The organism is Sedimenticola thiotaurini (genome assembly GCF_001007875.1).
Classification (GTDB): Bacteria; Pseudomonadota; Gammaproteobacteria; order Chromatiales; family Chromatiaceae; genus Sedimenticola; species Sedimenticola thiotaurini.
In genome coordinates this window covers 1612968-1670319 of the sequence record NZ_CP011412.1, presented here as the reverse complement: position 1 = coordinate 1670319, position 57352 = coordinate 1612968, and the positions used below count along the sequence as shown (strand labels likewise).

The 57352-nt window shown below is 56.0% G+C and carries 54 protein-coding genes and 2 tRNA genes (2 of these 56 only partly in view); 44 read left to right on the top strand and 12 right to left on the bottom strand.

What is annotated here, in order from left to right; genetic code table 11:
- From tig to AAY24_RS07555, 8 genes are all read left to right on the top strand, one after another.
- Positions 1-660, top strand: the end of a protein-coding gene (gene tig / locus AAY24_RS07590; protein ID WP_046859167.1) for a trigger factor. 666 nt of this gene lie to the left of the window's left edge; the window shows 660 of its 1326 coding nt (coding positions 667-1326); the start codon falls outside the window, past its left edge; the stop codon is at positions 658-660.
- A gap of 26 nt (positions 661-686) precedes the next feature.
- A complete protein-coding gene (gene clpP, locus AAY24_RS07585; RefSeq protein ID WP_046859166.1) occupies positions 687-1325 on the top strand; it encodes an ATP-dependent Clp endopeptidase proteolytic subunit ClpP in 639 nt (212 codons plus the stop codon).
- 173 nt (positions 1326-1498) lie between these two features.
- Positions 1499-2770 (top strand): ATP-dependent Clp protease ATP-binding subunit ClpX, encoded by a 1272-nt coding sequence (clpX, locus tag AAY24_RS07580; RefSeq protein ID WP_046859165.1) that lies wholly within the window; start codon positions 1499-1501, stop codon positions 2768-2770.
- Positions 2771-3101: 331 nt separating this feature from the next.
- Positions 3102-5552: an endopeptidase La gene (gene lon / locus AAY24_RS07575; protein WP_046859164.1), complete on the top strand. Its 2451-nt coding sequence runs from the start codon at positions 3102-3104 to the stop codon at positions 5550-5552.
- Between the two features lie 342 nt (positions 5553-5894).
- The gene (locus tag AAY24_RS07570; RefSeq protein WP_029135121.1) at positions 5895-6167 is read left to right on the top strand and encodes an HU family DNA-binding protein; all 273 of its coding nucleotides are present in this window, start codon (positions 5895-5897) and stop codon (positions 6165-6167) included.
- Between the two features lie 12 nt (positions 6168-6179).
- Positions 6180-6255, top strand: a tRNA-Val gene (locus AAY24_RS07565).
- Between the two features lie 5 nt (positions 6256-6260).
- Positions 6261-6337 (top strand) — tRNA-Asp (locus AAY24_RS07560).
- A 70-nt stretch (positions 6338-6407) separates the two neighbouring features.
- The gene (locus AAY24_RS07555) at positions 6408-8324 is read left to right on the top strand and encodes a SurA N-terminal domain-containing protein (protein ID WP_046859163.1); all 1917 of its coding nucleotides are present in this window, start codon (positions 6408-6410) and stop codon (positions 8322-8324) included.
- A 147-nt stretch (positions 8325-8471) separates the two neighbouring features.
- Here AAY24_RS07555 and AAY24_RS07550 read toward each other — a convergent pair whose 3' ends face one another.
- Positions 8472-9248: an enoyl-ACP reductase FabI gene (locus tag AAY24_RS07550; protein ID WP_046859162.1), complete on the bottom strand. Its 777-nt coding sequence runs from the start codon at positions 9246-9248 to the stop codon at positions 8472-8474.
- A 247-nt stretch (positions 9249-9495) separates the two neighbouring features.
- Here AAY24_RS07550 and AAY24_RS07545 point away from each other — a divergent pair, with 247 nt between their 5' ends.
- The 4 genes from AAY24_RS07545 to AAY24_RS19570 are packed head-to-tail and all read left to right on the top strand — an operon-like array spanning position 9496 to position 16090.
- Positions 9496-11673 (top strand): ABC transporter substrate-binding protein, encoded by a 2178-nt coding sequence (locus AAY24_RS07545; protein ID WP_335337224.1) that lies wholly within the window; start codon positions 9496-9498, stop codon positions 11671-11673.
- On the top strand, positions 11670-12647 hold the full coding sequence (locus tag AAY24_RS07540) for an ABC transporter permease (protein WP_046859161.1): 978 nt from the start codon (positions 11670-11672) through the stop codon (positions 12645-12647). Before AAY24_RS07545 ends, AAY24_RS07540 begins: the two co-directional genes overlap by 4 nt.
- The gene (locus tag AAY24_RS07535; RefSeq protein ID WP_046859160.1) at positions 12644-14059 is read left to right on the top strand and encodes an ABC transporter permease; all 1416 of its coding nucleotides are present in this window, start codon (positions 12644-12646) and stop codon (positions 14057-14059) included. Before AAY24_RS07540 ends, AAY24_RS07535 begins: the two co-directional genes overlap by 4 nt.
- A 24-nt stretch (positions 14060-14083) precedes the next feature.
- Positions 14084-16090: an ABC transporter ATP-binding protein gene (locus AAY24_RS19570; protein WP_046859159.1), complete on the top strand. Its 2007-nt coding sequence runs from the start codon at positions 14084-14086 to the stop codon at positions 16088-16090.
- An 11-nt stretch (positions 16091-16101) separates the two neighbouring features.
- Here the strand turns inward: AAY24_RS19570 and AAY24_RS07525 are convergent, their stop codons facing one another.
- On the bottom strand, positions 16102-17772 hold the full coding sequence (locus AAY24_RS07525; protein WP_046861116.1) for a lytic transglycosylase: 1671 nt from the start codon (positions 17770-17772) through the stop codon (positions 16102-16104).
- Between the two features lie 270 nt (positions 17773-18042).
- Here AAY24_RS07525 and AAY24_RS07520 point away from each other — a divergent pair, with 270 nt between their 5' ends.
- The 3 genes from AAY24_RS07520 to dnaQ are packed head-to-tail and all read left to right on the top strand — an operon-like array spanning position 18043 to position 20024.
- Entirely contained in the window at positions 18043-18831 is a 789-nt protein-coding gene (locus AAY24_RS07520; RefSeq protein ID WP_046859158.1) for a class I SAM-dependent methyltransferase, read from the top strand.
- Positions 18832-19272, top strand: a complete 441-nt coding sequence (gene rnhA / locus AAY24_RS07515) for a ribonuclease HI (protein WP_046859157.1) — start codon at positions 18832-18834, stop codon at positions 19270-19272. It begins immediately after the preceding gene.
- On the top strand, positions 19269-20024 hold the full coding sequence (gene dnaQ / locus AAY24_RS07510; RefSeq protein ID WP_046859156.1) for a DNA polymerase III subunit epsilon: 756 nt from the start codon (positions 19269-19271) through the stop codon (positions 20022-20024). The genes rnhA and dnaQ overlap by 4 nt, the downstream gene beginning before the upstream one ends.
- On the opposite strand, the gene fnr is transcribed toward dnaQ, so the two are convergent.
- A complete protein-coding gene (fnr, locus tag AAY24_RS07505; protein ID WP_046861115.1) occupies positions 20017-20775 on the bottom strand; it encodes a fumarate/nitrate reduction transcriptional regulator Fnr in 759 nt (252 codons plus the stop codon). The two genes, dnaQ and fnr, sit on opposite strands and share 8 nt — an antisense overlap.
- A gap of 269 nt (positions 20776-21044) precedes the next feature.
- Between fnr and AAY24_RS07500 the strand changes: the two genes are divergently transcribed.
- The 5 genes from AAY24_RS07500 (at position 21045) to ispD (ending at position 26205) form a co-directional block, all read left to right on the top strand.
- Entirely contained in the window at positions 21045-22694 is a 1650-nt protein-coding gene (locus AAY24_RS07500) for a CTP synthase (protein WP_046859155.1), read from the top strand.
- Positions 22691-23524 carry a 3-deoxy-8-phosphooctulonate synthase gene (gene kdsA, locus AAY24_RS07495; protein WP_046859154.1) on the top strand — a complete coding sequence of 278 codons (834 nt, stop codon included), beginning with the start codon at positions 22691-22693 and terminating at the stop codon, positions 23522-23524. The genes AAY24_RS07500 and kdsA overlap by 4 nt, the downstream gene beginning before the upstream one ends.
- Positions 23525-23784: 260 nt before the next feature.
- A complete protein-coding gene (gene eno, locus AAY24_RS07490; protein ID WP_046859153.1) occupies positions 23785-25062 on the top strand; it encodes a phosphopyruvate hydratase in 1278 nt (425 codons plus the stop codon).
- A gap of 139 nt (positions 25063-25201) precedes the next feature.
- Positions 25202-25495 carry a cell division protein FtsB gene (gene ftsB, locus AAY24_RS07485; protein WP_335337223.1) on the top strand — a complete coding sequence of 98 codons (294 nt, stop codon included), beginning with the start codon at positions 25202-25204 and terminating at the stop codon, positions 25493-25495.
- On the top strand, positions 25492-26205 hold the full coding sequence (ispD, locus tag AAY24_RS07480; protein WP_082117075.1) for a 2-C-methyl-D-erythritol 4-phosphate cytidylyltransferase: 714 nt from the start codon (positions 25492-25494) through the stop codon (positions 26203-26205). Before ftsB ends, ispD begins: the two co-directional genes overlap by 4 nt.
- 21 nt (positions 26206-26226) lie before the next feature.
- Here ispD and AAY24_RS07475 read toward each other — a convergent pair whose 3' ends face one another.
- Entirely contained in the window at positions 26227-26580 is a 354-nt protein-coding gene (locus AAY24_RS07475) for a TusE/DsrC/DsvC family sulfur relay protein (RefSeq protein WP_052761127.1), read from the bottom strand.
- 156 nt (positions 26581-26736) lie between these two features.
- Here AAY24_RS07475 and ispF point away from each other — a divergent pair, with 156 nt between their 5' ends.
- The 3 genes from ispF (at position 26737) to truD (ending at position 30311) form a co-directional block, all read left to right on the top strand.
- Positions 26737-27231: a 2-C-methyl-D-erythritol 2,4-cyclodiphosphate synthase gene (ispF, locus tag AAY24_RS07470; RefSeq protein ID WP_046859152.1), complete on the top strand. Its 495-nt coding sequence runs from the start codon at positions 26737-26739 to the stop codon at positions 27229-27231.
- Between the two features lie 37 nt (positions 27232-27268).
- On the top strand, positions 27269-29170 hold the full coding sequence (locus AAY24_RS18480; RefSeq protein ID WP_199930526.1) for a two-component system sensor histidine kinase NtrB: 1902 nt from the start codon (positions 27269-27271) through the stop codon (positions 29168-29170).
- Between the two features lie 73 nt (positions 29171-29243).
- Positions 29244-30311: a tRNA pseudouridine(13) synthase TruD gene (gene truD / locus AAY24_RS07460; protein ID WP_046859151.1), complete on the top strand. Its 1068-nt coding sequence runs from the start codon at positions 29244-29246 to the stop codon at positions 30309-30311.
- On the opposite strand, the gene AAY24_RS07455 is transcribed toward truD, so the two are convergent.
- Positions 30263-30823 carry a Smr/MutS family protein gene (locus AAY24_RS07455; protein WP_046859150.1) on the bottom strand — a complete coding sequence of 187 codons (561 nt, stop codon included), beginning with the start codon at positions 30821-30823 and terminating at the stop codon, positions 30263-30265. The two genes, truD and AAY24_RS07455, sit on opposite strands and share 49 nt — an antisense overlap.
- A 157-nt stretch (positions 30824-30980) precedes the next feature.
- On the opposite strand from AAY24_RS07455, the gene surE reads away from it, so the two are divergent.
- From surE to AAY24_RS07425, 6 genes are all read left to right on the top strand, one after another.
- Positions 30981-31733, top strand: a complete 753-nt coding sequence (gene surE / locus AAY24_RS07450) for a 5'/3'-nucleotidase SurE (protein ID WP_046859149.1) — start codon at positions 30981-30983, stop codon at positions 31731-31733.
- Positions 31730-32395, top strand: a complete 666-nt coding sequence (locus AAY24_RS07445) for a protein-L-isoaspartate(D-aspartate) O-methyltransferase (RefSeq protein ID WP_046859148.1) — start codon at positions 31730-31732, stop codon at positions 32393-32395. The genes surE and AAY24_RS07445 overlap by 4 nt, the downstream gene beginning before the upstream one ends.
- Entirely contained in the window at positions 32395-32979 is a 585-nt protein-coding gene (locus tag AAY24_RS07440; protein WP_046859147.1) for a YqaA family protein, read from the top strand. The genes AAY24_RS07445 and AAY24_RS07440 overlap by 1 nt, the downstream gene beginning before the upstream one ends.
- Positions 32980-33003: 24 nt before the next feature.
- Positions 33004-33906, top strand: coding sequence for a peptidoglycan DD-metalloendopeptidase family protein (locus AAY24_RS07435; RefSeq protein WP_199930525.1), 903 nt, complete (start codon positions 33004-33006; stop codon positions 33904-33906).
- 47 nt (positions 33907-33953) lie between these two features.
- On the top strand, positions 33954-34928 hold the full coding sequence (gene rpoS, locus AAY24_RS07430) for an RNA polymerase sigma factor RpoS (RefSeq protein ID WP_082117073.1): 975 nt from the start codon (positions 33954-33956) through the stop codon (positions 34926-34928).
- Between the two features lie 213 nt (positions 34929-35141).
- A complete protein-coding gene (locus AAY24_RS07425) occupies positions 35142-35900 on the top strand; it encodes a helix-turn-helix domain-containing protein (RefSeq protein ID WP_082117072.1) in 759 nt (252 codons plus the stop codon).
- Between the two features lie 15 nt (positions 35901-35915).
- Here AAY24_RS07425 and AAY24_RS07420 read toward each other — a convergent pair whose 3' ends face one another.
- Complete coding sequence (locus AAY24_RS07420) at positions 35916-36314, bottom strand: SirB2 family protein (protein ID WP_046859146.1); 399 nt, start codon at positions 36312-36314, stop codon at positions 35916-35918.
- A gap of 260 nt (positions 36315-36574) precedes the next feature.
- Here AAY24_RS07420 and ubiU point away from each other — a divergent pair, with 260 nt between their 5' ends.
- Both ubiU and ubiV read left to right on the top strand, forming a co-directional pair.
- Positions 36575-37570, top strand: coding sequence for a ubiquinone anaerobic biosynthesis protein UbiU (gene ubiU / locus AAY24_RS07415; RefSeq protein WP_046859145.1), 996 nt, complete (start codon positions 36575-36577; stop codon positions 37568-37570).
- A 15-nt stretch (positions 37571-37585) separates the two neighbouring features.
- Entirely contained in the window at positions 37586-38506 is a 921-nt protein-coding gene (gene ubiV, locus AAY24_RS07410; protein ID WP_046859144.1) for a ubiquinone anaerobic biosynthesis protein UbiV, read from the top strand.
- Positions 38507-38540: 34 nt separating this feature from the next.
- Here ubiV and ubiT read toward each other — a convergent pair whose 3' ends face one another.
- Both ubiT and cysG read right to left on the bottom strand, forming a co-directional pair.
- Complete coding sequence (gene ubiT / locus AAY24_RS07405) at positions 38541-39071, bottom strand: ubiquinone anaerobic biosynthesis accessory factor UbiT (RefSeq protein ID WP_046859143.1); 531 nt, start codon at positions 39069-39071, stop codon at positions 38541-38543.
- A 91-nt stretch (positions 39072-39162) separates the two neighbouring features.
- The gene (cysG, locus tag AAY24_RS07400) at positions 39163-40596 is read right to left on the bottom strand and encodes a siroheme synthase CysG (RefSeq protein ID WP_046859142.1); all 1434 of its coding nucleotides are present in this window, start codon (positions 40594-40596) and stop codon (positions 39163-39165) included.
- Positions 40597-40772: 176 nt separating this feature from the next.
- On the opposite strand from cysG, the gene AAY24_RS07395 reads away from it, so the two are divergent.
- The 3 genes from AAY24_RS07395 to dsrE2 all read left to right on the top strand — a co-directional run bounded on the left by AAY24_RS07395 (position 40773) and on the right by dsrE2 (position 41951).
- Positions 40773-41093: a rhodanese-like domain-containing protein gene (locus tag AAY24_RS07395; RefSeq protein ID WP_046859141.1), complete on the top strand. Its 321-nt coding sequence runs from the start codon at positions 40773-40775 to the stop codon at positions 41091-41093.
- 103 nt (positions 41094-41196) lie between these two features.
- Positions 41197-41427, top strand: a complete 231-nt coding sequence (locus tag AAY24_RS07390; protein WP_046859140.1) for a sulfurtransferase TusA family protein — start codon at positions 41197-41199, stop codon at positions 41425-41427.
- Positions 41428-41471: 44 nt separating this feature from the next.
- The gene (dsrE2, locus tag AAY24_RS07385; protein ID WP_046859139.1) at positions 41472-41951 is read left to right on the top strand and encodes a sulfur carrier protein DsrE2; all 480 of its coding nucleotides are present in this window, start codon (positions 41472-41474) and stop codon (positions 41949-41951) included.
- A 134-nt stretch (positions 41952-42085) separates the two neighbouring features.
- Here dsrE2 and AAY24_RS07380 read toward each other — a convergent pair whose 3' ends face one another.
- On the bottom strand, positions 42086-43312 hold the full coding sequence (locus tag AAY24_RS07380) for an OmpP1/FadL family transporter (RefSeq protein ID WP_046859138.1): 1227 nt from the start codon (positions 43310-43312) through the stop codon (positions 42086-42088).
- Positions 43313-43692: 380 nt separating this feature from the next.
- On the opposite strand from AAY24_RS07380, the gene AAY24_RS07375 reads away from it, so the two are divergent.
- The 4 genes from AAY24_RS07375 (at position 43693) to AAY24_RS07360 (ending at position 47054) form a co-directional block, all read left to right on the top strand.
- Positions 43693-44520 carry a hypothetical protein gene (locus AAY24_RS07375; RefSeq protein WP_199930524.1) on the top strand — a complete coding sequence of 276 codons (828 nt, stop codon included), beginning with the start codon at positions 43693-43695 and terminating at the stop codon, positions 44518-44520.
- A gap of 142 nt (positions 44521-44662) precedes the next feature.
- Positions 44663-45577 carry a selenium metabolism-associated LysR family transcriptional regulator gene (locus AAY24_RS07370; protein ID WP_046859137.1) on the top strand — a complete coding sequence of 305 codons (915 nt, stop codon included), beginning with the start codon at positions 44663-44665 and terminating at the stop codon, positions 45575-45577.
- A gap of 2 nt (positions 45578-45579) precedes the next feature.
- Positions 45580-45969 carry a hypothetical protein gene (locus AAY24_RS07365; RefSeq protein WP_046859136.1) on the top strand — a complete coding sequence of 130 codons (390 nt, stop codon included), beginning with the start codon at positions 45580-45582 and terminating at the stop codon, positions 45967-45969.
- A 26-nt stretch (positions 45970-45995) separates the two neighbouring features.
- Positions 45996-47054: an AI-2E family transporter gene (locus AAY24_RS07360; protein ID WP_046859135.1), complete on the top strand. Its 1059-nt coding sequence runs from the start codon at positions 45996-45998 to the stop codon at positions 47052-47054.
- 28 nt (positions 47055-47082) lie between these two features.
- On the opposite strand, the gene AAY24_RS07355 is transcribed toward AAY24_RS07360, so the two are convergent.
- The 3 genes from AAY24_RS07355 to AAY24_RS07345 form a co-directional block, all read right to left on the bottom strand.
- Positions 47083-47271, bottom strand: coding sequence for a YgaP family membrane protein (locus AAY24_RS07355; RefSeq protein WP_046859134.1), 189 nt, complete (start codon positions 47269-47271; stop codon positions 47083-47085).
- Between the two features lie 295 nt (positions 47272-47566).
- Positions 47567-48250 carry a Crp/Fnr family transcriptional regulator gene (locus tag AAY24_RS07350; RefSeq protein WP_052761123.1) on the bottom strand — a complete coding sequence of 228 codons (684 nt, stop codon included), beginning with the start codon at positions 48248-48250 and terminating at the stop codon, positions 47567-47569.
- Positions 48251-48265: 15 nt separating this feature from the next.
- Positions 48266-50584 (bottom strand): response regulator, encoded by a 2319-nt coding sequence (locus AAY24_RS07345; RefSeq protein ID WP_052761122.1) that lies wholly within the window; start codon positions 50582-50584, stop codon positions 48266-48268.
- 287 nt (positions 50585-50871) lie between these two features.
- Between AAY24_RS07345 and AAY24_RS07340 the strand changes: the two genes are divergently transcribed.
- From AAY24_RS07340 to fliO, 6 genes are all read left to right on the top strand, one after another.
- The gene (locus AAY24_RS07340) at positions 50872-53694 is read left to right on the top strand and encodes a response regulator (RefSeq protein ID WP_052761121.1); all 2823 of its coding nucleotides are present in this window, start codon (positions 50872-50874) and stop codon (positions 53692-53694) included.
- 16 nt (positions 53695-53710) lie between these two features.
- Positions 53711-54997, top strand: coding sequence for an MFS transporter (locus tag AAY24_RS07335; RefSeq protein WP_199930523.1), 1287 nt, complete (start codon positions 53711-53713; stop codon positions 54995-54997).
- A 290-nt stretch (positions 54998-55287) separates the two neighbouring features.
- Positions 55288-55797: a flagellar basal body-associated FliL family protein gene (locus AAY24_RS07330; RefSeq protein ID WP_046859132.1), complete on the top strand. Its 510-nt coding sequence runs from the start codon at positions 55288-55290 to the stop codon at positions 55795-55797.
- Positions 55798-55801: 4 nt separating this feature from the next.
- Positions 55802-56812 carry a flagellar motor switch protein FliM gene (gene fliM, locus AAY24_RS07325; RefSeq protein ID WP_046859131.1) on the top strand — a complete coding sequence of 337 codons (1011 nt, stop codon included), beginning with the start codon at positions 55802-55804 and terminating at the stop codon, positions 56810-56812.
- Between the two features lie 28 nt (positions 56813-56840).
- Complete coding sequence (gene fliN, locus AAY24_RS07320; RefSeq protein WP_046859130.1) at positions 56841-57263, top strand: flagellar motor switch protein FliN; 423 nt, start codon at positions 56841-56843, stop codon at positions 57261-57263.
- Positions 57260-57352: the start of a flagellar biosynthetic protein FliO gene (gene fliO / locus AAY24_RS07315; RefSeq protein WP_046859129.1), read on the top strand. The gene runs 333 nt beyond the window's last position; the window shows 93 of its 426 coding nt (coding positions 1-93); it begins with the start codon at positions 57260-57262; the stop codon falls past the right edge of the window. Before fliN ends, fliO begins: the two co-directional genes overlap by 4 nt.

The window sequence follows — 57352 nt, the reverse complement described above, 5'->3', positions numbered from 1 at the left end:
GCCGAGCATCTGGCTGGCAAACCCGCCAAGTTCGAGGTTGAGGTGACCAAGGTCTCCGAATCGGTATTACCCGAAGTTAATGAGGAGTTCATCAAGGCCTTCGGCATCAAGGAAGATGGTGTGGAGGGATTCTACAGAGAGATCCGGGCCAATATGACTCGTGAGCTTGAAGACAAGATCCGCAACCAGGTCAAGGAGCAGGCCATGGATGCGCTGCTGGAGGCGAATAAGCTGGATGTGCCGAAAGCATTGGTCAAGCGGGAAGCAGAGGTGTTGCTGCAGCAGACCAAGGCCAACCTGGCCCAGGGTGGCCAGGGAAACAACATTAATCTGCCGGTTGAGTTGTTTGAGGACCAGGCCAAGAAACGTGTTACTCTTGGGCTTATAATTGCCGAGGTGGTAAGCAGTAATAGTATCGAGGTTGATGAGGATCGGGTACGTCAGCGGATCGAAGAGTTTGCCCAGACTTACGAAGAGCCTCAGCAGGTTATCGATTACTACTATGGCAATAAGGAGCAGCTTTCGGGTATCCAGAATCTGGTTCTAGAGGACCAGGTGGTTGATTGGGTGCTGGATCAGGTCAAGGTTGAGGATGTCACCAAGACCTTTGATGAGGTGATGAATCCGGCAGCCCCTGATGCGGAAGCGGCAGACGAATAAAGGCAGGATATAAGGATCAATTCAGTATGACCGACTTACGAAAAACAGGCGGATTGGATGCAACAAATCTGGGATTGATTCCCATGGTGGTCGAGCAGACCTCCCGTGGAGAACGCTCCTACGATATCTACTCGCGGCTGCTCAAGGAGCGGGTGATTTTTCTGGTCGGTCAGGTGGAAGACAACATGGCCAACCTGATTGTGGCCCAGTTGCTTTTCCTGGAGTCTGAGAATCCGGATAAGGATATCCACATCTATATCAACTCTCCGGGTGGCTCCGTGAGTGCCGGTCTGGCAATCTATGACACCATGCAGTTTGTAAAGCCCCATGTCAGTACCATGTGTATCGGCCAGGCGGCCAGCATGGGGGCATTACTGCTGGCCGGGGGTGAGAAAGGCAAACGCTACTGCCTGCCCAACTCCCGGATGATGATCCACCAGCCCTTGGGCGGCTTCCAGGGTCAGGCAACGGATATCGAGATCCACGCCAAGGAGATCCTTCTGCTGCGTGATCGGCTGAATCAGATAATGGCGACCCACACCGGTCAGTCCCTTGAGACCATCAGTCAAGATACTGATCGGGACAACTTCATGAGTGGCGAGGATGCAGTCGCCTATGGACTGATTGATCAGGTACTGAGTCGTCGTCCCTCTGCCACTGAGTAAATAGCGCTATTAACCCGCTGTTTTATTTGATAAATTTAGATATATTCCAGCAACTCCCCAAGCTATTGAGCAAATGGGATTACCTGTTGAGGGGTTGTAATGAAGCTCGATCGGCTTTATACATTGATCTATGAGTAAGAGCGGATTGACCGAAATACCGAGAGGATGGGTTCATGGGTGATGACAAGACAAGAGGCGATGACGGCAAATTGCTTTATTGCTCTTTCTGCGGAAAGAGCCAGCATGAAGTTCGTAAGCTGATCGCCGGCCCATCAGTATTCATCTGTGATGAATGTGTTGAGTTATGTAACGATATTATTCGTGAGGAGATGCAGGAAGGCGGTGTGGAAACCGCTGGAAAACTGCCCAAGCCCCACGAACTGAGTGCCTTGCTGGATCAATACGTAATTGGTCAGGCCCGGGCAAAGAAAGTGCTGTCGGTTGCTGTGTATAACCACTATAAGCGGCTTGATACCAGCAGAAACAAGGATGAGGTGGAGATTGCCAAGAGCAATATTCTGCTGATAGGCCCGACCGGTTCCGGTAAGACCCTGCTGGCTGAAACTCTGGCGCGCATGCTCAATGTGCCTTTCACCATCGCGGATGCCACAACGCTCACCGAAGCGGGCTATGTGGGTGAGGACGTCGAAAATATCATTCAGAAGCTGTTGCAGAAGTGCGATTACGACGTCGAAAAGGCCCAGACCGGTATTGTCTACATCGATGAAATCGATAAGATTTCCCGTAAATCCGATAATCCTTCCATTACCCGTGATGTCTCGGGTGAGGGCGTACAGCAGGCGCTGCTGAAGCTGATCGAAGGCACGGTCGCCTCGGTCCCGCCCCAGGGTGGCCGCAAGCATCCCCAGCAGGAGTTTCTGCAGGTCGATACCTCCAATATCCTGTTCGTGGTTGGGGGCGCCTTCGCCGGTCTGGACAAGGTGATCCGCAACCGCTCCGAGAAGGGTGGGATTGGTTTCTCAGCCGAAGTACACAGCAAGGATGTATCCCGCAAGGTGGGCGAGATCCTGACCAATGTGGAACCGGAGGATCTGATCCAGTACGGCCTGATTCCAGAATTTGTCGGCCGGTTACCGGTCGTGGCTACGCTTGAGGAGCTGGACGAAGAGGCATTGGTACGGATTCTGACAGAACCCAAGAATGCATTGGTGAAACAGTATCATCGGCTGTTTGATATGGAAGACTGCGAGCTGGAGTTCCGGCCGGATGCCCTGTCTGCGATCGCACGCAAGGCGATGGAGCGGAAAACCGGTGCACGTGGTCTGCGAACCATTATGGAGCAGGTGCTGCTGGATACCATGTACGACCTGCCATCGCTGGAGAATGTCTCCAAGGTGGTGGTGGACGAGGCGGTCATCACCGGCGAATCGGATCCGTACATCATCTATGAAGGTGGTGAGCAAAAGATGGTTGCCGCTGACTGAACGGTGCAAACTGATGGCGGCGGGGTGCCGAGGCATCCTGTCCGCGGCATGGAAACCGCTGGTCGGCCTGGCTGCACAGCGGTTTTTTTCTGTCCAGGGTATGCCTGGGCTCTTGCTTGGGCAGTGCCGGGGGTCGGGTGCCGGTTATTACCCTACAAAGCGCACTGCCGAATAACTTGAAATATTTCGTTTAAGCCCCCACCATCCCATGAACGGCAGGATTTTCATTGCCGCCACCAATTCAGCACTATTGGGTAATTGGTCAGATTGACGGGCCACTGTCTTGCTGACTTGTATCAGCCAATAGGCCGCAACAGAAGGAGTACCCTGCATGGGTCAAGAAGAGCTAAACAATCCCCGTACCACTGGTTCCAGTGCCGTAATTCCTGTACTCCCGTTACGGGATGTAGTGGTCTATCCGCACATGGTCATTCCCCTCTTTGTGGGCCGTGAGAAGTCGATCAGGGCACTGGATGCCGCGATGCGGGAGGATAAGCAGATTATCCTGGTGGCACAAAAGAGTGCCGAGACGGATGAGCCTGCGGTTGCGGATATGCATCAGGTCGGTACGCTGGCGAATATTCTGCAACTCCTGAAACTGCCGGATGGCACGGTAAAGGTGTTGGTTGAGGGCGGTTCCCGCTCGAAACTTACCGAGATTTCTGAGACCGACGGCTATTTCTCCGCAGAGTTCTCCCCGATAGAGGATATCACCCCGGATGATGAACGGGAGCTTGAGGTGCTGATGCGTTCAGCAATTGCGCTGTTCGATCAGTACGTGAAGCTGAATAAAAAGATCCCCCCCGAGGTGCTCACCTCCCTCTCCAGTATCGAATCACCCAGCAGGCTGGCAGATACCATGGCTGCTCACATGTCACTGAAGCTGGATGAAAAGCAGAGTGTGCTGGAGATGGCCAATATCGGTGAAAGGCTTGAGCACCTGATGAGCCTGATGGAGGCTGAAAACGACCTGCTGCAGATGGAGAAGCGAATTCGTGGTCGGGTCAAGCGCCAGATGGAGAAGAACCAGCGTGAGTACTATCTGAATGAGCAGATGAAGGCCATTCAGAAAGAGTTGGGTGAAATGGACGAAGCACCCAACGAGATTGAGGATCTGGAGAATCGTATTGAGTCCGCTGGTATGCCGAAAGAAGCCAAGGCGAAGGCGGTGGCGGAATTGAATAAACTGAAGCTGATGTCGCCCATGTCCGCTGAGGCATCGGTGGTCAGAAACTACATCGACACCTTGGTCAATGTGCCGTGGAAGAAGCGAAGCAAGATTCGTAATGACCTGAAAGCAGCGGAAGATGTACTGGAAAAGGATCACTACGGCCTGGAGAAGGTTAAGGAGCGGATTATCGAGTACCTGGCGGTTCAGCAACGGGTACGGAAACTGAAAGGCCCCATTCTCTGCCTGGTGGGCCCTCCGGGCGTCGGTAAGACCTCGGTTGGACAATCCATTGCACGGGCCACTAACCGGAAATTCATCCGTATGGCCCTGGGTGGTGTGCGGGACGAGGCGGAGATCCGCGGCCATCGCCGCACCTATATCGGTGCACTGCCTGGCAAGATTATCCAGAACCTCTCCAAGATCGGCACCCGGAATCCACTCTTCCTGCTCGACGAGATCGACAAGATGGCCATGGACTTCCGTGGCGATCCGGCATCCGCGCTGCTTGAAGTGCTCGATCCGGAGCAGAATCACACCTTTGCCGATCACTATCTGGAAGTGGATTTCGATCTCTCCGAGGTGATGTTTGTCGCTACAGCCAACACGTTGAACGTGCCGGCGGCCCTGTTGGATCGTATGGAAGTGATACGTCTGTCCGGCTATACCGAGGACGAGAAAGTCAATATCGCCATGCGTTACCTGGTGCCCAAGCAGATAGAGAACAATGGCCTGAAGGCCACTGAAATCGTCTTCAGAGAGGCCTGTATCCGCGACATCATCCGCTACTACACCCGTGAAGCGGGGGTGCGTAACCTGGAGCGGGAGATATCCAAGATCTGCCGAAAGGTAGTCAAGGAGATTCTGCTGACCAAGTCAGAGAAGAAGATGACCATTACCCCTTCCAGCCTGGACAAATACCTGGGTGTGAAGCGTTTCCGTTACGGCGAGGTGGAAGATTACGATCAGGTTGGCCAGGTAACCGGTCTGGCATGGACTGAGGTGGGTGGTGAACTGCTGAAGATTGAGACGGCGCTGGTGCCGGGAAAGGGTCGACTGACCCATACCGGACAGTTGGGTGACGTTATGCAGGAGTCTATCCAGGCGGCCATGACCGTGGTCAGAAGTCGGGCTGCGGCACTGGGGATCGAGAACGATTTCTATCAGAAACTGGATGTACACGTCCACGTACCGGAAGGGGCTACGCCGAAGGATGGTCCCAGTGCCGGTATCGGCATGTGTACTTGCCTGGTTTCTGCCTTGACAGAGATCCCGGTCAGGGCGGATGTGGCGATGACCGGTGAAATTACCCTGAGGGGCGAAGTGCTGCCGATTGGTGGACTGAAAGAGAAGTTGCTGGCCGCGCACCGTGGCGGTATCAAGACGGTCATCATACCTGAAGAGAATGAGCGTGACCTGGTGGAAATCCCCAAGAATATCAAGCAGAACCTGGAGATTATCCCGGTTCGCTGGATTGAGCAGGCGTTGGAGATTGCCCTGACCCATATGCCGACGCCACTGCAGGAGTCGGGTGATCTGGCTGAGGTTCCTAAAAGTAAACCCCGTACCACCAAAAAGAGTGTGAAGAAGGGTGGCGGTCTGACGCGACACTGATTCATGGTAGTAACTTGTTGGTCCGTGCCATAATCGTTGTCAGGTACGATTTGGCGGGCCCGGGTGGTGGTTTTTCAACCTGCCGATCTGTGTGAACGGACGAGATAGGTGTCCGGTCGCGCAGGTCGGCTCTCTCATTACTGGCCATGCCAGAGGTGAATCGGGCGTCGATTCCTCTGGAAACCGCATTAAATTAGGCTTTTGGGATGAGTTAGCTTGACACTTCTTCGGGGCCACTGGTATAAATTGACCCCGTTTCGCGCACCTGTAACGGTAACCGATGAAAGTATTTACATGCGCTAATTACAGCGCCTTGATTATAGACCCTAGGGGAGACTATTAATGAACAAGACGGAACTGATCGACGCGATGGCAGATTCTGCAGACATATCGAAGGCAGCCGCCGGACGCGCACTGGATGGCATGATTGCAGCTATCACCGAAGCGCTGAAAAGCGGAGATCAAGTATCAGTCATCGGGTTCGGTTCTTTCTCTGTGCGTGAGCGGGCAGCGCGCACTGGTCGGAACCCGCAGACCGGCGCTACCATCGAGATCAAGGCCTCGAAAAATCCTTCATTCAAGGCTGGAAAAGCCCTGAAGGATGCCGTAAACTAGCGCGCCTTCAGCGGGTGCTTAGCTCAGCTGGGAGAGCATCGCCCTTACAAGGCGAGGGTCGGGGGTTCGATCCCCTCAGCACCCACCATTTTCGGAGCGGTAGTTCAGATGGTTAGAATACCGGCCTGTCACGCCGGGGGTCGCGGGTTCGAGCCCCGTCCGCTCCGCCATAGGTGAGAAGACGCGGGGTATCCTTGGGATACCCCGTTTTCTTTTACTGTCCAGACTTTCAGGTACGTCATGCTTCAGTCCATCAGGGAACGAGCCCAGGGAGTGATCGCCTGGTTCATAGTTATCCTTATCAGTGTGCCCTTTGCGCTTTTCGGTATTAACTCCTATCTGGGTGGTGGTTCCGAACCCGTAGCCGCAACGGTGAATGGTCAGGAGATTACCCAGCGGGAATTTGACAACGGTTATCGGGATTTTCGGGAAAATCTTCGCCAGCGACTGGGTGATGATTACCGCCCGGAGATGATCGACGAGAAGAAACTGAGACAGGATGTGCTGCAGATGATGATCCGCAACAGCCTGCTGTTGCAGAAGTCGGATGAGCTGGGCCTGCGGGTTGGTGATGATCTGGTCAAGCAGGTCATTGTGTCGATCCCTGCTTTCCGGGTGGACGGCCGTTTCAACCAGGAGGCCTTTGAACGTGCTCTGCGGCTGCAGGGCCAGACGCAGGCCGGATTTGTTGAACAGGTCCGCCGGGGGCTGGTCAGTGAGCAGCTCTCCAAGGCTGTCAGCGACTCCGAGTTCACCACCAAGTCAGAAATGACCAGTCTGGTAAAGTTGAGGCTTCAGCGCCGCGATTTCGAATACCTGGTTCTGCCGGCCGAGAATTTTCTTGAAAATGTAGAGGTGAGTGACCAATCTGTTGAAGCTTACTACGCTGCACACCAGGACGAGTTCATGGCGCCGGAGCGGGTCAAGATCAGCTACCTGGATCTGGATATCGACAGTATTGCCAAGACCCTGACAAGCACCGAGGAAGACCTGCAGGCTTATTACGAACAGCATCAGTCCCTCTACAAGACGGCTGAACAGCGTCGCGCCAGCCATATCCTGATAGCGGTTGATGAGGGGAGTGACCAGGCGACTATCGATCAGGCACAGAGCCTGGCCCAGGCGGCACTGGAGCGGGTACGTAATGGCGAAGATTTTGCCGCTGTTGCGAAAGAGTTGTCACAGGATCCCGGGTCGGCAGACCAGGGTGGTGATCTCGGTTTTTTTGAAACCGGCGTGATGGAATCTGCGTTTGATGAAGTGGTGTTCAAGCTTAAACCGGGTGAGGTCAGTGACCTGGTGCGTACACCTTTCGGTTTCCACATTATTAAGTTGACCGACATTCGCGAGCCCGCTGGCAAATCTTTTGCTGAGGCGAAAGATGAAGTGAAGAAGGCCTACCTGAAATCCGAGGCAGAGCGTCTGTTTTACGAATATGCCGAACGACTCGGTAACATCGCTTACGAGGAACCCCATAGCCTGCAGCCAGCAGCAGATGACCTGGGCATGGAACTTAAAGAGAGTGACTGGATTACCCGCAATGGTGGGGAAGGCATGTTGGGGGCTCCCAAGGTCATAGCCGCCGCATTCAGTGACGATGTGCTGGTATCGGGCAATAACAGTGAAGCGATCGAGCTGAACCCGGAACATGTACTGGTGCTGCGGGTTCTGGAACATGAAGAGGCGGCAGTTAAAACCCTGGACCAGGTAAAGCAGTCCATCGTGGATAAACTGCGGCTTGAGAAAGCCATGGAACTGGCAACCCAGCAAGGCGCGGAGTGGGTGAACCGGCTTTCTCAGGGGGAGACTCTGGCGACTGTGGCCGCCGACAAGGGGGCGCAACTCAATCCCCGCAAAGTGGTTAGCCGTGATGAGCAGGATATACCGGCAGATCTGCTTGGTCACCTGTTCATGATGCCCCATCCAACAGGCGATCAGCCGGTCTATGGCCAGTTGGCGCTCAGCAATGGCGATTTGGCCCTGATCGCTCTCCACAAGGTGATTGATGGCAGTCTGGAAGAGGCTGCTGAAGTGGGGGGTGAGGATGTGCTGAACCGGGTGATGACAGAGTCGCGCGGTAAGAGTTATTTCCAGCACCTGCAGAATAATCTACGCGCGTCAGCAGACGTGGTGATTACTGATCAGGCAACCGAGTAACCCGGTGCAAAAAATGAAACCGCCCACTGCACGGTTGTGGAGTGGGCGGTTTTTTATGGGGCGATCGTACAGCGTTTGAATTATCCAACAGCAAGCCGGCTGCCGTTCTACGACCGTCCACGACTCACCGGACGACGATTACCGGTGTCAGGCCATGCCGACGATATGGTAGCCGGAATCCACATAGAGGATATCGCCGGTAATGCCGGATGCCAGATCGGAACAGAGGAAGGCGGCCGCATTGCCTACCTCCTCAATGGTGACATTGCGTCGCAACGGATTTTTCTTTTCCGCCTCCGCCAGCATGCCCTTGAATCCGCTGATGCCGGATGCGGCAAGGGTGCGGATCGGACCGGCCGAGATGGCGTTGACCCGGGTTCCCTCCGGGCCTAGCGAGTCTGCCATGTATTTAACACTGGCTTCCAGGCTCGCCTTGGCCACCCCCATGACGTTGTAATTGGGGATGGTGCGTACCGCTCCCAGATAGCTCATGGTGATCAGTGCGCCGTTCCGCCCCTGCATCATGGACCGACCGGCTTTGGCCAGTGCGGCAAAGCTGTAGGCGCTGATATCGTGAGCGATGCTGAAGCCTTCCCGGGTGACTGAATCGATATAGCTTCCTTCCAGTTGATCCCGGGGAGCGAAGCCGACTGAATGAACAATGCCATCCAGACCATCCCACTGCTTGGCAAGCTCGCTGAACACGTTATCGATCTGTTCATCAGAGGTGACATCCAGCGGCAGGACAATATCGGAATCCAGCTCTGCGGCCATTTTCCGTACCCGCTCCAACAGCTTGTCGCCCTGTGCGGTAAACGCCAGTTGCGCCCCCTCTCGATGCATGGCCTGGGCGGTTCCCCAGGCGATAGAACGGTTACTGGCGACGCCAACGATAAGGATGCGTTTATCTTGTAGGAAACCCATGTAAATTCCTTGAACTTCGTAGAAAAGAGAGTCTATGTGCGCCCGGCTTTGGGTGCGTCGAACACCTCTAAGGTACCGGAAAAGGGGCGATCCGAAAAGAACCGGACGGTTTTTTGTTGGTCTGTTCTAATATATGCTGCCACTCTGGCAGCAGGTTTTGGTCAGCACCTGTTGTTGAATGGATATCAGGCATTGTTGTGTTGCCTATTGTGGGATCAACAATAAGAACCGGCAGCGGAGGAGAAAAGTGACATCAAGGGGACGTACAGGGCCCGGTAAGGGGCTGTTAGCCGGCTGTGTTGCTGTGTTGCTGGTTACCGTGCTGAACGGCTGTGATGGTCGTGCCTGGAATGCGCCCTATCCCGCCAGCGAGGCGAACTCCAACACCCTCTACAGCTCGTTCTCCGAACGTCCCAAGCACCTCGATCCGGCCCGCTCCTATGCGGCCAATGAGTACGCCTTTATCGGCCAGATCTACGAGCCACCGCTCCAGTACCATTTTCTGAAGCGACCCTATCAACTGGTGCCATTGGCGGCAGAGCAGGTGCCGGAACCACAGTTTTTCGATCAGGCGGGTAATCCACTGCCGGCGGATGCCGCAGCTGACCAGGTGGCGTTCAGCGAGTACCAGATAGAGATCAAACCGGGCATGCGTTATCAACCCCATCCGGCCCTGGCAAAAGACGATTCGGGCGCCTATCGCTATCATCACCTGAGTGAGGATGATATCGAAGGGATCAATACGCTGGCGGATTTCCCCCATACCGGAACCCGCGAGGCGACCGCGGAGGATTTTATCTATCAGATCAAGCGGCTGGCCAATCCCCGGCTGCACTCGCCGATCGCCAGCATCATGTCGGAGTATATTGTCGGTTTTGCTGAGTTCAGCCGGGCGTTGGCGGCCGAGGAGGAGAGCACCGGATTTATTGATCTCAGGACACGCCCCATGGCCGGTGTTACCCAACTGGATCGCTATCGGTTCAAGATTCGCCTGCACGGCAAGTATCCTCAGTTCACTTACTGGCTCGCTATGACCTTCTTCGCCCCCATGCCCTGGGAGGCGGATCTGTTCTACAGCCAGCCGGGGCTAGACAGGCGTAATATCAACCTCAACTGGTATCCGATTGGAACCGGCCCCTTCATGCTGACGGAGAACAATCCCAACCTGCGTATGGTGTTGAGCCGCAACCCCAACTTCCATGGAGAGAGCTACCCATCTGAAGGGGAGCCGGAGGATCACGACAACGGCATGCTGGCGGATGCGGGGAAACCGTTACCGTTGGTGGACAAGGCGGTCTACAGTCTGGAGCAGGAGGTCATTCCCCGCTGGAATAAGTTTCTGCAGGGCTACTACGACACGTCGGGCATCAATTCTGACAGTTTTGATCAGGCAGTCCGCTTCGGCGCCGGAGGGGAGGCCAGTCTGACCGAGGAGATGCAGGAGCGGCATATCCAGCTGGCCACGGCAGTGGAGACCTCGATCTTCTATCTGGGATTCAACATGGCCGATCCGGTAATCGGCGGTGATTCAGAAGAGAATCGCTATCTGCGCCAGGCTATCTCTATCGCGGTCAATTTCGAAGAGTTCATCTCCATCTTCCTGAATGGCCGGGGCGTGGTGGCCCACAGTCCCTTGCCGCCCGGTATCTTTGGTAGCCGCTTGGGACCGGAAGGGATCAATCCGGTGGTTTATGATCTGGTGAATGGCAAGCCGAAGCGCAAGTCGCTGGACGAGGCGCGGGCCCTGTTGGCCAAAGCAGGCTACCCGAACGGTAAAAGTATCCGTACCGGCCGGCCATTGGTGCTCAACTACGAGTCCGCCTCGGCCGGACCGGACAGCAAGGCGCAACTCAACTGGATGCGCAAACAGTTCAAGAAGCTGGGCATTCAGTTGGTGATCCGGGCCACTGACTACAATCGTTTCCAGGAGAAACTGCGCACCGGGACCGGCCAGCTGTTCATGTTCGGCTGGAATGCCGACTACCCGGATCCGGAAAATTTCCTGTTCCTGCTTTATGGTCCCAATGGCAAGGTGGAGCATGCCGGGGAGAATGCGGTCAACTATAACAATCCTGAATTCAACGCCCTGTTCGACCAGATGAAGAACATGGAGAACAGCCCGGAGCGGCAACGGATCATCGACCGCATGGTGGATATCCTGCGCCATGATGCCCCCTGGATCTGGGGCTTCTATCCGAAGGCGTTTTCGCTTTATCACGACTGGTATGGAAACGTAAAACCCAATCTGATGGCCAACAATACCCTCAAGTACAAACGGATCGATCCGGCAACCCGTGTCGCGCGGCAGCAGGCCTGGAACCCGCCTGTGATTGCGCCCCTGGTGCTGTTCCTGCTGTTCCTGCTGGCCAGCGGTGTGCCGGCGGTTCTGGTCTACCGCCGCCATGAACGGAGTGCCGCCCGATGATCGCCTATATCATTCGCCGGATTCTGTATGCCATCCCGATTCTGATCGGCGTGAATATCCTCACCTTCGTGCTGTTTTTCGTGGTCAACTCCCCGGATGATATGGCACGTATGAACCTGGGCATGAAGCGGGTCACCCCGGAAGCGATCGAGACCTGGAAGGCGGAGCGGGGTTATGACAAGCCCCTGCTGTTCAACTCGGCCAGTCAGGGCGTAGGGCAGCTGACCGATACCATCTTCTTCCAGAAATCCCTCAAACTGTTCCAGTTCGATTTCGGCACCTCCGACAGTGACCGGGATATCGGCTACGATATCTCCCAGCGGATGTGGCCAAGCCTGGCCATCGCGGTACCGGTGCTGATTATCGGGTTGCTGGTCAATATCACCTATGCGTTGTTGATCGCCTTCTTCCGGGCCACTTATATCGATATCTGGAGCGTGGTGATCTGCGTGGTGATGATGTCCATCTCCAGCCTGTTCTATATCATCGGCGGCCAATACCTGGTGAGTAAGTTATTGCATCTGGTGCCCATCTCCGGCTATGACACCGGTTTTGCCGCTGTCAAATTTCTCATTCTGCCGGTGTTGATCGGTGTGGTTGGCGGGATCGGCTCCGGGACGCGCTGGTATCGCACTCTGTTTCTGGAGGAGATCAACCGGGACTATGTGCGGACCGCCCGGGCCAAGGGGCTCTCCGAGGGTATCGTGCTGTTCCGGCATGTGCTGAAGAACGCCATGATACCGATTCTGACCGGGGTGGTGGTGGTATTGCCGCTGCTGTTCATGGGCAGCCTGATCACCGAATCCTTCTTTGGCATACCCGGTCTGGGCAGCTACACCATCGATGCCATCAACCGGCAGGATTTCGCCATCGTACGGGCCATGGTGTTCCTGGGTTCGGTGCTCTATATCATCGGCCTGTTGTTGACCGATATCTCCTATACACTGGTTGATCCGCGGGTGCGTTTGTCATGATGGGCGGGCTGGTGATTCTCTGGACGGACGCGCTGGTGTTCCTGCTGCTGTCGGTCTCCATTGCGTTTGGTATTTATGCCGCCGGCAAAGAGCACCTGCGTGGCCCCTGGCGGCTGGTGGTGCGTAGCCGGATGGGGGTCAGCACCCTGGTTATCCTCAGTTTCTATGTTACGGTCGGGTTGCTGGATTCGATCCATTTTGAACCGGCTTACTCCACCGATCAGCCGGCGGATGGGCAGGTGCAGTCCACCGAGGTGGTGAGTCTGTTTGATCGCCTGGTACAGCCGCTGCGGGATCGTCAGGAGAAGACCTACTCCGCGCCGCTGGCCACCCATCTGTATGCCAAGGAGAATATGGAGCAGCCGGATGGCACGGTGATCCGGGACTACCCCCGCTTGCAGTATGGTGGTGCGCACCTGGCGGATCCGGAGCGGGACTGGGCAGCGGATATCACCCGTTTGAGCCTGATCGGGTTGGTCAAGGGATTGGTGGTGAGTTTCGTCTCCGCCAACATTCTGTTTGCCCTGCTGGGAGGCCGCCGGCGGGGCGGCTATGCCGAAGCCGCCCGGGAGGTATTGAGGGGCAAGAGCGAAATCCCCTGGCGTACTGTCCTGGTGACCCTGACCCTGTTGCTGATGGTACTGTTCTGGGCGATCGAGCTCTCCAGCCGGTATCACCTGCTGGGAACCGACAAGGTGGGGGAGGATGTCTTTTATCAGGCACTGAAAAGTATCCGTACCGGTCTGCTGATCGGCACCCTGACCACCCTGGTGATGCTGCCGGCCGCTATCCTGCTGGGTATCATGGCCGGCTATTTCCGTGGTTGGATTGATGATCTGATCCAATACACCTACACCACCCTCAACTCCATCCCCGGAGTGCTGCTGATCGCCGCTGCCATCCTGATGCTGCAGATCTACATGAGCAACCACGCCGATGAGTTCAACAGCCTGGTGGAGCGGGCCGATCTGCGCCTGTTGTTCCTCTGTATTATTCTCGGCGTCACCAGCTGGACCGGCCTGTGCCGCCTGCTGCGTGGGGAGGCGATGAAACTGCGGGAAGTTGATTATGTCCAGGCCGCTGTTGCCTTTGGTGTAGGGCACTTTCAGATCATCCTGCGTCATATCCTGCCCAACGTACTGCACATCGTGATGATTACCGTGGTGCTCGACTTCTCCGGCCTGGTACTGGCCGAAGCGGTGCTCTCTTATGTCAATATCGGCGTCGACCCCACCATGAACAGTTGGGGCAACATGATCAACAGTGCCCGGCTGGAGATGGCCCGGGAGCCGGTGGTCTGGTGGTCCCTGCTGGCTGCCATGATCTTCATGTTCACACTGGTGCTGTCGGCCAATCTCTTCTCTGATGTGGTGCGCGATGCGTTTGATCCGCGTCTGCGCAGTTCACGCTGATCCCACCATGGAAACCGTAGTGGCATGAACGATATTCTGCTGAGAGTCAAAAACCTGCAAACCTGGCTGGGCGACGGGAAACACCCGGTACGGGCGGTGGATGGTGTGGACCTGGAGATTCGCAAAGGCGAAACCTTTGCCCTGCTGGGTGAGTCGGGCTGTGGGAAGTCCATGACGGCCCTGTCCATCATGCGTCTGCTGCCCCCGGTTGGACGTATTGTCGGCGGGGACGTCCATCTGGGTAAGACTGCCCTGCTGGAGTTGCCGGAGTACGTCATGCGTGAAGAGCGCGGTGGCCGCATGGCGATGATTTTCCAGGAGCCCATGACCTCGCTGAACCCGGTCTTGACCATTGGTCGGCAGATCGGGGAGGCGGTGAGAATCCATGATGGCACCGAAACGGACTCGGTGGAGCAACGGGTGGTGGAGTTACTCCGCTCTGTCGGCATTCCCGATCCGGAGCGGCGCATCAACGAGTATCCCCATCAACTCTCCGGCGGTATGAAGCAGCGGGTGATGATCGCCATGGCGCTGGCCGGTCGCCCGGAACTGTTGATCGCCGATGAGCCCACCACCGCACTGGACGTGACGATCCAGGCCCAGGTGCTGAAGTTGCTCAAGGATCTGCAACAACAGACCGGGATGGCGATACTGCTCATTACCCACGATCTTGGCGTGGTGGCCGAGGTGGCGGATCGGGTGGCGGTCATGTATGCCGGTCAGATTATCGAAGTTGCAACCCGGGAACGCTTCTTCGGCCATGCCCGGCACCCCTACAGCCAGAAGCTGTTTGAGTCGTTGCCGGACGCCAAGAAACGGAGCCGGCGCCTGGCTGTGATCAAGGGCAATGTGCCGCCCCTGGACCAGGTATTCACCGCCTGCCGTTTTATCGACCGTTGCCATCGGGCCTTTGAGGATTGTGAAACGGCCCCGGGCTGGACCGAGCTGGAGCCGGGCCAGGGTGCGCGCTGCTATCTGGCCGCCCACGAGGATCCGGTCACCATTATTGAACCGGATGAGGCTGAACACGCCCCGGTAAATCCCGCCACCAGCCATCAGCCGCTGCTGGTGGTGGACAATCTAAAGGTCCATTTTCCGATCCACAAAGGGCTGTTCAAGCGCACGGTAGGGCATGTGAAGGCGGTGGATGGTGTCTCCCTCTCCATCGCGCCGGGTAAGACCCTGGCCCTGGTGGGTGAATCGGGTTGTGGCAAGACCACGGTGGGCAAAGGCATACTTCAGCTGGTCAGGCCGACCGCCGGCACGGTCGATTTTTCCGGTGATGAATTGACCCGGTTGGGGGGCAGTGCCCTGCGGGCTCGCCGGTCAGAATTGCAGATTATTTTCCAGGACCCGGTTGCCTCGATGAATCCACGCATGCTGGTGGGTGATATTGTCGAAGAGGGGATGAGAGCACAACGGATCGGCGGTTCGGCGCAACAACGTCGTGCCCGGGTGACGGAGCTGTTGGAGCAGGTCGGCCTGCCTGCCGATGCGGTGGATCGCTATCCCCACGAGTTCTCCGGCGGGCAGCGTCAGCGGATCTGTATTGCCCGTGCCCTGGCGGTGGATCCTAAACTGATCATCTGTGATGAGCCAACCAGCGCACTGGATGTATCGGTGCAGGCTCAGATACTTAATCTGCTCAAACAGTTGCAGAACAGTCGCGGGCTCGCTTTCCTGTTTATCACCCACAATCTGTCGGTGGTCTCCTACCTGGCCGATGAGGTTGCGGTAATGTACCTGGGCCGGATTGTGGAGCAGGCTGAGGTGGGGCAGTTGCTGGCATCACCCAAACACCCTTACACCCAGGCGCTCCTTTCGGCAGTACCGGTGGCCGATCCCGAGTCGAAACGGCAGGTGATCCGCTTGGAAGGGGATATGCCGTCCCCTGCCAATCCGCCACCGGGTTGCTATTTCCATCCGCGCTGTCCGGTGGCGATGCCCCGCTGCCGGGAGGCGTACCCGGAACTGAAGCGGCTGGTTGATGGTCGTCAGGTGAGCTGCTTCAAGGTGGAGCAGGAGCAGTAACTCCAGGGGATCTACAGGGTCTGTTCGGTAACGTCCACAAACAGCTGTAATCGTTGGCCGGGCTGCAGGTAGCGATCATCCAGGGTGTTCCACTTTCTCAGGTCGGAAACAGACACATTGAATCGCTGTGCAATCAGCGCCAGTGAATCTCCCTTGCGTACCCGATAGCGCAGACTGCTGCGGGTATTGACTGGTGGGGACAGGGTCGGTACCAGCTGGGCTGCATTCTGTTGTCCCTTGTTGGTCTGTTGCCAGATGACCAGCTGCTGGCCGGGCCGCAGTGTATCCCGGGGGGACATGCCGTTCCAGCGGGCCAGTGCCCGATGGTTGACCCGATAGCGTCTGGCGATATCCCAAAGGGTGTCGCCCGGGACTACCTTGTGGGTCACCCGTTTCCCTTTATGCTGCCGGTTTTGGGTTTTCGCCAGGCGGGCGTCCGCCGTATGGGTGTACTGATCCAGACTTTTGGCCGCGACCGGTATTAACAGATGTTTGCCGGCGCGGATATTATTGCCCTTCAGCTTGTTTACCTGTCGCAACAGTGCCACGGTGGTTTTGTATTTCCTGGCAATGCTGCCCAGATTGTCGCCTGGATGGATCTTGTAGCGGGTCCAGTGCAGCCGTTTCTGCGGATCGAGTTCGGCCAGGGCCTTGTTGAACTGCTCCACCTTTTCCACTGGAATGCTCAGGCGGTGCGGTCCGTTCGGTGCTGTTGCCCAGCGATTGAAACCGGGATTGAGTTTGTAGAGCTCTTCAATGGAGATGCCAGCCATGTCGGCCGCCAGGGCGAGATCGAGCTGGGAGTCGATATCAATACTGTCAAAATAGGGTTCGTTGGGGATCTCGACCAGGGTGACGCCATACTGTTCCGGATCCGCCATCACCTTGGCTACCGCGAACAGTTTCGGTACGTAGCGCATGGTCTCGTCGGGCAGCTTGAGGGACCAGAAATCGGTCGGTTTGCCCTGTTGCTGGTTACGCTTGATGGCCCGCTGCACCGTGCCGGCCCCCGCATTGTAGCTGGCCAGCGCCAGTTCCCAGTCCCCATCAAATCGTTCCGCCAGACTGCCCAGGTATTTAAACGCTGCCCGTGTGGCCGCTACCACGTCCCGTCGACCGTCGTACCACCAGTTCTGTTGCAGGCCGAAATGTTTGCCGGTTGAGGGGATAAACTGCCACAGACCGGCGGCGCGACCATGGGAGTAGGCGAATGGTTGGAAACCGCTCTCCACGATCGGTAGCAGGGCGAGTTCACTGGGAATGCCTCTGCGTTCAGCCTCTTCCACGATAAAATGGAGATACGGAGCCGCGCGGTTCTGCACCCGGTCCAGGTAGTCGCTGTTGGCGGTGAACCAGCGGATCTGCTGGTCGATACGGGGGTTATCGGGGATCTCCAGCCTGAAACCGGCGCGCAGCCGATCCATCAGGTTGTCCGGCGAGCTATCTGCCGCCTGCTGCTCACTTTCACCGGATTCGGAAGAGTCCGGAAGAGGGACCACCTGAGGAGCGGAAACCAACGCCTCATGCAGGCGCTGCTCGGCTGCCAATGCGGTGTCAGTCCGGGCGGTCACGGAATGAAGTTCTGTGTCGTCCGTATTTAGTTCGGCTTTGTGGCCGAGGGTATTGCAGCCGCTCAGAGCCAAGGCGGTCAGGAGAGGCAGAGTCAGAAATCTCGTCGACATGAAACTATCCGCGGCTGTCTGGCATTCGTTGAAATGTGTCGGGATCATACGCAAATCACCCGTTTTTTTCCAGGAATCAGGTCATGTTAACGGCAACGAAGCGGGGTCGGTGTCACTTTTATGGATCGCACCTTGTCGATCCGGGTGATGGAGCGGACAGCCGGTTCAACGGCGGGTCGGCAGAAAAGCGTATAGTGCCCGGGATCCAGGGGGGAATCTCCGGCCGGAATGGGGTACAGTTCGGTTCATCGCACACTAACGCACCTGCTGATGAAAAGAGTATTTAATCGGATCACTGTCCCACCCGCTACAGATGCGCTTCGGACCTGGTTCAACACCACGCCAGGCAAGGAGTTGCTGGCCCTGGAACAGGCCGTACTGGAGGGGCTGCTGGCCGAATGTTTCGGTTACTACCTGTTGCAGATCGATTGTCTGGGGGTTCAGCTGGATCCGCTCGGAATGAGTCGAATCAAGTCTCAGGTCATATTAGTGCCGAAAGCGGATGATGCGTTCGATAGTCGATGCGTAGTGGGGGATCCGCAGTATCTGCCGGTCGCTTCCGACAGCATCGATACGGTGTTGCTGCCCCATACGCTGGATTTTTCCAGAAATCCACACCAGTTGTTACGTGAAGTGGAGCGGGTGCTGATTCCCGAAGGGCATGTCATTATTGTCGGTTTTAACCCCTGGAGCCTGTGGGGGTTGTGGCGGCTGTTACGGTTACGCAGCAAGCGGGTTCCCTGGATCGGGCACTTTATCTCCTCCTGGCGGGTGCATGACTGGTTATCGTTGCTTGGATTTCAGATCAAGGCGGAGCAGGGCGCGATGTTCCGTCCGCCGTTGAGCCATCCCCGTATGCTGCAGCGTCTGGAATTTCTGGAACAGTTGGGCGGACGCTTCTGGTCGCCGCTGTCTGGTGTCTACCTGATACTGGCGGTTAAGCGGGTGTCCCGGCTGACGCCCATCAAGCCGGCCTGGAAGTTGCGCCCCCGACCGATCAGGGGCGGCGTGGTGGAGCCCACGGCAAATCATATCAGACCTCCCTGGAGTAGAGATTAAGTGGTTGATAGAGTAGAGATTTATACAGATGGTGCCTGTAAGGGGAATCCCGGTCCAGGGGGGTGGGGCGCGGTGTTGCGCTTCAAGGGGAAGGAGCGTCATCTGTATGGTGGTGAAGCGGAAACCACCAATAACCGGATGGAGCTGACCGCCGTGATCCGGGCCCTGGAGGCGCTGACACGCCCGACCAGCGTGCGGGTGACCACCGACTCCAAGTATGTGCAGAACGGCATTACCAGCTGGATTGCCAACTGGAAGCGGAATGGTTGGAAAACCGCCGCCAGGAAACCGGTCAAGAACAGTGATCTCTGGCTGCAACTGGATCAGTTGGTCACCACCCATGACGTGCACTGGGCCTGGGTCAAGGGGCATAGCGGCCATCCGGAAAATGAACTGGCGGATCAGCTCGCCAACAGAGGTGTAGAGGAGTTGACATCATGAGTACACGGCAGATCGTGCTGGATACAGAAACCACCGGTCTGGAGCCGAGCCAGGGGCACCGGATTATCGAGATCGGCTGCGTGGAGATGGTTGACCGACGCTTGACCGGTAATAACTTCCACCAATATCTGCAGCCTGACCGGGAGATTGATCAGGCCGCCATCGAAGTGCACGGCATCACCAATGAGTTTCTTGCCGACAAACCCCGTTTTGCCGACCTGGTGGATGATTTTATTGCCTATGTGGACGGGGCGGAGCTGATCATCCACAACGCGCCGTTTGATATGGGCTTCCTGAATCACGAGCTGAAGCTGTTGGCGGCGGATCATCCACCCCTGGAAAGCTTCTGCACCGTGGTGGATACCCTGGTGATGGCAAAGAAGATGCATCCGGGGCAGCGCAACAGTCTGGATGCCCTGTGCAAGCGCTATGACATCAATAACAGCCATCGGGAGCTGCACGGTGCGCTGCTTGATGCGGAGATTCTGGCTGACGTATACCTGATGATGACCGGCGGTCAGAGCGCCCTCTCCCTGGATGCCAGTGGCAGTGATGGGGAATCCTTTGGGGAGCCGATTCAGCGCCTGGATCCGGCCCGGCCCCGCTTAAAGGTGGTGCGGGCCAGTGCCGATGAGCTTAGTGCCCATCAGCAGCGGCTCGATCTGATTGAAAAAGGCGCCGGTGGTGGTTGTCTGTGGCGGCAACTGGATCAGGCCGGGGTGGCCGGCACCCCAGGGGGGGAGATTAAGTGAACTGCCGTTCCCGGATATTACCCTGATCACCACGCAGGATCTGCTGTAAGCGTGGGATATCAAGCAGTTGGATATGTTTCCGCTCCACCTTGAGCAGCCCCTCGTCCTGGAAGCGGGTAAACAGCCGGCTCACGGTTTCGACAGCCAGGCCGAGATAGTTGCCGATCTCATGCCGTGACATACTGAGGTAGAAATCAGAGGGAGAAAAACCGCGCCGCTGGAAGCGCTCGGACAGGCTCAGCAGGAACGATGCCAGCCGCTCTTCCGCATTGCGTTTACCCAGCAGGGTCAGCATGTTCTCATCCTGGCCGATTTCCCGGCTCATCAGGCGGTACATCTGGTGTTGCAGACTGGGTATGGTACTGCTGAGTTCCTCCAGTCGCTCGAACGGGATCTCGCAGACCGCGGTGGTCTCCAGAATCTTGGCGGAGCAGTTGTGATAGCCGCTCTCAATTGCGTCCAGCCCGATCATCTCTCCCGGCAGGTGGAAACCCAGAACCTGCTCGCTGCCATCCTCACCGGGATCGAAGCTCTTCACAGTACCGGTTTTGACCACGTAGATGCACTGGAAGTCGTCACCCTGTTGAAAAAGGTGATCGCCACGGTGCAGCGGTCGGCTGCGCTTGACGATGGCATCGAGCTGATCCACGTCTTCCGGAGTGAGACCCATGGGGAGGCACAGTGAGGTCAGACTACAGTTCCTGCAGGCAACCTTGATATTATCGAAAGAGATGACCTTATGTCCGCTCACGTCATGAACCTGCATCGCCGTTAGTAGCGGCTATTTTGCAGATTGCTTTGCTCTGGATCAAGTAACATTTCCCCGGACTGCACCAAAACCTTGCGGATTTTCGCCCGGATGGCCCGCAAGGACGTGCCGGGCACTAAACCGGCCAGTTTGTGGGGTAGTCATCGTTAACAATAATTCGCCAGCCTTTTGATTGAGGCTATAGTCGCTTTCGCGTACCATTAAGCCCCGTCCTGAACTTTTTCTTTCCTCCACCTGCAGACACAGAGTCTATGACCAAATTCGTATTTATCACGGGCGGCGTTGTTTCCTCGCTGGGCAAGGGTATTGCCTCCGCTTCACTGGCCGCATTGCTCGAAGCGCGTGGCCTCAAAGTAACCATGATCAAGCTGGATCCCTACATCAATGTGGATCCGGGCACCATGAGTCCTTTCCAGCATGGGGAGGTGTTTGTCACGGAGGATGGTGCGGAAACTGACCTCGATCTGGGCCATTACGAGCGTTTTATTCGCGCCACCATGGGCCGTAACAATAACTTCACCACCGGCCAGATATACGAAAGTGTCATTCGCAAGGAGCGACGCGGCGATTATCTCGGCGGCACGGTGCAGGTGATCCCCCATATCACCAACGAAATGAAAGACAGTATCCGGTTGGGGGCCGGCGACGCGGACATCGCCCTGGTGGAGATCGGCGGCACGGTGGGTGATATCGAATCCCTGCCTTTTCTGGAAGCCATCCGTCAGATGGGGGTGGAACTGGGCAAGCAGAACGCCCTGTTCCTGCACCTGACTCTGGTTCCCTATATTCCGACCTCGGGTGAGATCAAGACCAAACCGACCCAACACTCGGTCAAGGAGCTGCGCTCCATCGGTATTCAGCCGGATGTACTGCTGTGCCGTTGTGAGAGCGCGCTGCCGGATGCGGAGCGCAAGAAAATCGCCCTGTTCACCAACGTGCCTGAAGAGGCGGTGATTACCGGGGTGGATGCGGACAATATCTACCGCATTCCCCTGTTACTGCACGAGCAGAAGATGGATGAGCTGGTGGTACGCCAGTTCGGCCTCAATGTGCCGGCAGCGGATCTGTCGGAGTGGCGTGCGGTGATTGACGGCCTGGAGAATACCGACGGCAGCGTCACGGTGGCTATGGTCGGCAAATACATGAATCTGACCGAGGCCTACAAATCCCTCTCCGAGGCGCTGATTCACGCCGGTATCCACACCCATACCAGGATCAACATCAAATACATCGACTCCGAGCAGGTGGAGAAAGAGGGCACTGGCTGCCTGGCCGGGGTGGACGCCATTCTGGTGCCCGGTGGTTTCGGCGAACGGGGTGTGGAGGGCAAGATAGAGACCGTGCGCTACGCCCGTGAACAGCGTATTCCCTACCTGGGTATCTGTCTGGGTATGCAGGTGGCGGTGATCGAATATGCCCGTAATGTGGCGGCTATGGCGGATGCCCACAGTACCGAGTTCAACCGCGAGACCCCCTATCCGGTCATCGCCCTGATTACCGAGTGGCTCAATGCGGATGGCGAACTGGAGGTGCGTAGTGAGGACTCGGATCTGGGTGGCACCATGCGGCTGGGCGGCCAGGAGTGCCGGCTGAGCGAAGATGCGCTGACCCGCAAGCTCTATGACAGTGACACCATTGTGGAGCGTCACCGGCACCGTTATGAGTTTAACAACCAGTACCTGGATAAGCTGGAGAAGGCCGGGCTGACCATCGCCGGTCGATCAATGGATGGAAAACTGGTGGAGATCATCGAGATCAAGGAGCATCCCTGGTTTATCGCCTGCCAGTTTCATCCGGAGTTCACCTCCACGCCCCGGGATGGGCATCCGCTGTTCACCGGCTTTATCCAGGCGGCAAGGAAACATAAATACGACATGAGCAGGGAGAGTGTACCAGCATGAAATTAGGTGAATTCCAGGTAGGTCTTGAGCACCCGCTGTTTCTGATTGCGGGCCCCTGCGTGGTGGAAAGCGAGCAGATGGCAATGGATACCGCCGGCACGTTGAAGGCACTGACGGATCGCCTGGGTATCCCCTTCATCTACAAGTCATCCTTTGACAAGGCCAATCGCTCCTCCGGTGAGAGCTACCGGGGCCCCGGCTTGGAGGCGGGCCTGAAGATCCTGGAGAAGGTGAAACGGGACATCGGTGTCTCCCTGCTGACGGATGTGCACGAGGATACGCCGCTGAACGAGGTGGCTGCGGTGGTTGATGTGCTGCAGACGCCGGCCTTCCTCTGTCGCCAGACCAACTTCATCAAGTCAGTCGCCAGTCAGGGATTGCCGGTCAATCTGAAAAAAGGTCAGTTCCTGGCGCCCTGGGATATGAAACATGTGGTGGAGAAGGCCCGTGCCACCGGAAATCAGCAGATCATGGTTTGCGAACGGGGTGCCTCGTTTGGGTATAACAATCTGGTCTCCGATATGCGCTCCCTGGCGGTGATGCGGGAGTGTCAGGTGCCGGTGGTGTATGACGCCACCCATTCCGTGCAGTTGCCGGGCGGCCAGGGCAACGCCTCGGGCGGACAGCGCGAATTCGTGCCGGTGCTGGCGCGTGCCGCCGTTGCTGCGGGTATCGCGGGGCTGTTCATGGAGACCCACCCGAACCCGGAGAAGGCCCTCAGTGACGGCCCAAACTCCTGGCCGCTGGACCGGATGGAAGCTTTGTTGGAGACCTTGATGGAGTTGGATCAGGTCACCAAGCGGCGCGGGTTTATCGAGAACACGCTTTAATTCGATCTGCCAGACGGCTGTTGAGGTCCGTTTCCTTAACAGTTTTGACCTTTTTAACAGGCCGTGTCCCGGGCGACCGGGATCGGGAGAGGGTACTTGATAGCGCGCGACGGTGAGTCGAACACGACGCCTGCCGCGGAGCCCGGCCCGGCCAACGCCACTGTTGTGAGTGGACGATTTAACGGCCCGGTTTTCGGTCGGGTCTGGACCCTATCTTTAACGCTTTAATATTAAAATTAATCCAACAAATTGGAGTGACAATGTCTGAGATTGTTGATGTTCGAGGTCGTGAAATCCTGGACTCCCGTGGCAACCCCACTGTCGAGGCGGATATCATTACCGCTGATGGCGCTATTGGACGGGCGGTGGCACCCTCCGGTGCTTCCACCGGCTCCCGCGAGGCGCTGGAACTGCGTGATGGCGATAAACAGCGTTACCTGGGCAAGGGCGTGCTGAAGGCGGTCGGAAATATCACCGGTGAGCTGAAGCAGGCGCTGCTGGGATTTGATGTACAGGATCAGGCCGGCCTGGATCGGAAGATCATTGAACTGGATGGTACCGAGAACAAGGACCGGCTGGGTGCCAATGCCCTGCTGGCGGTCTCTCTGGCTGCCGCCCATGCTGCCGCCCAGGAGAAGGCCCTGCCGCTATACCGCTCCCTTTCGGACGGTCCCTACCGGATGCCGGTACCGATGATGAACATCATCAATGGTGGCTCCCATGCTGATAACAGCGTGGATATCCAGGAGTTTATGATTTTGCCGGTAGGCGCCGGCTCAATCCGGGAAGCGGTCCGTTACGGCGCCGAAGTGTTTCACGCCCTGAAGTCAGTGCTGAAAGGCCGTGGCCTCAACACCGCCGTGGGGGATGAGGGTGGTTTCGCCCCCGATCTGCCCTCCAATGTGGCGGCCATCGAAGTGATCCTGGAGGCGATCGAGAAGAGTGGCTTCAAGGCGGGCAGCGATATCTACCTGGGTCTGGATGTGGCCAGTTCCGAGTTCTACAAAGATGGGGTCTATGATCTCGCCTCCGAAGGTCGCCAGTTCCAGGCGGCAGAGTTTGTCGACTACCTGACCGGAATCGTGGATCAGTATCCCATCATCTCCATCGAGGACGGTATGGATGAGAGCGACTGGGATGGCTGGAAGCTGCTGACCGAGAAACTGGGCAACCGGCTGCAACTGGTTGGTGATGATCTGTTTGTCACCAATACCAAAATTCTGGCCCGGGGCATTGAAGAGGGGATTGCCAACTCCATTCTGATCAAGTTCAACCAGATCGGTACCCTGACCGAAACCCTGGAGGCGATCGGTATGGCGAAAAAGGCGGGTTATACCGCGGTGGTTTCCCACCGTTCCGGCGAGACGGAGGACACCACCATCGCCGATCTGGTGGTGGCGGCCGATACCGGACAGATCAAAACCGGCTCCCTGAGTCGCACCGACCGGGTGGCCAAGTATAATCAGCTGATGCGTATAGAGGATCAGCTCGGCAGCGAAGCGGTCTATGCCGGTAAAGGGGCCTTCAAGCACCTCTGACCGGACCTGATCTCCACCGGATAATCGGTGGAGGAAGTGTCAGGCGGGGTGACCGGCACCGGTTGCTCCGTCTGATCCCGCCCACCTGCTGAATTTCCCCGAACCCTGCTGCCGGGTAACCCGATAGAAGTCACTGTAGATGATGATACGGATTCTGATGCTGCTACTTGTCGCCATGTTGGCGGTGCTCCAGTATCGCCTCTGGGTGGGCGAGGGGAGTCTGGCTGATCTGTACCGGCTGAAGCAGGATATCGCCCAGCAGAAGGAGCAGCTGTTGCAGATGCAGCGACGTAATCAGGCACTACAGGCAGAGGTGGATGACCTGAAGAATGGCCTGGAAGCGATCGAGGAGCGTGCCCGCAATGACCTGGGTATGGTCCGGGAGGGGGAGATATTCTACCAGATCATCGAGCCCCGGAAACCCGACCAGTGAGTGAGGCAGGCCGGCGCTATTGGGCAGTTGTACCGGCGGCGGGGATCGGCCGTCGTATGGGTGGGGCTGTACCTAAGCAGTACCTGACCCTGCAGAATCGCCTGGTGATCGACCACACCTTGCAGACGCTGGTGGAGCATCCCGCCATTACCCGGGTGATTGTGGCGATCTCTAGCACGGATAACTGGTGGGCCGGCAGCGACTACGCAAACCACCCCCGGGTGCAGCAGGTGATCGGTGGTCGGGAGCGGGCTGATTCCGTATTGAATGGCCTGCTGGCGCTGCAAGACGAGGCAGATCCCGACGACTGGGTGCTGGTGCATGATGCAGCACGTCCCTGCCTGAGACAGAGTGATCTGGATAAGCTGATGCAAAATCTCCGGGATCATCCCGTGGGCGGTCTGTTGGCTGTGCCGGTCAGTGACACGATTAAGCGGGCTGATGATCAGGCAGCAACAATAGTTGAAACCGTTCCCCGGGATCGGCTCTGGCGCGCCTTTACGCCACAGATGTTTCGCTGTGCCGAACTGCAAAGGGCGCTAGAGCAGGCGCTCACCAATAATCGACTGGTGACCGACGAGGCCAGTGCCATGGAGTTGGCCGGCCGACAGCCGCTGCTGGTTGAAGGTCACGCTGACAATATAAAGATCACCCGGCCAGAGGACCTGGTTCTGGCCGGTTTTTATCTGGATCAGCAGGCCAGGGATTGACCGACTGAATACTCCTGCTGGTCAGTGCACGCTGCCGAATGAGAGATCCAGGGCGTATCGGGGGAGCGGTATGCCGGCGATTTTACAGCCCTGCACCACCGGCCCCCTGGGGAACAGGGTATAGAGATAGCGCTTACCGCCCTGGTTGCGGAATTGCCGACTCAGTGTTTTGAGCAGCAGCCTGGCGCTGCACCCCCTGCCCGGTGCGTCACAGTGGTTTCTCAAGAAGTGGATCACCTGCCAGTGCTGGTCAGTCAGTTCAATCTGCTCTTCCGCCGCCAGCTGTTTTGCCAACGTTTCGTTCCAATCGTAAAAACTATCCGGCATTGGATGAATCTGGCGCAGTTCGAACGGGGTAGCATCAGTTTTTTGCATCTTCCTGTCCTCCCTATATGATGAGACATTACAACGCTTATGCCCTTCATCTTGTTATACAACAAGATTAGCTCATAGTGCCCTGTGCTGCTGATTGCGGGGGAAGGGGCGGGCATATAGGGGTCTCAAATATTGATCAGTCAGTGAGGAGATACAATGCGGATTGGCCAGGGCTATGATGCCCACCGGTTTGGGCCCGGCAGGCCCCTGATCCTGGGGGGCGTGGAGATTCAACACCCGTTCGGGCTGGAGGCGCATTCGGATGGCGATGTGTTAATCCACGCGCTCTGTGATGCGCTGCTGGGCGCTGCAGGTTTGCGGGATATCGGTTACCATTTTCCAGACAACAGTGCGGAATACAAAAACATCGACAGCCGCCAGCTGCTCAAGCGGGTGATGCAGCTGCTGGACAGCGAGGGTTGGAGACTGGGTAACGCGGATATCACCGTGGTGGCGCAGGCGCCCAAGCTTAGTCCGCATATCGAATCGATGCGCAGAAACATGAGTGAAGATCTGCACAGCGATCCAGGCAAGATCAACATCAAGGCGACCACGACCGAAGGCATGGGCTTTGCCGGTCGCGGAGAGGGTATCGCCTGTTATGCCGTGGTACTTCTGGAGGCGGTCGCGGACACAGGTTCTGCCCGCTGAGGGCTGACCTCATGGGTGCAACAGATCGGGAGCAGTGGTGGGGATAAAACGCAGGCACAGCCTGACCTATAAGCAGACCCTGATCACCGTGATGACGGTATTTTTTATCGGTCTGGTGATCTCGTTCTATCAGATCGCCGTTGACCTGGAACGGGAGAAACGGCATGTGGATGAGGCGGTCAGCCAGGTACTGCATGTGGTGGAATCCTCCGCTGCCCAGGCTGCCTATAACCTGGATAACAGCCTGGCCCGGCAGGTGGTCAATGGCCTGTTTGAGTATCCCCCGGTGTTTCAGGTGGAGATCCAGGATGATCTGGGCAAGCAACTGGCCAGTGCCGATCGCCCCCGGGTGGACTTTCCGCTGCGCCAGTTGGCTGATCTGCTGATGGGTAACAGCAAGGCCTACCGGCTTGAGCTGGAGTGGTCCGAGCGTGCTCAGCCAGTGGGTAGCATCTCTGTAATGATCGATCCCTATCTGGTGACACTGGGTTTTTTTGATCGTGCCCGGTTGATTCTGCTGTTCAGCATTATTCAGATGCTGGTGTTGGCGCTGCTCCTGAGCATCATGTTTTATCTGACCCTGACCAAGCCGTTAATGAAAACCGCCGCATCCTTTGCGGCGATCAATCCCGGGGATGAGTACAACGTCAGGATTGCCATGCCATCTGGTCACCAGGATGACGAGATCGGACTGCTGGTGGATAAGGGGAACCGGGTTTTTGAAGAGTATCGACAGCATATCTGGCAGCAGGAGGAGTCCGAGGCGGAGCTTAACCGGTTACGGAACCTGCTCACCAACGTGGTGGACTCCATGCCCTCCTCGTTGATCTGTGTAGATGTGGCTTGTCGTGTCATTCAGTGGAACCGGCAGGCTGAGCAGCTCACCGGGGTGAGCGCCTCCGAGGCGGAGGGTGAGGATCTGATGCAGCTGTTCCCCCAGTTGGCCCAGGAGATGGGGCATATCAAGGATGCCGTCTACAAGGGACTCTCCTCGCATGATCAACGGCTCCGGTTCAGTGCCGGTGAGGTGGCCCGGCTTTATGATGTGACTATCTACCCGCTGACCACCAACGGCATCGATGGGGCGGTGATTCGGATCGATGATGTGACCGAGCGGGTGCGTATTGAAGAGATGATGATCCAATCGGAAAAGATGCTTTCGGTTGGTGGATTGGCGGCCGGTATGGCCCATGAGATCAACAACCCGCTGGCCGGCATTCTGCAGAATGTTCAGGTTATGCAAAACCGGATCAGTCCCGATCTGGCGGCCAATATCAAGACCGCTGAAGCCTGTGGTACCAATATTGACTCGGTATCCCGCTACCTCTCGGAGCGTAAGGTTTACGAGATGATCGAGCGGATTCGTGAGTCTGGCAAACGGGCTGCGAAAATTGTCGATAACATGCTCAGTTTCAGCCGGAAGGGCAGCCGGCACCTTGAAAACTGCAACATGCGCGATCTGATGGAGCAGTCCCTTGAACTGGCGGCGAATGACTATCGCCTGGAAGATGGTTTCGACTTCAGACAGATACAGATCATACGTGAATATGACGAGCAGTTATGTGCGGTGGAGTGTGAGCCCAGCCATATACAGCAGGTGCTGCTCAATCTGCTCAAGAACGGCGCCCAGGCGATGGCCGAGTGCCGCCCGCCTCTGACCGATCCCCGTTTCATCCTCAGAATCAAGGGCGGTTCCCAACGCATCCGGGTGGAGGTGGAAGATAACGGGCCGGGTATCCCGGAAGAGCTGACCAAGCGGATTTTCGAACCCTTCTTCACCACCAAGCCGATCGGCGTGGGTACCGGGTTGGGGTTGTCGGTCTCCTACTTTATCATCAGGGAGAACTATGGCGGTGATCTGCGGGTGGAAAACGTGCCCGGGAGTGGGGCCCGCTTTGTCCTGCAACTGCCCGGCAAACGGTCGCTCCCGGCCGGCTGAATCATCCAGATCACTTCAGCGATATCCTGCCCGTTGGGTTAGAATAACCGCTTTCCAACAACCCGGACTTCCCGTGACCGAACAAGACAACAGGCTTCTGCCTTTCGCCAATGGTACCCCCCGGTGTTCCGGCCTTATCCGTTCCATTCCCGAGGACTTCATGGTTGATGAGATCCCGCTGGTGGAGCCGGATGGTGAGGGGGAGCATCGGCTGCTGCATGTGGAGAAGCGCAACAGCAATACCGCCTGGGTAGCGGGCCAGTTGGCCCGTCTGGCCGGGGTATCCCGGATGGATGTCAGTTATGCCGGTTTGAAGGATCGACACGCCCTGACCCGACAGTGGTTCTCGGTGCGCCTGGCGGGTAAGCCGGAGCCCGATTGGAGTGCGCTTGAGTCGCCGGAATTCCAGGTCCTTGAGAGTGTCCGGCATAGTCGCAAACTCCGGGTTGGTGCGCTCAAGGGCAACCGCTTCAGAATCCGGATCAGGGCGCTGGAGGGTGATACTAAGGCGTTACAGAGCACCCTGGAGACCATTCGCCGGGAGGGGGTTCCCAACTACTTTGGCGAGCAGCGGTTCGGCACGGATGATGCCAACCTGCGATCCGCCCGCGCCCTGTTCAACGGGGAGTTGAAACGGGTCAAACGGGACAAACGGGGATTCTACCTCTCCGCCGTTCGCGCACTGCTGTTCAACAAGGTGCTGGCCGCCCGGGTTGAGGCGGGCAACTGGAACCGACCCCTGAAGGGAGAGCGGATGATGCTGGCCGGTACCCGCAGCAGTTTTGCGGCGCCCAGCCCGGATGATGAGATCATGGAACGCCTGGAGCGTATGGATATCCATCTCTCCGGTCCCCTGTGGGGACGTGGTGAGCGCATGGTGTCGGGAGAAGTGGCGGCACTGGAATCGGCACTGCTGGAGCCGGAACAGTTCTGGTGTGAAGGACTGGAGCGTTTCGGACTGCAGATGGAGCGGCGTGCGCTGCGCATCGCAGTAAGTGATCTGACCTGGAATCAGCGGGATGACCTGCTGGAGCTCGATTTCCGTCTGCCCAAAGGGTGTTTTGCCACGGCCTTGTTACGGGAGTGCGTTGACTATCGCGACGCCTCTTCCCTGAAGCCTTTCCGCGAGAGCAGCACATAGGCCGCACCGGTGCCCCCGTCAAACCGGGGCGCGGAACAGAAGGCCAGTACTTCGTGGCGCTGACGTAACCACTGGTTGATTTTCTGTTTCAACACCGGCTGGCGGTCTTCCGAGCGGTAGCCTTTGCCATGAATGATCTGCACCACCCGTAGACGATAGCGGATGGCATGGGTCAGAAAGCCCGCCAGCTCCCGACGTGCTTCCACCACCCGGAGTCCATGCAGATCAAGCATATCCTCGGGCGGGATTTTGCCCCGGCGCAGATCCTGAAACAGCCGTTGCTGAACACCGGGGCGGACAAACTCCAGTTCCTCGCCCGTTTCGATATTGAGATCGATGAATTCATCACTCAACTCATCGCCGGTTGCTTTCGGATTGGGCGGCAGCGGGACCGGTTTCAGACCGGGTTTGTAGGGGGTGGTTTTGTCGTGTTGATGTGGCACGGCATCTTCCATCGCCTGTTGAAACAGGAGATCGATATCATCCCCGTCTTTTTGCTCATGGTCACTCATACCGGGGGGGAGTATATCATTCCGGGATCAATTGAACCGCAATCCTGCCGTTAGATAACGGAAGAGGTGATCCTGCATCGTGTTGCAGGTCGAGTAGTTGCACTATTTCCAGTATAGTTTGATCTTTAAACCCGAGTACCTGGCGTGTTGATTTCGTATGAAAATATTGTTGAGTAACGATGATGGCTACCTGGCTCCCGGCCTGAAAATGCTGGCCGAGGAGCTGTCCGGACTGGCAGAGATTACCGTGGTGGCCCCGGAGCGGAATCGTAGCGGGGCCAGCAACTCCCTGACCCTGGAATATCCTATCCGGGCCGAGATGGCGGATAATGGATTTATACGGGTCGACGGTACGCCCACTGACTGCGTCCACCTGGCCATCACCGGGCTGCTGGAGGATGAACCGGATATGGTGATCGCCGGCATCAACGCCGGGGCCAACCTGGGTGATGATGTGCTCTATTCCGGCACCGTGGCTGCCGCCACCGAGGGCCGGTTCCTTGGTTTACCGGCCATAGCGCTATCCATGAACGCCCACGATCCGCTCTATTTCGAGACCGGAGCACGGGTCGCCAGGGAACTGGTGGAGCACCTCCAGGCCAATCCTCTCGCATCGGACACCATTATCAATGTCAATATCCCCGATCTGCCCTACGAGGCGTTGAAAGGCTACCAGGTGACCCGTCTCGGTCATCGTCATCGGGCCGAACCGGTGGTGCGGGATACCGATCCCCGTGGTAGAACGATCTACTGGGTCGGGCCCGCCGGACTGGAACAGGATGCCGGCCAGGGGACCGATTTTCATGCGGTCAGGGAGGGCTATGTCTCCGTCACCCCGCTCCAGGTTGATCTGACCCGATACAGCGATATCGACCGGCTCGGGGAGTGGCTGGGCAGGATAGGTCAATGAGCAGTTCGCTACATCGCGGTATTGGCATGACTTCACAGCGGACCCGGGAGCGCCTGGTGCAGCGCCTGCGGGATGAGGGCATCGCCAATCAGGCAGTGCTGGAAGCAATCCGTAATACCCCACGGCACATCTTTGTGGAAGAGGCCCTGGCCAGTCGCGCCTACGAGGATACAGCCCTGCCGATCGGGCAGGGGCAGACCATCTCCCAGCCTTTCATCGTCGCCCGGATGACCGAGTTGCTGCTGGAAGGGACAGGGCCCATGGAGACGGTGCTGGAGATCGGTACCGGTTCGGGGTATCAGACAGCCATCCTGTCCAGGCTGGTAAAGCGGGTCTATAGCGTTGAGCGGATCAAATCGCTCCAGTTACAGGCCAGGAAACGCTTTCAGGAGCTGCATATCCGCAATATTCGCCTGCACCATCGGGATGGCGGCATGGGGCTGCCGGAATATGCCCCCTTCGATGGCATACTGGTTACGGCGGCGCCCGAGGGTATTCCCCGGGCGCTGGTGGATCAGCTGCGTGTTGGGGGGGTCATGATCCTGCCCATCGGCAATCGTTCCGAGCAGGTGCTGGTGAGGGTGACCAGAACCCGTACCGGCTATGACAAGGAGTTACTGGAACAGGTGGTCTTTGTACCCCTGTTAGGGGGAACACTTTAATGAAGCTCTTTTCCTGGCTCTATGCCCGGGTGCTGGACTGGTCGCGACACCGCCATGCCCCGCGTTACCTGGCCGGACTCAGTTTTGCGGAATCCTCTTTCTTTCCGATCCCGCCGGATGTGATGCTGGCCCCCATGACCCTGGCTAATCCGGCCAAGGCCTGGAATCTGGCCTCCCTGACGACCATTGCCTCAGTGCTGGGTGGCTTGCTGGGGTACCTGATCGGCATGTTCGCTTTTGAACTGATTGAGCCCCTGCTCAAGGATGCCGGTTACTATCCGAAGTATATTCAGGTGCGAGGCTGGTTCGATGAGTGGGGGTTCTGGGCGATCTTCCTGGCCGGATTCTCACCCATACCTTACAAACTCTTCACCATCTCTGCCGGTGTCATCTCCATGGCACTGCTGCCGTTCATCCTGGCGTCAGCGATCGGACGAGGTGCCCGGTTCTTCATGGTGGCCGGGCTGATGGCCTGGGGAGGGGAACGTATGGAGGCGACACTGCACAAGTATGTTGATCGGATTGGCTGGGCTATGGTGGTGGTGCTCGGCCTGACCATTGCCGGGGTGAAATTGTACGGATAGCCCGTTATAGGGGAAGTGGTGATATTGGCAGGTAAAGCGCGTGGCAAGATGATAGCGGTCCGGGCCAATGACAGCGGAGCCAGGCGTTTTCCCCTGTGGCTTATCTCCCGCAAAGAGCGACTGCTGACCACCGGACTGGTAGTGTTGCTACTGATCGGCGATCTGGCGGGTTGCAGTGCACCGGTGCGGGCGCCGGTTGTATCCCGCGAACAACCGTCCTCCCAGCCGCAGCGGAGTAGCAGACCCACCGTCTACCGGGTCCAAAAAGGGGACACTCTCTACTCCATCGCCTGGCGTTTTGGCATCGATTACCGCTCTGTGGCGAGCTGGAACGGCATTCGTTCTCCCTATATTATCTATCCGGGGCAGCGGTTGCGCCTGACGCGCCCGGTGCAGAAACGGGTAGCCAAATCTGCTACGGTCAAAACCCCACAAACCAAAGGTGCCGCGACCAAGAAGAAACCGGTAGTATCTGTTAAGCAGGTATCCCAATCGGCTAAAAAGAAGGTATCATCAAGCCAGAGTAAAGGGAAAATAGTTAATAATAGCTCTGAGTTGCGCTGGTTATGGCCTACGGATGGTACAGTGGTGCAGCGTTTCGTGAAGGGTGATCCGGTAAAGAAGGGCGTCAAAATCAAGGGGCGCTACGGTGCATCAGTCAAGGCGGCAGAGACAGGGAAGGTTGTATATGCTGGAAGTGGACTGATCGGCTACGGACGGCTCGTTATTATAAAACATAATAAAAATTATCTAAGTGCTTATGGTCACAATAAAAAAATCCATGTTAAAGAGGGAGATACGGTCAAGAAGGGAAGGCGTATCGCAGAAATGGGCAACGATGGAAACGGAAAGCCCATGCTTCATTTTGAAATCAGACGCAATGGAGCGCCTGTTGATCCTCTGAAGCTGCTGCCACGCCGTCCATAGTTCTGCAGGTGGTCATATCCATCAGGATGTGCACAAGGAGGATTTAAATGGTCAAACGGCAGTCGGGTAATAAAAGCGAGGATGACAGCAGTCTTACTAATTCCCGGGGGGGAACAAACCGGGTAAAACGTACCAAGAACAGGGATATATCGGTAGTTGCTGAAACTGAGAGTACCTCCGGTCAGGTATCCCAGATGGATGCAACCCGGCTCTATCTGAGCGAAATTGGCGCCTCAAAGCTGTTAACAGCAGAAGAGGAGGTGACCCTGGCCAGGCAGGCGCAGAAAGGTGATGTCTCCGCCCGTCAGCACATGATAGAGAGCAATCTGCGCCTGGTGGTGAAGATTGCACGACGTTACATGAACCGTGGTCTGGCGCTGCTGGATCTGATCGAAGAGGGTAATCTCGGTCTGATTCGGGCAGTGGAGAAGTTTGATCCGGAGCGGGGCTTCCGCTTTTCCACCTACGCCACCTGGTGGATAAGACAGACCATTGAGCGGGCGATCATGAATCAGACCCGCACCATCCGTTTACCCATCCACGTTGTCAAAGAGATCAATGTCTATCTGCGGGCGGCCCGAAAACTGACCCAGATGCTCGATCATGAACCGACGGCGGATGAGATTGCCGAACTGCTCGATAAGCCCATTGATGAAGTGAAGCATATGCTGGGTCTGAACGAACGGATCACCTCTGTTGACACACCCTATGGCAAGAACGCCGATAAACCCCTGCTGGATACGATTCCCGACGTCCAGTCTGAAGATCCGTCCGACAGCCTCCAGGCCGAGGGTATGACGGCTAATCTGGACGAGTGGCTTGATAAGCTGAACGATAAGCAACGGGAAGTGGTTGAGCGGCGCTTTGGTCTGCACGGGTATGAAAATGCCACTCTGGAGCAGGTCGCCAACGAATTGGGGGTGACCCGGGAGCGGGTCCGGCAGATTCAGATGGATGCCCTGAAACGGCTGCGTGGAATTCTGGAAAAGGATGGGTTTTCTGTAGAAGCACTATTCAAGTAGGCAAGGTCTGCGATGTTTTTCAGCGATTGGCCCCTCTCCCTGGAAATTTCTATCCGGGAGACCGGGGCTATTCGTCAAGTGTGGTGATTCCCGGTAATCTTCAACGGTTATTCCTGACCAATTTGGGCGGGATAATGAACATTGTTGCTATAAACGGTATATTAGGGTATCCGACAGGAGATGCATTCAACCACCGGTGATTGAGCCATATTGATGAACATAGTGAAAAAGCAGATTCCCCAGATTGGGCGTAGACGGGAGCCGGAGAAACCAGCACCGGGTGAAGTGGCTTGTCAGGATTGCGGTCTGGATCCGATGTGCTCCATCCTCGAGTATGCCGAGGAGGGAAGTAATGTCCCGGAAGGGGTGCTGCTCCGGCGTCGAAAGGTGGCTCGCGGTGAGACCATTTTCTTGAAAGACGATAAGTTCCGGTCGGTTTTTGCAGTCAAGTCCGGTTCATTTAAGACCTATGTTCCCAAGGCTTCGGGGCAGGATCAGGTGGTGGGATTCCACGTCATTGGTGAATTGATCGGTATGGAGGGGCTATCCGGTCTGCGCTACCCCTATACAGCCAGAGCACTGCAGGACAGCAGTGTATGTGAACTGAGAATGGAATCGCTTGCGGATACCGGCTATCTGTTGGAAGAGCTGCAGCAGGGCATTATCAAAATGCTCAGTACGGAAGTGGCATTCAATCACCAATTGATCACGACCCTGATCCATCAGAGTGCTGATCAGCGCCTGGCTGGATTTCTGCTTAACCTGACGCGGCGGCTTCGTGCCCGTGGCATGCGCCAGTTGGAGTTCCAGATCGGCATGTCGAGAAGTGATATTGGCAGTTATTTAGGCTTGGCCAGTGAGACAGTCAGTCGCGTATTTACCCGTTTCCAGAAGAGTGGGCTGATACAGCTACGCCATAAACGTCTGCGCCTGCTGGATCTGGAGGGGTTGCGTGAGATCGCCGAGCATTAAGTGAATTGATGCCGGCTAACTGAGCAGATACTTCCAGGGTTGTGGCGTCCGGGTAAGGGCAACCGCCACGATATAACTGACCGTAAGCAGCGCCAGCAGACCGAACAGCACCCGGTTACTCCTTGATCTGGCCCATTTAAAGGCGAACATCCCAAATATTATGTAGAGCAACAGGGCCGCCAGTTTGGCTGTCAGCCAGGGGGCTGCGATCGGGTACTGTCGGCTCATCACCGCCAGAGCTATGCCTGCGAGCAGCAGCAGGGTGTCGTTGATCTGGGATATCAGCCGCACCCAACGATGATTAAACAGTCGTGACCGGTTCAGCATCCACACAAAGCGCAGTGTGAAAAAGCCGATAGTGAAGGTCACTGTGCTGATGTGCAGCGTTTTTATCCAGTAGTAGATCATAATCATGATTGCCGGCCGCCAGTGCCGGGCAGCATACCGTTATCTGGCGACCGGGCCAAGGTGATGGGATTAACAACAGAAATATGGTCTAAACCCGTACGATTTAAGGGTTGTTAATAAGGCGTCGGAGCGGGGATAATTAGCCCACAAATAGATGGGTAATATTGCTGTGTGAAAGCTGCGGATCGATGCATGGCGAGTGTGTCGATCATCACCTCAGCGGCATTGATCCTGTCCCGTTCCACCCTGCCCGAGTGACTAAATCGATGGAATTAGTATGCCCAGCCGGTAATCTGCCTTCTCTTAAAGCCGCAGTCGACAACGGTGCCGATGCAGTCTATTTCGGTTTTCGTGATGACACCAACGCACGTCATTTTGCCGGCCTCAATTTTGGTCCAGCCAAGATAGCAGAAGGTATTGCTTATGCCCGCCAACGCGGGGTCAGGGTGTTTCTCGCGCTGAACACCTATCCTCAACCGGATGGTTGGAGCCGCTGGCAAAACGCGGTGGATCAGGCCGCGGAACTGGGGGTTGATGCAATGATCGCAGCAGACATCGGTGTGCTCGACTATGCCGCCAACCGCTATCCTGAACTGAACCTGCATCTCTCGGTGCAGGGCTCTGCCACCAATTATGAAGCGCTGCAGTTCTACAAAGATAACTTTGGTATCCGTCGGGCTGTTCTGCCCCGGGTACTCTCCCTGGCCCAGGTTCAACACGTGGTCAACCACAGTCCGGTGGAGATCGAGGTGTTCGGATTCGGTAGCCTCTGTGTCATGGTGGAGGGGCGCTGTATTCTCTCATCCTATGCAACCGGCCGATCCCCCAATACCTACGGCGCCTGTTCGCCAGCCAGCCATGTGGAGTGGCGGGAGACTGCGGACGGCCTGGAGACCCGATTGGGTGGGGTGCTGATTGATCGTTTTGCCAAAGGGGAGAATGCGGGCTATCCAACCCTCTGTAAGGGAAGCTTCAGTGTGGGGGGTAATACCTACCATGCCATGGAGGAGCCAACCAGTCTCAATACCCTGGAACTGCTGCCTCAACTGCAGGCGTCCGGTATTGCCGCCATCAAGATCGAGGGGCGCCAGCGCAGCCCGGTTTACGTGCAGCAGGTGACTAGGGTCTGGCGTGCTGCGCTGGATGCCTGTCAACGGGATCCGGATAACTATCGGCCGCAGGCGGAATGGATGGCTGAACTCGGCAAGGTATCGGAAGGGACGCAAACCACTCTTGGCGCTTATAGTCGCCCCTGGCAGTAAAAGGTCTCTGACATTATGAATAAACAGCCGAAACTCTCCCTTGGACCGGTGCTTTATTACTGGGCCAAAGACCAGTTGCTTGAATTCTATGAAGAGATGGCAGCCTCGCCGGTGGATATTATCTATCTTGGGGAGACCGTCTGCTCGAAGCGCAGCCTGATGCGGACGGATGACTGGTTTGCATTGGCGGAGCGACTGACTGAGGCCGGCAAGGAGGTGGTGTTTTCCACGCTGGCGTTGTTGGAAGCTGAGTCAGAACTGAAGCGCTTGCGTCGACTGTGCGAAAACGGCAGGCACATGGTGGAGGCCAACGACATGGGGGCGGTGCAACTGATGCGCGGAAAGCCGTTTGTTGCCGGCCACAGTGTGAATATCTACAACGACAGGACCCTGGCGTTATTGGCCAGGCAAGGGCTTAAGCGTTGGGTGTTTCCGGTTGAACTGTCCAGGGAGACACTTAAGAGCATGCAGTCGTCACGGCCCGAGGGTGTGGAGACCGAGTTGTTCGCCTTTGGCCGCTTGCCACTGGCCTACTCGGCCCGCTGCTTTACCGCCCGTGCCTTTAACCTGCCGAAAGACGATTGCCAGTATCGCTGTCTCGATTTTCCCGATGGATTGACCCTGTCAGCCCAGGACGATACCCGTTTCCTTGCCCTGAACGGTATTCAGACCCAGTCCGCCCACACCTTCAATCTGTTGCCTGATCTGGATCAGGTGCGGGAGTTGGATGTGGATGTGTTGCGCATCAGTCCCCAGGCCAATCATACAGCCAAGGTGATTGAACTGTTCAGCGGCTGCCTGAAGGGAGAAATCGAGCGGGAAGCCGCTGTTACCCGGTTGGAGCGACTGGTGCCGGTTGGCTCATGTAATGGTTACTGGCACGGAGACGCAGGGATGGAGAACCGCGCCCAGGCGGCTGCCAGGGCGTTGCTGTAACGTCACTGTTATATCCCGGTTGGAATTGAGCGCCTCAGTTACGTCTGCCCAGTCCTGGGAACGGCAGGCGGGGTTTGGGCAGGCTTGAGATCTGTCCAATCAGGGAGGTGACCCCATTCATCAGTTTGATAAACGGCCCGATCCGGCCTTCGAGCTCCAGTGCATCGAGGAAGTTTTTGACATAGAGTCCCAACTCCGTGTCCCCTCCGAGTCTTAGGCGGCGATTAAAAAACAGGGTATCAGCATCTTCACGTCGGGTGGCAAGTAGCAGAAAATCGTAAATGGATCCCTCGATGCTCAGGTCGTGCGGTCGATTGGCTTCGGCCGCAGCCAGCTGACCATCCCGAAGAGTGATGCAGAAGTGGAGTCTGGCATCCACCACGTCTACGCGCATCACTTTGCCGTCCAGAAAGTCCAGTTCACCATCAGCCAATTCCGGACCAAACAGTTTATTCAGCACTTTGACAATGGCATGGCTGTAGGTGGTGCCGGGGACCAGACTCAAAGGCAGTGCCAGCGGAGCGGGCAGGGAGGGGTTATCCGGTGTGATGGTTACGTTATTCATGGGTTTGCCTTTATGTCAAAGTGAACATGGGGGTCGATGATCAGGATGAAGCCACCATCTACCAATAAATCGACCATATCCACCGATTCTCCTATCCACTGACCGGGCCGGCGGGGGAGGTGGCGCCGGTGCGGGGCACTTTCGGTGATTTATACCAACTCAGTTTCTCCTGGAGTTGGACTACCTCGCCTACAATGATCAGGGTCGGTGGTTGGGGTTGTTCCCGGTCGACAATTGCCTGGATGGTGTCCAGGGTAGCGGTGAACACCCGCTGCTTCTCCGTAGTGCCCTGTTGGATTAGGGCAATGGGCATATCCGGTGATACGCCGTGCTCAATCAGTTTCTTAACAATCACCGGCAGGCCGACCAGTCCCATGTAGAACACCACGGTCTGATTTGGCTGGGCGAGTTGGCTCCAGTTGAGATTGATGGAGCCATCTTTCAGATGGCCGGTGACGAAGGTCACGGATTGTGCGAAATCCCGGTGCGTCAGGGGAATGCCGGAATAGGCGGCACAGCCGGATGCGGCGGTAATGGCCGGGACCACCTGGAAGGGCACGCCTTCGGCGGAAAGAGTATCGATTTCCTCGCCACCGCGTCCGAATATGAACGGGTCACCCCCTTTCAGTCGAACCACCCGCTTACCCTGTTTGGCCAGATCCACCAGCAACTGGTTGATCTCCTCCTGGCGCATGGCGTGGTGATCCCGCTCTTTACCTACGTAGACCCGCTCCGCATCGCGTCGGGTCATCTCCAATACGGGCGCCGCGACCAGTCGGTCGTAAACTACCACATCCGCCTGCTGCATCAGTCGCAGGGCACGGAAGGTGAGCAGATCGGGATCACCCGGCCCGCCGCCAACCAGATAGACTTCTCCCATGACCTTACCTGGCTGGTCGTCCGTTAGCGCCCGTTCCATGGCGGCATCGGCCTCCTCAATATGCCCGGAAAAGACCCGTTCAGCCACGCCGCTCTGTAACACTTTTTCCCAGAACAGCCGGCGATCGGTGGCGTTCTGAAAGCGTGCTTTGACTTTATCCCGAAAGCGATTGGCCAGTTCGGCCAGTCGTCCGTAACCGGCTGGAATCAGTGTCTCCAGGCGGCTGCGGATCAGGCGGGCCAGGATCGGGGATGCCCCCCCGGTTGAAACAGCAGCCACGACCGGAGAGCGGTCAATAATCGACGGCGTGATGAATGTGCAGAGGTCGGGTTGATCCACTACATTGACCGGCAGGTGTCGCCGCTTGGCCTCTTCGGAAACCTGTTGGTTTACCAGCAGATTATCGGTGGCAGCTATGACCAGATGGGCATCATCCAGATCTTCCCGCTGGAATTCCCGGGCAAGGTGTTCAATCAGCCCCTTTTCAACGGCATCCTGTAACTCGGTACACAGTTCGGGGGAGACAACCCGGATTTTGCCCTGCGCTTTCAGCAGCAGGGTTACTTTGCGGGCAGCTACACTGCCACCGCCAACCACCAGGCTCGTTCTGTTTTTTATATCGAGAAAAATAGGAAAAAAATCCATTAGTTACCTTCTCTAGCGTTTTTTTGAGCCCGCGAGTTTGAGCACGCTTTTTATGCAATGTGGCGGAACTCTATCATGTGGTCTTGGGTGGAACAATAACCACCCCCGGCTTGTATATATTAGTAATTCTATAATATACTAAAGAACTAGGTTAATCATTATTTCAGAGTGTGTGCGTGGTCAAAGAGATCAACTCCCAGGAACTTCAAAGCAGACTTGCTGCTAATGAGGAGCTTTATCTGCTGGATATTCGCAGTGAAGCGGAAGTGGTGGCCGGTGTGCTGCCGAACTCAACTCACCTGCCGATGCATCTTATCCCGCTGAAAATCGCTGAACTCTCTGCGGACAAGGATATTGTCCTCTACTGTCGCAGTGGTGCCCGCTCCTATCATGCCTGTCAGTATCTGATGCAGCAGGGCTTTGATAATGTGATTAATCTGCGTGGTGGGATCATCGATTGGGCGCGCCACGGTTATCAGCTGGTTGCCTACGGCTGATTAACACCCCCTCGATCGGCAAGGACTTGCGTTTGAGCGAGGATTAGAATATAAGATATGACTGATTTTAATACAATCGAACATAATAATCTGGAGGTTTTACATGGCTGATTTTGATGATGAATTGGATGCGAGCGGATTGAACTGCCCACTGCCTATTCTGCGTGCTAAGAAGAGTCTGACGGCAATGGATGCAGGCAAGGTTCTGCACATTATCGCTACCGATCCCGGTTCAGTTAAAGATTTCGAGGCCTTCTCCAAGCAGACCGGCAACGAACTGCTGGAGTCCCGTGAAGAAGGCGGCAAGTTCCACTTCCTGATCAAAAAGTCCTGATCCGGCGATTCGGATAACAAACTGATCCACTGGAGGATATTCAGATGGAAACGAAAAAATTAGCCATTATTGCCACCAAGGGGTCACTGGATTGGGCTTATCCGCCTTTCATCCTTTCGTCGACTGCTGCGGCGCTTGGTTATGAAGTGGAGATCTTCTTTACCTTCTATGGTCTTCAGTTGCTGCGCAAGAAGCTGGATCTGCAGGTAACGCCTTTGGGCAATCCGGGCATGCCGATGCCGTTGGGTATGGATAAGTGGTTCCCGGTGCTGGGTACAGCACTGCCTGGCATGCAGTCGGTTATGACCATGATGATGAAAAAGAAAATGGCCGACAAGGGTGTTGCGGGGCTCGAAGAGTTGCGTGAACTCTGCCAGGAAGCGGATGTAAAGCTGATCGCGTGTCAGATGACAGTGGATCTGTTTGATATGGACAGTGCGGATTTCATCGATAATATCGAATATGCGGGTGCGGCCCGATTCTTCGAATTTGCCGGTGAGAGCGATATCTGCCTCTATATCTGAAGCAGCTGTTGTGAAATAAAAAAGGGCCGCTCCGGTAACGGGGACGGCCCTTTTTTCATGTGTACAGTGTCAGGCAAAAAAAATACCGGGGTTTCATCCCCGGTATTTTTTATCTACTACCGCTTTTGCCGGATCTAGAACTTGTACTCCATGCCGACGGTGAACAGGTAGGCCTTGGCGTTTTCGAAGGTGGCTCCACCCAATAATGTGTTCTGGGCTTCTGTGTTGACGCCGGCGGGTATGGATAGTTTGTCCTTCTGGTCATACAGCAGGGATGCGCCGATAGTCATCTTATCCGAGTATTTATACTTGGCTCCGAATGAGAAAATCTTGGCATCGGAATCCGGTAGTTCGTAGTTGACATACTTTTTGGGTACTGGCGTTTCATCATAGGCAAACCCGGCCATCAGGGTCCACTTGGGATTGAGCTGATGGGTCAGGCCGATACGATAAGTGTTGGTGTCGCTCCAGTCCTTGATTCCCGGGGTGCCAAAAACACCGTCGATGAATGGATGAATGCTGGCGGCATAGTTGAAGTCCAACTGCTTATAAGACGACCAATAGGTGCGTTCGTAGACGAACTCCACCGTGGTACGATCGTTGATATCGTAGGCGGCTGCCAGATTCAGGGCTGCTGGCGCCGGGATCTCCACGCTGGCGGGTCCAATATAATTAAGGGCGCCACCTACCCATAAATTGGCGTCCCCCTTAACCGTCAAATCGATCTTTGATCGATAGGTGGCGGCCAGTGAAAGTTGATCGGTGGCTTTGAAGTGCAGTGCCAGATTGTAGCCGTAATCGAAGGAGTCACCGCTGAGGTCGCGGGATGTACCGGCGCCGTTATCACTTTTGACCACGCCGTCGGTATAGATAATCCGTACACCGCCACCAACTGAGAATCGGTCGTTGATCCGGTAGCCGATGGTGGGATTCAGTTCCAGGGTCTCCAACGTGAACTCCTGAGCAAAGCCGGCGGCCTGACCATTCCAGCGCTTACTCAGTCCGACCGGTACCACGGCAGAGAGTCCAAAGCGGAAATCACCCATGGCTGGGCTGACATAGTGGAAAGAGGGGATGGGGATATTCTCAACCTTGGTGGAATCAGGAGCCAATGCTCCGCTGGTTAAGTCAATGCTGGTCAGGTGCGCCAGGGTCAGGTCTGCTTCCAGGCTTGCACCGGGAGCGTTATAGACCATAGCTGCCGGATTGTAATAGGAAGCATCGGCACCATGTGCATTGGCGACATAGGCAGCGGAAAGTGCCGTACTGTTAATAGAATTTTCAGGAAGTTTGTAAGCGGCCGCCATTGCCTGGCCGGTTGCTGCCAGCGAGATTGCCGAGACAAGCGCAAGTTTCTTCATTGGTTGGTTTCCCCGTAAATTTGGTCAGCGGCCTATACCGGCCAGTTGTTTAATGTTTAATCAGATCGATGATCCGGCGGTCGATACGGTTGGGGGCTGATTGCGACCTTTAATATTATTATTCTCCCAAATCTAGCATCCCGTTTTTATTTATACAACTGTTTGAAATATTCTTGTGGAGCAGGTTTTATCTTGAACGGGAAATGATCAGGATTGATGTGCTGCACAAAATCGTGCTCTGATGATACGGAGCCAGAATTGAATTGACAGATCCACAAGCTGATAGGTGCTCAATGGCGCAATACCGCATATCGCTTCAGATGATCAGAAACAGTTCGGTCTGTTTACTGATGCTTTGGTGTGTTTGGCTGGTCCCGGTAATGGCTGAGCCACTGTTGCAGCCCTATGTCCTCTCCTCTAATGCACGGGGCGACATGGTGAAAGTGGTCATTGAGTTGAAAGAGGGACTGGTTGCTGGTGGTTTTGAATTGCTAGGGGAGTACGCCCCTGAGGCGGATCGCCATGTCATCGTGGTGACCAACGATTATCTCAGGAATCTGGCGGTGGCAGAGTCAAATGCTCTGTTTGCTGTGCCGCAGCGAATCGGGATTACCCGGGTTGATGGTCGTGTGCAGGTGGCCTATACCAATCCGGTTTATCAAAAATACGCCTACAGGATAAAGGGGGACCTGGAACCGGTGCGCTTGCAGTTGAAGCGAATTCTGGGGGCACAGAAGACTTTTGGGTCTGCTGCTGGTTTAACAATGGAAAAGCTGTCCCGTTACCAGCACGCCGTGGGGACCGAGCAGTTTGATGATTTTCTTGAACTTGGCGATTTTGGCACTCAGGCCAAGGCACTCGAAGTCCTGAAGCAGGGATTGGAGAGTGGTCGGGGGGGCGTGGTCGCCGTTTTCCAGATCCCTATTCCGGGTGAAAGGACAAGCTTGTTTGGTGTGGCGTTGGAATCGGGGATGGGTAGTGACCGGGCTGTCATCGAAACGGTGGATATACGACCACTCAAGCATACACCCCGTTTCCCGTCTCTGCTGGTGGTGCGCAGGGGCAAGGTGTACACACTTCACCCCCGTTTCAGTTTGCCATTGGATTTTCCTGATTTAGAGCGGACAGGCAGATACAGTTTTACCCGCTTGATCCGGGCTCCAGGGGCGATTCAGGCATCTCTGCATAGCCTGCTTTACGGCCCTTGATGAACTCCCCGATCCAATACGCCGATCGACTTATAAACACCCCTAAATTAGGACGTTACGATATTCTTCAATAATTGGCCTTTTCGAGGAGTTGTATGCTATAAAAAGATTTTATTACCAATCGTTTCAATGGGGATAGCACATGGCCGATCGCAGACTTCAGGTGTTTCATACCGTGGCACGGTTGCTGAGTTTCACCAAGGCGGCGGAATCGCTCCATATGACGCAGCCGGCGGTCACTTTTCAGGTCAGACAACTGGAAGACTATTTCAATACCCGCTTATTCGATCGTACCCACAACCGTATTAGTCTGACTGATGCGGGGGCTCACGTTTATGAGTATGCGGCCAGAATTTTCGAGCTTTATGCCGAGATGGAGAACTCTGTCCGGGCCATGACCGGGGAGATCAGCGGTTCCCTGACCATTGGGGCGAGTACCACCATTGCGGAATATATGCTGCCAGCCCTGCTGGGTGATTTCAAAGTGAAATACCCGGATGTGAATATCCATCTGAAAGTCTCCAATACCGAAGGTATCGTCTCCATGGTGGAGAACAACGCCATCGACCTGGGTGTGGTCGAAGCACCGGTGGCCAACAAGAATCTGGTGGTGGAGATATGCAAGGCCGATCAGTTGGTGGCCATTGTACCGCCAGGACATCCCGAGGCTGATCGAAGCACGTTGACTTATGAAGACTTGGTTAAGTACCCGTTTATCTGTCGTGAAGAGGGTTCGGGAACCCGGGAGGTAATAAATGAGTACCTCTCCAAGATCAAGGATAATGTGGATGACCTGAACATCTCGATGGAACTGGGCAGTCCCGAGGCGGTCAAGGGTGCAGTGGAGGCCGGTATGGGAATCTCGGTGGTTTCCCGGGCCACTATTCAGAAAGAGTTGAAGCTGGGCACCCTGGTGGCCATTAACCTGGAACCGGCCCTGGAAAGACCCTTCTCTTTCGTGCACCAGAAACAGAAGTTCCGGGCGCGGGTGATGGAGGAGTTGCTGGAGTTTGCCCAGAAGTATTGTGAAGAACACAAGAACGACTGTATCGACTGAGTATGTTACTACCGACGCAGAACCTTTCTGATGAGAAACGAAAGCTGCTCAAACTCTATTCTGCCCTGAGCGAACAGGATAAACTAAGCCTGCTGGCATTTGCCGAGTTCTTGCTTCAGCGCTCCGTTCCGGACGCGGAAGAGAATAAACCGACACAGTTACCGGAGCCCAAGCCGATTCCCCGGCCTGAAGGGGAGAGTGTTGTGGGGGCAATCAAGAGACTGTCCGAGAGTTACCACATGTTGGAGAGGTCTGCGTTGTTGACCGAGACATCCTCACTGATGACTGCCCATGTGATGCATGGCCGCAGTGCGGCCGAAGTGATCGATGAGCTGGAGGCGCTGTTCAAGCGTCATTATGAGGAACTTGTCTCCACCTTGCGTGAACAATAACCAGAACCATTGACAGGCCTATCCGGATGCAATTTCTGACAGACTGGTTCAAACGTTACTTCTCCGATCCCGAGGTGGTTTTCCTAGCCCTGTTTCTGGTGGGCTGCTTTGCCATCATCATCACCATGGGGGAGATGTTGACCCCGGTGTTGGCCAGCGCGGTCATCGCCTATCTCCTGGAAGGTCTGGTTGGAAAGCTGCAACGAATGGGGTTACCCCGCCTCAGTGCAGTATTGCTGGTGTTTACCGTATTTCTGCTGTTCGTTACCCTGATTCTGTTTGTGCTGATGCCTGAATTGTCGCGGCAGGTGACGCAGCTGTTTCAACAGATTCCCGCAATGATTTCAGAAGGTCAGCGGTTATTGATGCTGTTGCCGGAGAAGTATCCGGAGATCATTTCCGCCGCTCAGGTACAGGAGATATTCACCGTATTGCGACGTGAGATTGCCACCTTTGGCCAGCAGGTGCTCTCCCTGTCTCTCTCGTCGGTGGTGGGAATTATCACGATCCTGGTCTACCTGATTCTGATGCCGCTGCTGGTGTTCTTCTTTCTCAAGGATAAACGGATCATACTCGATTGGGTGCTGGGTTTTTTGCCGCAGGACAGAAAGTTCGCTGACACTGTATGGCGGGACATGGATGAACAGATTGCCAACTATGTGCGGGGTAAGTTCTGGGAAATTATAATCGTTGGCTCGATCAGCTTTTTCACCTTTACCTTCATGGGTCTGCAGTACGCCATGCTGCTGGCCGTTCTGGTGGGGCTCTCCGTCATCATTCCCTATATCGGCGCTGCGGTGGTCACTTTCCCGGTGATTCTGATTGCCTGGTTCCAGTGGGGCTGGAGTAACGATTTTATCTGGTTGAGTGTCGCCTATTTTGTTATCCAGGCGTTGGATGGCAATGTGCTGGTGCCCCTGCTGTTTTCCGAAGTGGTTAATCTCCACCCGGTGGCGATCATCGTTGCAATACTGGTTTTTGGTGGGTTGTGGGGCTTCTGGGGGGTGTTTTTCGCGATACCGCTAGCGACCCTGGTGCAGGCGGTGATTCGGGCTTGGCCGCACAAGGTATTGCCCGCAAACTGACGGGCAATACCCGGCGCTGCTTGATCGATCAGTGTTTGGTTTTACAGGTGCTCAGGCCAAATGGCAGGTAAGCTGGGCACCAGCCGATCGCCGCAGTAAACAGCGGGATAATGCCGATTGCTCCCCACCAGTTCTGTGCCATCACACCCCAGGCAATCAAACCGATGCCAACCACTGTGCGCAGTCCTCTGTCTATGCCACCCATGTTCTTTTTCATCACAAGCTCCCATGTTGTTCAGTTAGGATTCAGGGGCGCGCGCCCCATGGACTATGGGCTAAAGGTACCCCTTTTTCTCCACTCTGTATGTGACTTAGTCACATAGCGGTTTCCGGTTATCCCGCTGACCCGGTCCGGATGGTGCCGTTTCTGTCCGAACAGTAGCTATCCAATAACCGGCAACCGGGTGCGGCAACTTATCGGGGGAGTGGATTCCGGTTCAATGTTTCCAGTATAGCGGCATGCTGGACAGGTGCGTGGAAAGAGTGGATGAATATGGCCATGCCAGACAAAGTTATCTCTCCAGCTGTTTCTGCTCCAGTCCCGGCAGGTCGAGAAGAGTGATAGAACCCCGTGTTACCCGGATCAGCCCTTCCTGTTCAAGTTCCTTGAGAATCCGGCTTACCACTTCCCGCGAGGTGCCGAGTTCCGAGGCGATCTCCTGATGGGTTACCTGCAGAGTGTGATTGGGTGGGAGCGTTCGGGTACAGAGATGGTGGGCGATGCGTTTGTCCATGCGTCTGAAAACCACCTCTTCGACCACGTTGATAATGTTGGACAGACGGGTGGCCACCAGGCTGAAGATGTAGTCCCGCCAGTTGCCTGACTCGGCCAGCCAGCGGCGTGCATCGCTGGCCGATATCAACGCGGCCTCCACATCGGTTTCGCAGATAGCAAATGCGGGAAAGGGCGTGTTGCTGAGAATGCAGGATGCGGTCAGAATGCAGCTCTCACCCGGACCCACCCGATAGAGCGTGATCTCCTTGCCGTTCTCCCCCAGTTTATAGACTCTCGCCGTACCGTTGAGCAGGATTGCCAGGTGGCTGCAGTCACTACCTTCCTGGCACACATGCTGCCCCTTGGGCAGGTTCGCTATGCTGGCCTTGGCAAAAAACTCCCGTTTGAACAGTTCGTCGCTCTGGTCGATAAAGCGGATTTTCTCCGACAGACTGGCTCTTCTGCTGTTCTCAATGGTCACCGGGCGCTCCAGAGGTTAAAGGGGGGCTGCGGACACTATTGGCACCCAGTCGGCAGAATCAAGCCAGGCTGGGGAGATCGAGCCGGGATCTGCGCCGGTGGGTAACATTATCTCTCCATTGCATGCCCGGATCTGGCTGATGATGTCATCGATCTTATCGGTCTTGAGGATGGGGCCCGCCAGTTGGACCAGGTCGGCGCCCAGGTAGTGCAGAACCTTTAGAGCTGTACTGTTTGCCCCGAACCGGGAGAGCGATACTTTGATACCCATCTCGTGGAGCTGGGTGAAATGTTCCTTGGCGGTTTTCAGATCTACGCTCAAGTCGGCGATGCGATACTCCAGCACCAGGCCAACACCGACCATCTGTCGGGCGCGCAACTGGTCCCTGATCCAGCCTGCGATAGCGCCCTGAAAAATCGATTCGGCGGATTGTTCCACAATTAACAGGTTGTTTCTGCCTTCGCTCCGCTTCTCTTCCAGTGTGGCCAGGGCACGCTCAATCAGCCACTGGCTTAACCGATATCCAAGTTGCTCCTGATCCCCCAGTGACATGATTTCGGCGCTACCCAGATACTTTCCGTCACTCAGCGGCAGTCGTGGTTTCAGCATGTAGGCGTTTGTTCCGGGCTGCTGATTGTGTTTCAGTGTTCTGAAAAGAAGCTGGAAGCTGCCTTTTTCAAGGGCCTGTCTGAACAGTTGGGGTAGCTGTATCGTCGCCGGTTCATGGCCGGGATGGTTGTCCGGTTCATCGTACAGCTTGACATACTGGTCGCTCCCCAGGATCGCTTGTGAAGCGGCTGATGCATTGGCGATCAGATCGGATGCGCTGGTCTGTTCCCTGCCGAAGATGGCAATACCGATGTGTGGCGTCAACTTTGCTTCGGTTTTCAATGCCAGCAGTTTGCGGGCAAGGTTTTCCGCCAGGCTGACAATATTCTTCTGGTGAGGGCGCAGGATCAGAATGGCAAAACTGTCATCATCAATGCGGCTGGCGATATCCTGCTCTTCCAGCAAACCGCTGATCAGATTGCCCAGGTTGGCAAGATAGCCATTATCTTTCTGCTCCGTTCCGTCCCCTTCGGTCTGTTCCAGCGAGATGTAGAGCACTCCACCAGTCGCCGCGCGCTCCTCTATGAGTGTGGTCATGCGATCCAGCTCTTCATAAAAGTGCCGACGATGGTAGAGCCCGGTGAGGCGGTCCCGACTGTTGGGATGAGGCTGACGTTTTTCCAGCATGCGTGCCCGTTGCACCCGGTTGGTAATGGTGTTGATCAGGTGGCGGGGGCGGATCGGTTTGCTGAGGAAGTCGTCACCGCCGACACTCAATGCCTGCAGCTGTTTGTCAGTATCCTGTTCGCCGGACAGGAACACGATCGGTGTGGTGACGAAGTCAGGATGCTCCCGGATAATGGTGGTCAGTTCAATGCCATTGGCATCCGGCATATAGAGATCCATCAGGATCAGGTCGGGGCGGAATTCATCCAGTGCTTCGATTACCTTCATCGACTCTGTGATTACCGCGGTTTTCATACCGCTCTTTCTCAGAATGGACGCGGCAAAATCGGCCTGGGACTGATCATCTTCCACCACCAGAATACGGTAACGGTCGTCTTTGGGGGAGGCCATCTCCATGATTCGGGCCGCCAGATCCTGGGTATTTACCGGCGTCACATAGTAACCATCCACACCGCTGCGCAGTGCAAGCAGGCGCTGTTCCAGATCTCTGGTCTGGCTGATGCAGATTATCCCCACCTGTTTCTTGTGATACTCCTGCTGAATTGCCAGTTCACGGTTAAGCATGCTGATTCGGACCAGGAAACTGTCATCAATGATCAGCACGTCCGGCAGACGACGCTGTATCTCCCCTTCAACATCGTCCGGTTGCAGGAAGCTCAATACCGTGCAACCCTGCTCCTCCAGCATGCCGACAAGACCGGGGGCCAGCTTGTCGCTGGACAACAACAGGTAAATCAGTCGACTGGCCGGTTTTTGCATGCCGGAGTTGTTACGTACCAGTTCCGATTCATGCTTGATCGCGGTGATGAGTGCGCTGACCGCCTGTTTCTGTTTGGGGGTGGGAACTGAATCGGCAGCCATGAAGCCACCCAGGGTGACTTCCAGGGAGTAGCTGTTCTCGCTTAACCTGGCCAAACCAAAGCGGCCACTGGTACCGGTCAGGCTCTGGACTTTCTGATGCAGTTTTTTCAGCTGAACCGGATCCCAGGTATCTTGGGATAATTCGATCCAGTCGCTGTCAACACTGTGAATTCGCTCGGGAAGATGTTGAATGAACGCTGCTTTAAGTTCCTGTTCTTTTTGTTGCTGTTCAGGCATGTATTCAGTTCCTTTCCATACGGTGTATGCTGACCAGGCTCCTGACAAGTGGTAACTCCCGATCTGGACAGGATTATCCCACTGACAGTCTGTGTAGGCCACCTAATCATATAGATGAAATATCCGAAATCGGGGCCCGCCATGTAAAATGGCGCCGTTAGATTAACAGATTGGTTGGCAGCCCGGGTTTTGCTTAACTCACCAGGGCTTCCGGCTGGTGGCCATGAGCAGGGATTACAGTGGGAGCGCAGGATGCCTGAGTCTGTCTTGAATGCCTGGATAAGAGCATGTCAGAAATAAAAGTAACACGCCAGTTGTTGATTGCCATGGAGCGGGCCAGGCTGTTTTATGCCGGTCTCGGTTTTGCCGGTGTTGCGACGTTGCTGTTATCCGGTCTGGTCTACAAGCTCGCTGCGGAGGTGGGTGGTACGCCGGTACGCCTTCTGACGGGCGGTCTGATACTGACCGCCCTCACTCAACTGGGTACCTGGTACGCCTGGTATCTACGTCAGCCGGATCTGTCAGCGCTCAAACCGTGGCTCTACTATCCGCTGCTCAGCACCTTGCCGGCGGGACTCTGCTGGGGTGCCATGACCGCCTACCTGTTGCCGTACCACCATTCGGAAGCCGGGTTGCTGATACTGTTGACTATTGGTGCCAGTGGACTGTTATCGATCCTGTTGCTATCCGCCCTCGACTTGATGGTGTTGCTCTTCTTCGCCTGTTTCCTGGCGGCCCTGCTGGGTGTGTTCAATCTGGATCAGCTCTGGCCGACCGGCAGTATAGTGACCGTATTGCTGGCATTTGTCCTGGGACTCGGGGTCGTTGCCACGGCGGTGTCCCAACTGTTTGGCATCATCGCCCGTTTGCGGGCAGGAAAACAGAATGTCACGGGAAAACTGGATCAGGTCCGCCTGCAGATGATGGGGCTGAACACCAAGCTCAATGATCAGGATGAACGTCGGCGTGACGTGGAGCAGAAACTCTACCTGGCCAAGGAAGCTGCTGAGACAGCCAATATGGTGAAGGGCGAATTTCTCGCTACCATGAGCCACGAAATTCGTACACCGCTGAACGGTATCGTGCCTTTGCTGGAAATACTGCGTGAGTCGGAGCTGGATCGGGAACAGCGCCAGTTCGTCACCACTGCGCTGAACTCTTCCTACCATTTGCTTAGCATTATTAACGATATCCTGGATTTTTCTAAAATCGAGGCGGGAAAGCTCGATCTTGAGTCCATTGAGATGAACCTGCAGGAGCTGGTCGAATCGGTGGTGACCATGATGGCCAAGAGCGCAGAGCGCCGGGGGCTGGATCTGAATTACCGAATAGATCCTGATCTACCCAGTACGGTAAGGGGCGATCCGATCCGGTTGCGCCAGGTGTTGACCAACCTGGTCAGCAACGCCATCAAGTTTACCTCCAAAGGCGGTGTCATGGTTGATGTGGCGTGCCGGGGGCGCAGCAAAAAAAACGTCGAGGTGGTGTTTGCGGTGAAGGATACCGGAGACGGTATCAGTGAAGAGACCCAGGCCCGCCTGTTCCGGGCCTTTAACCAGGCCGACGCCTCCACCACCCGTAAACATGGTGGGACCGGGCTGGGTCTGGTGATCTCACGGCGCCTGGTGGAGTTGATGGATGGCAAGATCGGCGTCCGGTCGGAAGTGGGGAAGGGGTCGGTCTTCTGGTTTTTAGTGCCGATGCGCAAGTCCCTGCGGGATATCCCGGCTGACAGGCGCTCCCTGCAGGGGGTGCGGGTGCTGGTGCTGGATGATGATGACCGGCATGCGGAGAGTCTGGAGCAGTTTCTGGATGATTGGGGTGTTCTGCATCAGCGGACCAGCAGTACTATGGATGCGTTGTCCAACCTGATATCAACCGCTAATCTGGGCGAAAGCTGGGCCTATGAGTTATTGATTCTGGATAGCAAGACCCTGAGCGGCAGGCTGTCGGGCTTTCTGCGTCAGATCAATGATGAGCCGACTCTGGGCGGGCTGAAGCTGCTGGTGATAGGCGATGTGGCTCGCTCGGCTGACAAACTGGGTGTGGATGCCACTCTTTCCCGGCCAGCAAAAAAGAGTGAGCTGTACCGTACGCTGTGCCGTCTGATGGATGTGCAGGATGAGCAGTCGTCGGGGGCAAGATCATCCACGGAACAGCTCACCAATCAATTCCTCTATGCGGACTCCCAGGATAGCTCCTGGGCCGAGACAGTACCGCTGGACAACTTCGGTAGGGTCGAAGCGGATTCCGCCAGTGACGTGCAACTGATGGGGCATGTGCTGCTGGTGGAGGACAATCTGGTAAACCTTAACGTGGCAAAGAAGATCTTGCTCCGGCTGGGTCTGGAGTGTGATGTGGCCCAGGACGGCCTGGCGGCCCTTACTGCGATCAATCACCATCAGTATGATCTGGTGCTGATGGATTGCCAGATGCCCCGGATGGATGGGTATGAGGCGACCCGGGCAATCCGTTTGCGGGAAGCCACCAAGGGGCTGGCCCGTCTGCCGGTTATCGCCATGACCGCTAACGCCATGGAGGGGGATCGGCAAAAGTGTCTGGATGCCGGGATGGATGACTATCTGTCCAAACCGGTGATGCCCGCCACCCTGCGACTGATGCTCTGTCAATGGCTGCCGCGCAACGAATTTGATGCCCCGGAAGCAACCGCCGACAATATCAGACCGATGGGGGACACCACCCGTTATGCGGTGCCGGACGAGGAGCCGGAAGGCTCACCAGGACAGCCACGGGATATTGATCGCAGCGTGCTCGATGAGTTGCATGAGATCATGGAGGATGACCTGGTAACCCTGCTGTTGAGTTTTCTGGATACGGCCCCGGGACTGATCCGCGAGATCGAGGCGGGAATTCTGGACCGGGACCTTGAACAGGTGATTCTGCCGGCCCACTCGTTGAAATCGAGCAGTGCCAACGTGGGGGCATTGAAGCTTTCCGATATTGCCCGTCAGATTGAACAGGCAGCCCGGCAGGATGATCTGACCAGGGTCTCCAGTGCATATAAGGGTCTGAATCAATCTTTCGATGCGGCGGACAGGATTTTACGCAAGGTGTGTGAACAGGGACTGGATGAGTTGAGCTTTGACTGATGGGGCAATGTTGAGCATGGACAGCAAAAATCACTGGAGAAGTCGCCAGGTACTCTCCTGGGCGCTCTATGACTGGGCCAACTCGGCTTTTGCCACCACCGTTATGGCGGGCTTTTTTCCCCTGTTTTTCAAACAGTATTGGGCCGCTGATCTGGATACCGGCAACAGCACCTTTTTACTGGGTAGTTTCAATGCCTTTGCCAGTCTGGTGGTGGTGCTGTTGGCGCCGTTGCTGGGCGCCATCGCGGACCGGGGCAATGCCCGGAAACGGTTTCTACGCTACTTTGCCATGATGGGCGTGGTAATGACCGGGGCGCTCTATCTGGTGGCGGCAGGGGGCTGGATGATGGCCCTGATGCTCTATGCCATGGCGGTGATCGGATTTTCCTGCAGCAATATTTTCTATGACGCGCTGTTGCCGGAAGTGGCCCGGGAATCGGAACTGGACCTGGTCTCCTCGATCGGTTTCGGGCTGGGCTATCTGGGGGGTGGCATCCTGTTTGCTTTTAATGTCTGGATGACACTCGATCCGGCCTTCTTCGGCCTGGCCGATGCGGCGGAAGCGGTGAAGAGTTCATTCCTGATGGTGGCGATTTGGTGGGCCCTGTTTACCATCCCGGTGCTGTTGTTTGTGCCCGAGTCGCCAGCCACCGGTGGTTCCGGGTGGCTGGAAAGCGTCAGGGCCGGGGTCGGACAACTGCGTGCCACCTTCTCAAAGCTGAAGTTGCTGCGTCAGACCGGTCTGTTCCTGGCAGCCTACTGGCTCTATATCGATGGGGTCGACACTATTATCCGGATGGCGGTGGACTATGGACTGTCACTTGGTTTTGACTCTAATGGACTTATTGTGGCGCTGTTGATTACCCAGTTTGTCGGATTTCCCGCGGCCATACTGTTTGGCAAACTGGGGGAGCGTTTCGGCCCCCGTCAGGGTATTTTTGTGGCGATCGGAATCTATCTGGTGATTATCCTCTGGGCCTACCAGATGGACCAGGTTTGGGAGTTTTACCTGCTCGCGGTAGCGGTTGGCCTGGTGCAGGGGGGGATCCAGGCGCTGAGTCGGTCGTTCTATGTGCGGCTGATCCCCAGAGACAAGCCGGCAGAGTTTTTTGGTTTCTATAACATGCTGGGGAAGTTTGCCGCGGTCCTGGGGCCCTTGATGATGGGTATGGTGAGTCTGTTGACCGGAAGCCCCCGGCTATCCATGCTCTCTGTGGCCGTGCTGTTTGTGGCAGGGGCCCTGTTGCTGAAGCAGGTCGATGAGGTGGCCGGACGTGCCCAGGCCCGTTTGCTGGAAGAGTAAGTGATGTGATTCCCCCGCTGCCTTTCAGCGGCATGAGCCAGGGCCGTGGTCTTTGCCCGGATAGTTCCTGTTCGGGATTGCGAAATGCCGGGATGGTCGGGTCTGCCGACTATCCCCGTGGCGGCTTGATCCCGCCATTTTTTTGCCTTTTGACCATACCGTCATCTGTCAATTCTTTGTCAGTCGAAAGAAAAAATCTATAACTATATGAAAAATAACATGATTATATTTGATTTTTGAGTGGTATAGGTATTGCATAGTTAAGTCTGGTTTTTAGAGAGGAATCGTTTGTGGCAAAACAACAGGATGAAGATCTCGATCTTGGCGCAGAACACGTCGGTCTTTCGAAAAAGAAGTTGATCCTTATTATATTGGGTGCGGTTCTGCTGATGGCTATCGGACTGGTTCTTGGCTGGTATCTCACCGGTGGGAGTGGCGCAGCGAATGAGGATGAGGCGGAAGAGGTGGTTGAGGAGCAGTTACCGGCCATTTATCACCCGCTTGCCCCGGTATTTGTGGTCAACCTGCCACCCGGTGGAAAGGCCAAAATGCTCCAGGTGGGGGTACAGGTGATGGCGCGTGATCCGGCTCTGATCCAGTTCCTTAAATACAATGATCCGATGATTCGACACAACCTGTTGTCCCTGTTCGGCAACCAGCAGGATAGTGGTTTGCGCGATCGGGCAGGCAAGGAGAAACTCCAGACGGAGGTTCTCAATACAATTAACCGGATTCTCAAGGAGTATGACGGAGGGGGAGAAGTCGAAGCCGTCTACTTTACCTCTTTTGTGATGCAATAAAATCATGGGCGCCAGTGACCTGCTTTCACAAGACGAAATCGACGCGCTGCTGCATGGCGTCGATGACGGTGATATCGATACCCAAGCTGATGAACAGTTTGATGGCGAGGCCCGTCCTTACGACTTCGCCAGCCAGGACAGGATAGTTCGTGGGCGGCTGCCCACCCTGGAGATGGTGAACGAGCGTTTCGCCCGTTATTTCCGCACCAGCCTGTTCAACATGTTACGTCGCTCGGCGGACATCTCGGTGTCGGGTGTACAGATGCTCAAATTCTCCGAGTTTGTGCACAGTCTGTTTGTCCCGACCAGCCTTAACCTGGTGAAGGTTGCCCCCCTGAAAGGGAAGGGGCTCTGTGTACTGGATCCGAAGCTGGTCTTCAGTGTGGTGGACAACTTCTTCGGCGGCACCGGGCGTTTCCACACCAAGATCGAAGGGCGTGATTTCACTCCCACCGAGCTCCGTGTGGTCCAGATGCTGCTGAATCTCGCGTTTAACGATCTGCACGAAGCCTGGAAGCCGGTATTGCCGTTGAAATTTGAGTGTGTCGGCTCCGAGGTTAATCCCCAGTTCGCCAATATTGTGAGTCCCTCGGAAGTGGTGGTGGTGACCTCGTTTCATGTCGATCTGGAAGCGGGCGGCGGCGATATGCATATCTGCATGCCTTACTCCATGATTGAGCCGATTCGCGATCTTCTGGATGCCGGTGTGCAGTCGGATCGGGGCGATAAGGATGAGCGCTGGGTGATCGCCCTGAAGGACGAGATCATGGACGTTTCAGTGGAACTCTCCACGATTTTTTGTGAAACCACTTTGAGTATGCGGGAGCTGGCTGAGCTGCAAAAGGGCGATGTGATACCGATGGATATCCCCCAGGTGGTGGAAGTGATGGCAGCGGATGTGCCGATATTTTCCGGACGTGTAGGCGTATCGGATGGGCATTATGCGATCAAGATCGAAAAGTGGATCGATCCCCCAAAGCACATAGGGTTACAGGATCTGCTGAACGAATCCTGAGCAACGCTTTTCAACTAGGACAAATATCATGAGCGACGTGGAAAAAGACCCGAATGAAGCACTGGCCGATGAGTGGGCTGCTGCACTGGAGGAGCAGGACGATGTGGTTGCCACTCCCAATGACATGGCGGCCGATGCGGCGCAGTTCCAGGAGCTGACAGCAGAGTCCAAGAACGGCAGTGGGGGTGAGGTGCAGCTGGATGCCATTCTGGATGTGCCGGTCACCATCTCCATGGAGATCGGACGTACCCAGATTTCCATCCGCAACCTGTTGCAGTTGAATCAGGGCTCGGTTGTAGAGCTGGACCGCCTCGCCGGTGAGCCGATGGATGTATTGGTCAACGGCACCCTGATCGCCAAGGGAGAAGTGGTGGTAGTCAATGAAAAGTTTGGTATCCGACTCACCGACATCATCAGCCCTGCCGACCGGGTGCGGAGACTCGGTAGATGAAATGGCTGTTGCCTCTGGTCGGCCTGAACGGCGCCTGGATCTGGATACCCCTGGCGCAGGCCGCTGCGGAAAAGCCATCACCTGCCACA

Excerpts from the sequence above, each read along its gene's own strand:
- clpP (WP_046859166.1), top strand. The coding sequence starts at position 687 with ATGACCGACTTACGAAAAACAGGCGGATTGGATGCAACAAATCTGGGA.
- clpX (WP_046859165.1), top strand. The coding sequence starts at position 1,499 with ATGGGTGATGACAAGACAAGAGGCGATGACGGCAAATTGCTTTATTGC.
- lon (WP_046859164.1), top strand. The coding sequence starts at position 3,102 with ATGGGTCAAGAAGAGCTAAACAATCCCCGTACCACTGGTTCCAGTGCC.
- AAY24_RS07570 (WP_029135121.1), top strand. The coding sequence starts at position 5,895 with ATGAACAAGACGGAACTGATCGACGCGATGGCAGATTCTGCAGACATA.
- AAY24_RS07555 (WP_046859163.1), top strand. The coding sequence starts at position 6,408 with ATGCTTCAGTCCATCAGGGAACGAGCCCAGGGAGTGATCGCCTGGTTC.
- AAY24_RS07550 (WP_046859162.1), bottom strand. The coding sequence starts at position 9,248 with ATGGGTTTCCTACAAGATAAACGCATCCTTATCGTTGGCGTCGCCAGT.
- AAY24_RS07540 (WP_046859161.1), top strand. The coding sequence starts at position 11,670 with ATGATCGCCTATATCATTCGCCGGATTCTGTATGCCATCCCGATTCTG.
- AAY24_RS07535 (WP_046859160.1), top strand. The coding sequence starts at position 12,644 with ATGATGGGCGGGCTGGTGATTCTCTGGACGGACGCGCTGGTGTTCCTG.
- AAY24_RS19570 (WP_046859159.1), top strand. The coding sequence starts at position 14,084 with ATGAACGATATTCTGCTGAGAGTCAAAAACCTGCAAACCTGGCTGGGC.
- AAY24_RS07525 (WP_046861116.1), bottom strand. The coding sequence starts at position 17,772 with ATGTCGACGAGATTTCTGACTCTGCCTCTCCTGACCGCCTTGGCTCTG.
- AAY24_RS07520 (WP_046859158.1), top strand. The coding sequence starts at position 18,043 with ATGAAAAGAGTATTTAATCGGATCACTGTCCCACCCGCTACAGATGCG.
- dnaQ (WP_046859156.1), top strand. The coding sequence starts at position 19,269 with ATGAGTACACGGCAGATCGTGCTGGATACAGAAACCACCGGTCTGGAG.
- AAY24_RS07500 (WP_046859155.1), top strand. The coding sequence starts at position 21,045 with ATGACCAAATTCGTATTTATCACGGGCGGCGTTGTTTCCTCGCTGGGC.
- kdsA (WP_046859154.1), top strand. The coding sequence starts at position 22,691 with ATGAAATTAGGTGAATTCCAGGTAGGTCTTGAGCACCCGCTGTTTCTG.
- eno (WP_046859153.1), top strand. The coding sequence starts at position 23,785 with ATGTCTGAGATTGTTGATGTTCGAGGTCGTGAAATCCTGGACTCCCGT.
- ftsB (WP_335337223.1), top strand. The coding sequence starts at position 25,202 with ATGATGATACGGATTCTGATGCTGCTACTTGTCGCCATGTTGGCGGTG.
- AAY24_RS07475 (WP_052761127.1), bottom strand. The coding sequence starts at position 26,580 with ATGCAAAAAACTGATGCTACCCCGTTCGAACTGCGCCAGATTCATCCA.
- ispF (WP_046859152.1), top strand. The coding sequence starts at position 26,737 with ATGCGGATTGGCCAGGGCTATGATGCCCACCGGTTTGGGCCCGGCAGG.
- AAY24_RS07455 (WP_046859150.1), bottom strand. The coding sequence starts at position 30,823 with ATGAGTGACCATGAGCAAAAAGACGGGGATGATATCGATCTCCTGTTT.
- surE (WP_046859149.1), top strand. The coding sequence starts at position 30,981 with ATGAAAATATTGTTGAGTAACGATGATGGCTACCTGGCTCCCGGCCTG.
- AAY24_RS07445 (WP_046859148.1), top strand. The coding sequence starts at position 31,730 with ATGAGCAGTTCGCTACATCGCGGTATTGGCATGACTTCACAGCGGACC.
- AAY24_RS07440 (WP_046859147.1), top strand. The coding sequence starts at position 32,395 with ATGAAGCTCTTTTCCTGGCTCTATGCCCGGGTGCTGGACTGGTCGCGA.
- rpoS (WP_082117073.1), top strand. The coding sequence starts at position 33,954 with ATGGTCAAACGGCAGTCGGGTAATAAAAGCGAGGATGACAGCAGTCTT.
- AAY24_RS07425 (WP_082117072.1), top strand. The coding sequence starts at position 35,142 with ATGAACATAGTGAAAAAGCAGATTCCCCAGATTGGGCGTAGACGGGAG.
- AAY24_RS07420 (WP_046859146.1), bottom strand. The coding sequence starts at position 36,314 with ATGATTATGATCTACTACTGGATAAAAACGCTGCACATCAGCACAGTG.
- ubiU (WP_046859145.1), top strand. The coding sequence starts at position 36,575 with ATGGAATTAGTATGCCCAGCCGGTAATCTGCCTTCTCTTAAAGCCGCA.
- ubiV (WP_046859144.1), top strand. The coding sequence starts at position 37,586 with ATGAATAAACAGCCGAAACTCTCCCTTGGACCGGTGCTTTATTACTGG.
- ubiT (WP_046859143.1), bottom strand. The coding sequence starts at position 39,071 with ATGAATAACGTAACCATCACACCGGATAACCCCTCCCTGCCCGCTCCG.
- cysG (WP_046859142.1), bottom strand. The coding sequence starts at position 40,596 with ATGGATTTTTTTCCTATTTTTCTCGATATAAAAAACAGAACGAGCCTG.
- AAY24_RS07390 (WP_046859140.1), top strand. The coding sequence starts at position 41,197 with ATGGCTGATTTTGATGATGAATTGGATGCGAGCGGATTGAACTGCCCA.
- dsrE2 (WP_046859139.1), top strand. The coding sequence starts at position 41,472 with ATGGAAACGAAAAAATTAGCCATTATTGCCACCAAGGGGTCACTGGAT.
- AAY24_RS07380 (WP_046859138.1), bottom strand. The coding sequence starts at position 43,312 with ATGAAGAAACTTGCGCTTGTCTCGGCAATCTCGCTGGCAGCAACCGGC.
- AAY24_RS07375 (WP_199930524.1), top strand. The coding sequence starts at position 43,693 with ATGGCTGAGCCACTGTTGCAGCCCTATGTCCTCTCCTCTAATGCACGG.
- AAY24_RS07370 (WP_046859137.1), top strand. The coding sequence starts at position 44,663 with ATGGCCGATCGCAGACTTCAGGTGTTTCATACCGTGGCACGGTTGCTG.
- AAY24_RS07365 (WP_046859136.1), top strand. The coding sequence starts at position 45,580 with ATGTTACTACCGACGCAGAACCTTTCTGATGAGAAACGAAAGCTGCTC.
- AAY24_RS07360 (WP_046859135.1), top strand. The coding sequence starts at position 45,996 with ATGCAATTTCTGACAGACTGGTTCAAACGTTACTTCTCCGATCCCGAG.
- AAY24_RS07355 (WP_046859134.1), bottom strand. The coding sequence starts at position 47,271 with ATGAAAAAGAACATGGGTGGCATAGACAGAGGACTGCGCACAGTGGTT.
- AAY24_RS07345 (WP_052761122.1), bottom strand. The coding sequence starts at position 50,584 with ATGCCTGAACAGCAACAAAAAGAACAGGAACTTAAAGCAGCGTTCATT.
- AAY24_RS07340 (WP_052761121.1), top strand. The coding sequence starts at position 50,872 with ATGTCAGAAATAAAAGTAACACGCCAGTTGTTGATTGCCATGGAGCGG.
- AAY24_RS07335 (WP_199930523.1), top strand. The coding sequence starts at position 53,711 with ATGGACAGCAAAAATCACTGGAGAAGTCGCCAGGTACTCTCCTGGGCG.
- fliM (WP_046859131.1), top strand. The coding sequence starts at position 55,802 with ATGGGCGCCAGTGACCTGCTTTCACAAGACGAAATCGACGCGCTGCTG.
- fliN (WP_046859130.1), top strand. The coding sequence starts at position 56,841 with ATGAGCGACGTGGAAAAAGACCCGAATGAAGCACTGGCCGATGAGTGG.